Origin of the sequence: Actinomyces israelii, assembly GCF_030253495.1 — a bacterium.
GTDB lineage: Bacteria > Actinomycetota > Actinomycetes > Actinomycetales > Actinomycetaceae > Actinomyces > Actinomyces israelii.
The window spans coordinates 975,142-1,031,693 of sequence record NZ_CP124548.1; the positions used below are offsets into that span (position 1 = coordinate 975,142).

Annotated in this window: 49 protein-coding genes and 2 pseudogenes (2 of these 51 only partly in view); 26 read left to right on the plus strand and 25 right to left on the minus strand. The window is 69.6% G+C overall.

The window, feature by feature from the left end; all coding sequences use genetic code 11:
* Nucleotides 1-773: the 3' portion of a lipopolysaccharide biosynthesis protein gene (locus AIF0345_RS03985; RefSeq protein WP_268917609.1), read on the plus strand. The gene continues 472 nt to the left of window position 1, outside the view; 773 of the gene's 1,245 nt are visible here — the last part of the coding sequence; the start codon falls outside the window, past its left edge; its stop codon occupies nt 771-773.
* Nucleotides 770-2,083 (plus strand): glycosyltransferase, encoded by a 1,314-nt coding sequence (locus tag AIF0345_RS03990; RefSeq protein ID WP_052375266.1) that lies wholly within the window; start codon nt 770-772, stop codon nt 2,081-2,083. Before AIF0345_RS03985 ends, AIF0345_RS03990 begins: the two co-directional genes overlap by 4 nt.
* 2,201 nt (nt 2,084-4,284) lie before the next feature.
* Here the strand turns inward: AIF0345_RS03990 and AIF0345_RS03995 are convergent.
* Nucleotides 4,285-5,235: a glycosyltransferase family protein gene (locus AIF0345_RS03995; RefSeq protein WP_043561810.1), complete on the minus strand. Its 951-nt coding sequence runs from the start codon at nt 5,233-5,235 to the stop codon at nt 4,285-4,287.
* Nucleotides 5,236-5,346: 111 nt separating this feature from the next.
* On the opposite strand from AIF0345_RS03995, the gene AIF0345_RS04000 reads away from it, so the two are divergent.
* Entirely contained in the window at nt 5,347-6,444 is a 1,098-nt protein-coding gene (locus tag AIF0345_RS04000) for a glycosyltransferase (RefSeq protein WP_043561805.1), read from the plus strand.
* A 25-nt stretch (nt 6,445-6,469) separates the two neighbouring features.
* Here the strand turns inward: AIF0345_RS04000 and wecB are convergent, their stop codons facing one another.
* Complete coding sequence (gene wecB, locus AIF0345_RS04005) at nt 6,470-7,549, minus strand: non-hydrolyzing UDP-N-acetylglucosamine 2-epimerase (RefSeq protein WP_268917619.1); 1,080 nt, start codon at nt 7,547-7,549, stop codon at nt 6,470-6,472.
* Nucleotides 7,550-7,616: 67 nt separating this feature from the next.
* A complete protein-coding gene (locus AIF0345_RS04010) occupies nt 7,617-9,272 on the minus strand; it encodes an asparagine synthase-related protein (protein ID WP_285297279.1) in 1,656 nt (551 codons plus the stop codon).
* A 207-nt stretch (nt 9,273-9,479) separates the two neighbouring features.
* Here AIF0345_RS04010 and AIF0345_RS04015 point away from each other — a divergent pair, with 207 nt between their 5' ends.
* The 4 genes from AIF0345_RS04015 to AIF0345_RS04030 all read left to right on the plus strand — a co-directional run bounded on the left by AIF0345_RS04015 (nt 9,480) and on the right by AIF0345_RS04030 (nt 14,905).
* Complete coding sequence (locus AIF0345_RS04015; RefSeq protein ID WP_285297280.1) at nt 9,480-10,667, plus strand: glycosyltransferase family 4 protein; 1,188 nt, start codon at nt 9,480-9,482, stop codon at nt 10,665-10,667.
* Nucleotides 10,668-10,852: 185 nt separating this feature from the next.
* A complete protein-coding gene (locus AIF0345_RS04020; protein ID WP_268917622.1) occupies nt 10,853-12,157 on the plus strand; it encodes a nucleotide sugar dehydrogenase in 1,305 nt (434 codons plus the stop codon).
* Complete coding sequence (locus AIF0345_RS04025; RefSeq protein ID WP_285297281.1) at nt 12,154-14,301, plus strand: DUF6541 family protein; 2,148 nt, start codon at nt 12,154-12,156, stop codon at nt 14,299-14,301. Before AIF0345_RS04020 ends, AIF0345_RS04025 begins: the two co-directional genes overlap by 4 nt.
* Nucleotides 14,302-14,491: 190 nt before the next feature.
* Nucleotides 14,492-14,905, plus strand: coding sequence for a hypothetical protein (locus AIF0345_RS04030; protein ID WP_043561791.1), 414 nt, complete (start codon nt 14,492-14,494; stop codon nt 14,903-14,905).
* A 117-nt stretch (nt 14,906-15,022) separates the two neighbouring features.
* On the opposite strand, the gene AIF0345_RS04035 is transcribed toward AIF0345_RS04030, so the two are convergent.
* The 10 genes from AIF0345_RS04035 to AIF0345_RS04080 all read right to left on the minus strand — a co-directional run bounded on the left by AIF0345_RS04035 (nt 15,023) and on the right by AIF0345_RS04080 (nt 21,754).
* Complete coding sequence (locus AIF0345_RS04035; RefSeq protein ID WP_285297283.1) at nt 15,023-15,487, minus strand: hypothetical protein; 465 nt, start codon at nt 15,485-15,487, stop codon at nt 15,023-15,025.
* Complete coding sequence (locus AIF0345_RS04040) at nt 15,484-15,777, minus strand: hypothetical protein (protein ID WP_156966648.1); 294 nt, start codon at nt 15,775-15,777, stop codon at nt 15,484-15,486. The genes AIF0345_RS04035 and AIF0345_RS04040 overlap by 4 nt, the downstream gene beginning before the upstream one ends.
* Before the next feature lie 15 nt (nt 15,778-15,792).
* Nucleotides 15,793-17,178, minus strand: a complete 1,386-nt coding sequence (locus AIF0345_RS04045) for an endolysin-like domain-containing protein (RefSeq protein ID WP_268917625.1) — start codon at nt 17,176-17,178, stop codon at nt 15,793-15,795.
* Between the two features lie 443 nt (nt 17,179-17,621).
* Entirely contained in the window at nt 17,622-18,284 is a 663-nt protein-coding gene (locus AIF0345_RS04050) for a hypothetical protein (RefSeq protein ID WP_285297286.1), read from the minus strand.
* Between the two features lie 47 nt (nt 18,285-18,331).
* Nucleotides 18,332-19,009, minus strand: coding sequence for a hypothetical protein (locus AIF0345_RS04055; protein WP_285297288.1), 678 nt, complete (start codon nt 19,007-19,009; stop codon nt 18,332-18,334).
* Nucleotides 19,006-20,013, minus strand: coding sequence for a hypothetical protein (locus AIF0345_RS04060; protein ID WP_285297290.1), 1,008 nt, complete (start codon nt 20,011-20,013; stop codon nt 19,006-19,008). Before AIF0345_RS04060 ends, AIF0345_RS04055 begins: the two co-directional genes overlap by 4 nt.
* Nucleotides 20,014-20,110: 97 nt before the next feature.
* Entirely contained in the window at nt 20,111-20,518 is a 408-nt protein-coding gene (locus tag AIF0345_RS04065; protein ID WP_268917629.1) for a hypothetical protein, read from the minus strand.
* A complete protein-coding gene (locus AIF0345_RS04070) occupies nt 20,515-21,015 on the minus strand; it encodes a phage antirepressor KilAC domain-containing protein (protein ID WP_268917630.1) in 501 nt (166 codons plus the stop codon). The genes AIF0345_RS04065 and AIF0345_RS04070 overlap by 4 nt, the downstream gene beginning before the upstream one ends.
* Entirely contained in the window at nt 21,012-21,392 is a 381-nt protein-coding gene (locus AIF0345_RS04075) for a hypothetical protein (RefSeq protein ID WP_268917631.1), read from the minus strand. The genes AIF0345_RS04070 and AIF0345_RS04075 overlap by 4 nt, the downstream gene beginning before the upstream one ends.
* Nucleotides 21,393-21,466: 74 nt before the next feature.
* Nucleotides 21,467-21,754: a helix-turn-helix domain-containing protein gene (locus AIF0345_RS04080; RefSeq protein WP_268917632.1), complete on the minus strand. Its 288-nt coding sequence runs from the start codon at nt 21,752-21,754 to the stop codon at nt 21,467-21,469.
* Between the two features lie 122 nt (nt 21,755-21,876).
* Between AIF0345_RS04080 and AIF0345_RS04085 the strand changes: the two genes are divergently transcribed.
* On the plus strand, nt 21,877-22,302 hold the full coding sequence (locus tag AIF0345_RS04085; protein ID WP_043561773.1) for a hypothetical protein: 426 nt from the start codon (nt 21,877-21,879) through the stop codon (nt 22,300-22,302).
* Between the two features lie 163 nt (nt 22,303-22,465).
* Complete coding sequence (locus AIF0345_RS04090) at nt 22,466-24,400, plus strand: glycosyltransferase (RefSeq protein WP_285297294.1); 1,935 nt, start codon at nt 22,466-22,468, stop codon at nt 24,398-24,400.
* Here AIF0345_RS04090 and AIF0345_RS04095 read toward each other — a convergent pair.
* The 3 genes from AIF0345_RS04095 to AIF0345_RS04105 all read right to left on the minus strand — a co-directional run bounded on the left by AIF0345_RS04095 (nt 24,384) and on the right by AIF0345_RS04105 (nt 29,401).
* Nucleotides 24,384-26,513 carry a DUF6541 family protein gene (locus tag AIF0345_RS04095; protein ID WP_268917634.1) on the minus strand — a complete coding sequence of 710 codons (2,130 nt, stop codon included), beginning with the start codon at nt 26,511-26,513 and terminating at the stop codon, nt 24,384-24,386. The genes AIF0345_RS04090 and AIF0345_RS04095 overlap by 17 nt on opposite strands.
* A 249-nt stretch (nt 26,514-26,762) precedes the next feature.
* Nucleotides 26,763-28,736 (minus strand): DUF6541 family protein, encoded by a 1,974-nt coding sequence (locus AIF0345_RS04100; protein WP_268917635.1) that lies wholly within the window; start codon nt 28,734-28,736, stop codon nt 26,763-26,765.
* 419 nt (nt 28,737-29,155) lie between these two features.
* Nucleotides 29,156-29,401, minus strand: coding sequence for a hypothetical protein (locus AIF0345_RS04105; RefSeq protein ID WP_268917636.1), 246 nt, complete (start codon nt 29,399-29,401; stop codon nt 29,156-29,158).
* Between the two features lie 389 nt (nt 29,402-29,790).
* Between AIF0345_RS04105 and glf the strand changes: the two genes are divergently transcribed.
* The 5 genes from glf (at nt 29,791) to AIF0345_RS04130 (ending at nt 36,818) form a co-directional block, all read left to right on the plus strand.
* A complete protein-coding gene (gene glf, locus AIF0345_RS04110; RefSeq protein ID WP_043561762.1) occupies nt 29,791-30,978 on the plus strand; it encodes a UDP-galactopyranose mutase in 1,188 nt (395 codons plus the stop codon).
* Nucleotides 30,975-32,966, plus strand: a complete 1,992-nt coding sequence (locus AIF0345_RS04115; protein WP_285297295.1) for a glycosyltransferase — start codon at nt 30,975-30,977, stop codon at nt 32,964-32,966. Before glf ends, AIF0345_RS04115 begins: the two co-directional genes overlap by 4 nt.
* The gene (locus AIF0345_RS04120) at nt 32,963-33,832 is read left to right on the plus strand and encodes an ABC transporter permease (RefSeq protein WP_043561758.1); all 870 of its coding nucleotides are present in this window, start codon (nt 32,963-32,965) and stop codon (nt 33,830-33,832) included. Before AIF0345_RS04115 ends, AIF0345_RS04120 begins: the two co-directional genes overlap by 4 nt.
* The gene (locus tag AIF0345_RS04125) at nt 33,832-34,557 is read left to right on the plus strand and encodes an ABC transporter ATP-binding protein (RefSeq protein ID WP_043561757.1); all 726 of its coding nucleotides are present in this window, start codon (nt 33,832-33,834) and stop codon (nt 34,555-34,557) included. The genes AIF0345_RS04120 and AIF0345_RS04125 overlap by 1 nt, the downstream gene beginning before the upstream one ends.
* Nucleotides 34,558-34,637: 80 nt before the next feature.
* Nucleotides 34,638-36,818, plus strand: a complete 2,181-nt coding sequence (locus AIF0345_RS04130; protein WP_285297298.1) for an acyltransferase family protein — start codon at nt 34,638-34,640, stop codon at nt 36,816-36,818.
* A 23-nt stretch (nt 36,819-36,841) separates the two neighbouring features.
* Here AIF0345_RS04130 and rfbB read toward each other — a convergent pair whose 3' ends face one another.
* Nucleotides 36,842-37,837 (minus strand): dTDP-glucose 4,6-dehydratase, encoded by a 996-nt coding sequence (gene rfbB, locus AIF0345_RS04135; protein ID WP_268917639.1) that lies wholly within the window; start codon nt 37,835-37,837, stop codon nt 36,842-36,844.
* Nucleotides 37,838-37,990: 153 nt separating this feature from the next.
* Between rfbB and AIF0345_RS04140 the strand changes: the two genes are divergently transcribed.
* Both AIF0345_RS04140 and AIF0345_RS04145 read left to right on the plus strand, forming a co-directional pair.
* Nucleotides 37,991-38,716 carry a glycosyltransferase family 2 protein gene (locus AIF0345_RS04140; protein WP_268917640.1) on the plus strand — a complete coding sequence of 242 codons (726 nt, stop codon included), beginning with the start codon at nt 37,991-37,993 and terminating at the stop codon, nt 38,714-38,716.
* A gap of 4 nt (nt 38,717-38,720) precedes the next feature.
* Complete coding sequence (locus AIF0345_RS04145) at nt 38,721-39,125, plus strand: DUF2304 domain-containing protein (protein ID WP_043561751.1); 405 nt, start codon at nt 38,721-38,723, stop codon at nt 39,123-39,125.
* Between the two features lie 121 nt (nt 39,126-39,246).
* Here AIF0345_RS04145 and AIF0345_RS04150 read toward each other — a convergent pair whose 3' ends face one another.
* Nucleotides 39,247-40,341, minus strand: coding sequence for a glycosyltransferase family 2 protein (locus AIF0345_RS04150; protein ID WP_268917641.1), 1,095 nt, complete (start codon nt 40,339-40,341; stop codon nt 39,247-39,249).
* Nucleotides 40,342-40,413: 72 nt separating this feature from the next.
* A complete protein-coding gene (locus AIF0345_RS04155) occupies nt 40,414-41,751 on the minus strand; it encodes a hypothetical protein (RefSeq protein ID WP_268917642.1) in 1,338 nt (445 codons plus the stop codon).
* 159 nt (nt 41,752-41,910) lie between these two features.
* On the opposite strand from AIF0345_RS04155, the gene AIF0345_RS04160 reads away from it, so the two are divergent.
* The gene (locus tag AIF0345_RS04160; RefSeq protein ID WP_043561749.1) at nt 41,911-42,789 is read left to right on the plus strand and encodes a glycosyltransferase family 2 protein; all 879 of its coding nucleotides are present in this window, start codon (nt 41,911-41,913) and stop codon (nt 42,787-42,789) included.
* Between the two features lie 25 nt (nt 42,790-42,814).
* Entirely contained in the window at nt 42,815-44,239 is a 1,425-nt protein-coding gene (locus AIF0345_RS04165; RefSeq protein ID WP_268917643.1) for a bifunctional dTDP-4-dehydrorhamnose 3,5-epimerase family protein/NAD(P)-dependent oxidoreductase, read from the plus strand.
* A gap of 67 nt (nt 44,240-44,306) precedes the next feature.
* On the opposite strand, the gene AIF0345_RS04170 is transcribed toward AIF0345_RS04165, so the two are convergent.
* From AIF0345_RS04170 to AIF0345_RS04190, 5 genes and pseudogenes are all read right to left on the minus strand, one after another.
* Nucleotides 44,307-45,554, minus strand: coding sequence for a lipopolysaccharide biosynthesis protein (locus AIF0345_RS04170; RefSeq protein WP_268917644.1), 1,248 nt, complete (start codon nt 45,552-45,554; stop codon nt 44,307-44,309).
* 110 nt (nt 45,555-45,664) lie between these two features.
* Nucleotides 45,665-46,537, minus strand: coding sequence for a LicD family protein (locus AIF0345_RS04175; RefSeq protein WP_043561744.1), 873 nt, complete (start codon nt 46,535-46,537; stop codon nt 45,665-45,667).
* Between the two features lie 140 nt (nt 46,538-46,677).
* A complete protein-coding gene (locus tag AIF0345_RS04180) occupies nt 46,678-47,694 on the minus strand; it encodes a DMT family transporter (protein ID WP_268917645.1) in 1,017 nt (338 codons plus the stop codon).
* A gap of 10 nt (nt 47,695-47,704) precedes the next feature.
* Complete coding sequence (locus tag AIF0345_RS04185) at nt 47,705-49,516, minus strand: NTP transferase domain-containing protein (RefSeq protein WP_268917646.1); 1,812 nt, start codon at nt 49,514-49,516, stop codon at nt 47,705-47,707.
* Nucleotides 49,517-49,673: 157 nt separating this feature from the next.
* Nucleotides 49,674-49,793 (minus strand): annotated as a pseudogene (locus tag AIF0345_RS04190) (glucose-1-phosphate thymidylyltransferase); the annotation flags it as partial.
* A gap of 128 nt (nt 49,794-49,921) precedes the next feature.
* On the opposite strand from AIF0345_RS04190, the pseudogene AIF0345_RS16800 reads away from it, so the two are divergent.
* The 8 genes and pseudogenes from AIF0345_RS16800 to AIF0345_RS16640 form a co-directional block, all read left to right on the plus strand.
* A pseudogene (locus tag AIF0345_RS16800) lies at nt 49,922-50,711 on the plus strand (type I phosphomannose isomerase catalytic subunit); the annotation flags it as partial.
* Between the two features lie 357 nt (nt 50,712-51,068).
* The gene (locus AIF0345_RS04200) at nt 51,069-51,776 is read left to right on the plus strand and encodes an ABC transporter ATP-binding protein (protein WP_285297305.1); all 708 of its coding nucleotides are present in this window, start codon (nt 51,069-51,071) and stop codon (nt 51,774-51,776) included.
* A 2-nt stretch (nt 51,777-51,778) separates the two neighbouring features.
* Nucleotides 51,779-52,552, plus strand: coding sequence for an ABC transporter permease (locus AIF0345_RS04205; RefSeq protein ID WP_285297888.1), 774 nt, complete (start codon nt 51,779-51,781; stop codon nt 52,550-52,552).
* Entirely contained in the window at nt 52,549-53,232 is a 684-nt protein-coding gene (locus tag AIF0345_RS04210) for a hypothetical protein (protein ID WP_285297307.1), read from the plus strand. Before AIF0345_RS04205 ends, AIF0345_RS04210 begins: the two co-directional genes overlap by 4 nt.
* Nucleotides 53,233-53,327: 95 nt before the next feature.
* A complete protein-coding gene (locus tag AIF0345_RS16630) occupies nt 53,328-53,465 on the plus strand; it encodes a lasso RiPP family leader peptide-containing protein (protein ID WP_353962062.1) in 138 nt (45 codons plus the stop codon).
* A gap of 423 nt (nt 53,466-53,888) precedes the next feature.
* Nucleotides 53,889-55,340 (plus strand): asparagine synthase-related protein, encoded by a 1,452-nt coding sequence (locus tag AIF0345_RS04215; protein ID WP_285297889.1) that lies wholly within the window; start codon nt 53,889-53,891, stop codon nt 55,338-55,340.
* Nucleotides 55,270-55,599, plus strand: coding sequence for a PqqD family protein (locus tag AIF0345_RS16635; RefSeq protein ID WP_353962063.1), 330 nt, complete (start codon nt 55,270-55,272; stop codon nt 55,597-55,599). Before AIF0345_RS04215 ends, AIF0345_RS16635 begins: the two co-directional genes overlap by 71 nt.
* A gap of 31 nt (nt 55,600-55,630) precedes the next feature.
* Nucleotides 55,631-56,059: a lasso peptide biosynthesis B2 protein gene (locus AIF0345_RS16640; protein WP_353962067.1), complete on the plus strand. Its 429-nt coding sequence runs from the start codon at nt 55,631-55,633 to the stop codon at nt 56,057-56,059.
* 16 nt (nt 56,060-56,075) lie between these two features.
* Here AIF0345_RS16640 and AIF0345_RS04220 read toward each other — a convergent pair whose 3' ends face one another.
* Nucleotides 56,076-56,552 carry the 3' portion of a response regulator gene (locus AIF0345_RS04220; protein ID WP_285297309.1) on the minus strand. The gene runs 216 nt beyond the window's last position, so the window shows 477 of its 693 coding nt (coding positions 217-693); the start codon falls outside the window, past its right edge; its stop codon occupies nt 56,076-56,078.

Below are 56,552 nucleotides of genomic sequence, written 5' to 3' on the forward strand. Positions count from 1 at the left end.
TCAGTGTCGGGGGCCTCATCCTGGGGCAGACGGTGGGCCAGCTGTGGGCCTTCTTCAACCTGGGCCACAAGGCGCGTCCCCTGCGCGCCCCCCTGCCGGCGGGCTCTCCCTCCCTGTGGCACGTGGCCCGCCGCTACAAGCGCATGCCCCTGCTCAACGGGCCGAACGTGCTGGTGGACGCCCTGCGCCTCAACGGCGTCAACCTGCTCATCGGCGCCTGGTCGGTGGAGGCCCTGGGGCAGTTCAACCTGGCCTGGCGGGTCCTGGAGGTCCCCCTGGCACTGGTCAACGGGGCCGTCTCCCAGGTCTTCTTCCACAAGCTCTCCACCCTCGAGCCCGGGCAGATGCGCCCGCTGGTGCGCCTGGTCATCAAGCGGATCCTCGTGCTGGCCCTGGCGCCCTTCGCGGCGCTCTACCTGGTCTCCCCGTGGCTCTTCCCGCTGCTGTTCGGCGCGCAGTGGTCGGACTCGGGCTACTTCGCGCGGGCCCTGACTCCCTGGCTGTTCCTGACCCTGGTCACCTCGCCCCTGTCCAACCTGTTCGTCGTGGCCGAGCGGCAGGACTGGATGCTGGGCTTCGCCGTCGTCTACGCGGCCGCGCCCCTGGCCTGGCTGTACTGGTCGCCGCTGGAGCTGCTGCCGACCACCTACGTGCTCGGAGCGATACAGGCGATACTTCTGATGGGGATGATCTTCATGGCGGACCGCGCCGCGGCTCACTTCGATACGCCCACCTGCAGCGTCTCAGACGGCCATCTACAGGAGGAAGCATGACCCGTAACGACCTGCCCCACAGCGCAGTTAGGGCGCTGCTTTTGCTCACCGATGCTTTCCCTTATGAGGTGGGCGAGGAGTTTCTGGAGCAGGAGATCGAGGATTTGTGTGCGGCCTACGACCATGTTGTCGTCGTACCGCTGCGGCAGAGGCCGAATGCGCGCCGGACTCGATGTTTACCAACCAATGCTACCTGTGCATTGTTGCCGACTCCGCGGGGTCCGAAAATTATGACTTTCTGGCAAAGCCAGGCCGTCTTGCGCGCTCCCCGCATCTTGCTCAGTCGCCCGCGTATGATCCAGACTGCCCCCTGGACATCCTTCGGGCGTTTTGGTATGGACATCCGCTTCGCCGCCATCACGCTGAGCGCATATGCAAGGTTGCGCCGTCTGTGGCCATCTTTAGGGCTCGACGACGCCGATCATGTGACCGTCTACTCCTATTGGTTCTTCACGGGGGCTGTTCTGGGCGGAATGCTGCGCCGCCGCGAGTTGGCTGGCAAACCAGTTCATGTGGTAGCCCGCGCGCACGCTTACGATGTTGATGAAAAAGATGCGCCGCGCGGGTACATCCCCGGCCGAAACCTCGTTATGGCCTCGGTGGACCGGGTCTACCCGATATCCGACTATGCGGCCAATTTCCTGCTTCGCCGTTTCCCCGATCAGGCCGAGCGGATCAAGGTGCGCCGCTTAGGCGTGCCCCCGGCCCCTTTCCGTCAGCGAAGGATTACCACCCCCTTTGCGCTCGTTTCCTGTAGCCATATGGCACCCTATAAGCGGGTAGGATTGCTTGTGGAGGCCGTGGCTGAACTCGAGCGTCGAGGCCGGAAGGTCGCTTGGACGCATATTGGTGAATTCGATCATGCTCGCCTGAAGGTCATGCGCGCTCGTGCAGTGCAATTGCTGACCACTACATCTTGGACGTTCACCGGGCATTTGTCTAATGTGCAGGTACGCGAGTACTACGCTACACAGGATTATTCCTGTTTCCTCAACGTCTCCGACGGTGAGGGCGTACCTGTTTCAGTCATGGAGGCTCAGGCTGCGGGCCTCCCTGTAGTTGCCACAGCGGCTGGCGGCACGGGGGAAATCGTGCTCGACGGTGTCAATGGGCGATTAATCCCCGTGAATACCACCGCCGCCGAGATTGCCGACGCCATCGAGTCCATCATGGATACGGGTTCAAGGGACTATGCGGATATGAGCGCTCAAGCTCGGTCCACATGGGCGTCCATGAGCGACGCTACCCGCCAGTACCCCCAGTTCGTGGACGGCCTAGTGGCTTTGGAGGGCGAACCGCCGCGAGACTGATATGGGGGTGCTTGCTGTCAAGTGGGCAGGGTGGGGCGGGCCCCTGTTCCTGGTCTGGGATCGGGGGGCCCGCCTGGTCGTTCGCCGGTGTCTGCCGGGTTGCGGGGCGCGTGTGTCGTGGACGCGTGGTGGGTCTGATATGCGCGGGTCTGGTTGCCGCATGACCATTCTTCGGCGAGGGAGCTCGGCTGGTCTGGAGTGAGTGGTTTTTCTTGGACAGTGGGGGCCCGGTGTTCTGGTGGCGGGACAGGGTGGGGTTGTGTCGAGAGCGTGGTGCTCGGATGGGCTCGGGGTGCGGGTTGTGCGTGAGAGCGTGGGTGAAGGGGTCGGATGATCGTGTTGGTGTCTGCTTGTCAGTGGTCTGCCGGCGCAGAGGAGTGGTGGGCTGGGTGGGCGGGTAGTGCAGGGATCATTCCGCCGCCCGGGGGTGAGGAGGGTTTCCGCGGCGAGTCGGCTGGGACCCGGGGGGCTGCGCGCCTGGCAGTCCGCAGCGCCAGGAGTGGCGGGGCGGGCTGCCTGGAAGAAGCAGCGGCGTACTTCGCGAGGGGGGGTGCGGAAGTGGCTCCCGGGGTAGGAGGCCACTGGTCGCCAGGGGCACGGCTGCCCGGCCTGTGCTGGTGTGCCGGCGGGGCCGGGGTGCCCGGGGGTCGGGCTACCACGAGCCGGCGGGCCGGGTGTCGGCGGCTGCCACCAGACGACGCGGACTGGTCCTTTTCATCAGGACTGAGCTCGGTGCCTCGGACGGAACCCTGCGGGTACCGGCGCGTCACCGCGGCCCTGCGGCCGCGGGGGCGTGGGCGCGTGGGCCGCGGCACGGTGCGCACCCGCCCGTGCGTTCCCAGGGCCCGCCAGGCCGCGGCCCCGCCGAAAGGCCCGGCGCCACCGCTCCCGGGCCGCCGGGCCCGGGGCTCGCGTCCCGACCTGGTCCGGCGGGGCTCCCGCCGCCAGCAGGCCCGCGATGAAGTGGGTGGGCGGTATCCACCTGTATCAGAACCCGGGGAGGAGGGCTCGATCTGCCTGACGACCGTCCCCGGGCTGCTGCACCAGGAAGGTGGTCGGGTACGCCACTGGGGCGACAACGCGCGGCACCGGCCCCTGGTGTGCGAGGCGATCGATATGGCGGCCCGCAGGTGCCCGACGAGGAGGGACAAGACGATCTTCCACCCCGCCCCGGGCCGCGGCAGCCCGGCACGCCTCCGCCCAGCCCGCCAGGCACCTGAAGGGCTACGGCACTCCTCCTTCGGTGGGCAGGACCGGGGTGTGCTGGGCGGGTGCCCGGGCGGAGGTCGGCGGGTGCGACCCTGAAGGAACGACAGAGCCCACGCCAATGGTGCACCCCACCAGACGCAAGGCCATCAACGACACTGCCTCCCGGGTCGAGCCCGGTACACAAGTCAGACGCGTCTTCACTCGGCGCTCGGGTACCGGACGCAGGGCGAGGCCGAACACGATCTGGTAAGCAGTAACAAAGCCGCCCGACCAACACAATCAACCACAGTCCGAGACACACCCAGCAGCCCACACGTGGTCGCGGCGGACACGCCGCAGCCAGGGCGCCCGCGGGGTCCGGGTTCCGCGCCCCTGGCGCCGTCATAGACGATCCCGCGGCGCAGCAGCGTCCTGGGGCAGGCGGTGGCGGGCCCTCAATCAGGTCGCCGCGGGCACCCGGGGCGCGAGCGCACCAGGTCACGGGCCCCCTCCTGGCAAGCGGGTGGGGACCCGCACCACGGGCGATATCGTCGCGGTGCGCCAGGCGGGCCAGCAGGATCGCGCACCGTGCGATCGGTCCCGGGCCCGCTCACCGCTAGGGCGCAGCAGCCTGGAGGGCGCCGCCACCCGGCGGGCGACCCTGCTCCCCGGCCAGGGCCCCGGGCCCGCCCGAGACCGGTCAGACCGGCCTCACAGCGTCGCCCTGACACCCCCGCACCCCGCCCGCAGGCCAGCGACCAGCGCCATGACCTCGCCGGCACCACCGGGCACCGTCCCGTCAATCAGCCCGCACCCGTCAGCGCATCGACCGCCGCGACCCTGACAGACACGGGCACGAGCACCCAGTCCCAGACTCCTGCGCTCGGCAAGCACCGGGGCCTCCTATGCATGTCGGCACCCCGACCCCCTCACAGCCGCCAACGACCCACGAGGTCGCACACGCCAGGCCCCGGCCCGCAAGCCATCAGACCCCACCCCCATATGGTCTGAGATCAGCCCGCCAGGCGCGCGTAGAGGGCGTCGAGGCGCTCCACGACGGCGGACGGCGCGTGCGCGGCCAGGCACCAGGCCCGGGCCCGCTCCGCCGTCTGCTCCGCCTGATCGGGGTGGTTCAGCGCCCAGCGCACCCGTTCGGGCAGGGTGTCTGCGGTGGAGGCGATCACCGGCGCGCCCGGCGCCTGCATGACCACCGGCCGGCCCAGGGCCATCGCCTGCAGCTCGGTCATGCCCGGCACCCCGAAGGAGTGCTGGCCCACGACCACCTCCGCGCCGGCCATGAGGTCCAGGAACGCCGGACGTGCCATGAGCGGGTGCAGCCGCGCACCCGCCGCCTCCGCCCGGGGGGCCAGGACGCCCCAGCTCACGCCGTGGACCTCCACGCCGTCGGCCACGAGGGCCGCCACGGCGTCGACGAGCGCCTCGCCGCCCTTCGTGTCATCCCAGCGCGAGGAGAAGACCACGCGGCCGGGCACGGGCCCGGGCCGCTCGCCCTCCATCGCCTCCAGCGACAGGGGATTGGGCAGCCACTGGGCGTCCGGGCGCAGCGCGGTCACCGCCTCGGCCAGGTCCTGGGTGGAGTACAGGACCGCGGCCGCCTTCTTCAGGCCGAGCAGCGTCAGCTCCCTGGCCACCGGGCGGTGCAGGTCCATGCGCACGTCCGAGCCGTGCAGGTGCAGCACGTAGGGGGTGCGCGTCCCCCAGCCGTAGTAGCCGTTGGGGCCGTAGTGGACGTGCACGACGTCGGCCCCCGGGCGCGTGCGCAGCCAGCGCACGGCGTCCACCGCCCGCCTGGCCGCGGCCGCCACCAGCGGACCGCGTACGGCCGGCAGGGTGTAGAGCATCCAGCGGTGACCCGTGGCGCGCGCCTGGGTCACAAGGGCCGAGCCGACACCGGCGACATCGCCCACATGGGCGACCCTGAGATCCAGGGGGCTGCGCTCCATGCTCGTCTCCCGTCTGCGCGATCCGGGGCAGACGCCCCGGCGGCCTGCGGCCGCTGCTCTAGGATAGTGGCTCGACGGTGGCGCGGGCCGCCGGAGGAACTGGAGACGAGCATGCCCACAATGGTCTTCCACACGCCCTTCCCCATCGACCGCCAGGCGCGCTCGGCCTCGGGGATCCGGCCCTGGCGGATGATGGACGCCTTCGCCGCCCTGGGGTACGAGGTCCTCGACGTCACCGGCGCCCCCGCCGAGCGCCGCAGGCGCGTGCGCGCCCTGGCCGGCCGCCTGCGCGAGGGCCAGAGGATCGACCTCCTCTACTCCGAGTGCGCCACCATCCCCACCATGCTCGCCGGGGCGCGCCACCTGCCGCCCCACCCCGTCCTCGACCCCGCGCTGTTCTCCCTGGTGCGCCGCCACGGAGTCCCCACGGGCCTGTTCTACCGCGACATGTACTGGGCCTTTGCTGACTACGAGGCCTCGGTGGGCCGCCCCCTGGCCGCCCTCATGCGCGCCGTCTACCGCTACGACCTGGCCTGGTACCGGCGCCTCGTCGATGTCCTCTTCCTGCCCTCGGCGCAGATGGGCCACTACGTCCCCGCCTTCCCCCCCGACCGCATGGAGCCGCTGCCCCCCGGCGGCGTGATCGTCGACAACCATGTGCCGGGTGAGGGCCTGCGCCTGCTCTATGTGGGCGGCTTGGGCTACCACTACCGCCTCCAGGAGTGCGTGCGCGCGGTTGTCTCCGCGCCCCGGGACGTGACCCTGACGATCTGCACCCACGAGTCCCAGTGGGAGGCCGCGCGCGCCGACTACGAGCCGCTCATGAACGATCGGGTGCGGGTGGTGCACCGCTCCGGAGAGGGGCTGGAGGCCCTCTACCGGGAGGCCGACGCCGGCGTTCTGCTTGTTGATGCCGACGAGTACTGGGCGTTCGCGGCCCCCGTCAAGCTCTTCGAGTACCTCGGTCACGGGCTGCCCGTCCTGGCCACCGCCGGGACGCTCGCCGGGGACCTGGTGGCCTCTCAGGGCTGCGGATGGACCCTGCCCTACGACGCCGACGCCATCGGCTCCCGGCTCACCGCCCTGGTCGCCGACTCCGCCCGCGTCGAGCGGGCCCGGGCGCGCACCCATGAGGTCCGCGCCGACCACACCTGGGAGGCCCGCGCCCAGCGGGTCGTGGACGTCCTGGGCGCCGTGCGGCGCAGCTGAGCCCCCTCGGTGGGCTCGGGGTCCCTCAGCGGGCCTCGGCCAGGAGCACCTGGGCTACGCGCCCGGCGGCGCGCCCGTCGCCGTAGGGATGGGCCCGCTCCGGGGCCGGCTCGGCCGGGCGCGGCCGGGAGGCCGCCCGCCGCAGGGCCGGGCCGGGCTCGACGAGCGTGTTCCAGCCCAGCTCGACCGTCTCCACCCACTCCGTCTGGGGGCGCACGGTGGTGCAGGGCACTCGCAGCAGGAAGGCCTCCTTCTGCAGGCCGCCGGAGTCCGTGATCACGCCGCGCGCGTGGAGGGCCGAGGCGATGAGGTCGGGGTAGGCCAGGGGCGGCAGGACGCGCAGCGCCCCCCGGTCGGTCAGGCTCAGGCAGTGCTGCCCGCACTTGGCGACCAGGCGCGGGTGGGCCAGGAGGACGACGGGGTGGTCCACCTCGGCCAGGGAGTCGAGGATGTCGCTCAGGCGCGCGGCGTCGTCGGTGTTCTCCGCCCGGTGGATCGTCGCCAGGGAGTAGGAGCCGGTCTCCAGCCCCAGCCTGGCGGTCACGGGGCAGGGGGAGCCCGCGACCCGGTCGCGCACGCTGAGCAGGACGTCGGTCATGACGTCCCCGACGACGCGCGTGCGCCCCGCCAGGCCCTCGTGCTCGAGGTGGGCTGCGGCCACGGCCGTGGGCGCCAGGAGCAGGTCGGCGGCGTGGTCGGTCAGGACGCGGTTGATCTCCTCTGGCATGGCCCGGTTGAAGGAGCGCAGGCCGGCCTCCAGGTGCGCCACCGGCACGTGGAGCTTGACCGCGCTGAGCGCCCCGGCCAGCGTGGAGTTCGTGTCCCCGTAGACGAGGACCCAGTCGGGCGCCAGGCGCCCCAGGGCGTCATCCATGGCGCCGAGCATGGCGCCAGTCTGGTGGCCGTGGGACCCCGAGCCCACCCCCAGGTGGAGGTCCGGGGCGCTGATGCCCAGGTCCTGGAAGAAGACGTCGGAGAGCATGGGGTCGTAGTGCTGACCCGTGTGGACGATTGCGTGCTCGACTTCGGCCTCGTGCAAGGCGTGGTCGACGGGAGCGAGCTTGACGAACTGGGGCCGGGCTCCCACGACGGACATGACGCGCATGCGCACACCCTATGCCAGGCGCCGTCGTCGTTCCCTCGGTGCTGCGGGGCCGGGAACCGGGCCCGGCTCAGGCGGGCCGGCCCAGGTCGCCGAACAGGTGCGCCGGCTCGCACCAGGTGTCGCGCGTGAAGGCCCGGGCCCACGCCCCCGGCACCGTCCAGCCCCCCAGGAGCCGGGCCGTCAGGAGCGGGCGGGGCATGTCCGTCACGAGGGCGTCGAAGCCCATGGGGGAGTGCAGGGACGCCCAGGTGGAGAAACCCCGCTCGGCCGCGCCCAGCAGGTGCATGGCCTCAAGGCCGGCGCGCAGGCGCGAGCGAGTGGCGGCCGACACCCTCGTCGCCTGGAAGTAGCCGGTCGGCTCCCGTCCCGTCACCCGCGCCCACAGGTCGTCGATGACCGATCGGTAGAAGGACCGCGTCGCGGTCAGGGCCGCGCTGCCCCGCGCCCAGGCCCGCCACATCTCGACGTCGAGCATGGGCAGGGCCCACTCCAGGCCCAGCTGCTCGTAGGCCCGCATCGAGTTGTTGATGTACTTCGTCTGGCGCTCGCGGATGTTGTAGCCCTCGATGACGCTGCGCACGACCCGCCCCTGGGCCGCCGCGGTGGCCGCCGGCTGCGTCGTCGGGGCGGTCATGCCGCCGAGCGTCAGGGCGCGGCGCACAGGCGGCGCCGTCCAGGCGCTGCGCTCGGCCCGGCGGGCGCGCCCGCGCAGGGAGTGGTGGTGGCGCAGCAGCGCCCGGGCGATCGCCGCGCGGGAGACGGGCACCTCCTCGAGGAGCTTCTCGTCGTGCATATTGCCCACGATCGTGTGCCCGGGCAGGATGACGTCGCCCGGCCGCAGCACGCCGTCGTCCACGAGCCGGCACAGGGCGTACCAGTCCTGCACGTGCGGCAGGGCGGACAGGGCGCTGGCCTGGCGCAGGAAGGACGCCGTGCGCTCGGAGTTCCACACCTCCAGCAGGGCGGTGCGCTCGATCTCCACCCCGTGCCACGGGTAGCCGGCCGAGCGCGCCACCGACTGCGAGACCGCCATCTCCCGCGAGCCGGGCAGCCCGTAGGTGAAGGTCATCACGTCCTCCACCCCGTGCAGGCGCAGCCAGGCCACGAGCAGGCGCGAGTCCAGGCCCCCCGACAGGGGGATGGCAAGGCGTCGTCCGGCGGCGCGCTCCAGCAGGCGGCCCATGGCCGCGTCCAGGGCCTCCAGGAAGAGGCCGCCGAAGGCCTCGGGGTCGTCGACCTCGTCGTCGGCGTAGCGGAAGAAGGCGTAGTCGTCCTGGGCGGGGCGGCCCGTGGACCGGTCCACCGCGACCACGGCGCCCTGCTCCACCTGGTGGACGCCCTCCAGGAAGGTGCGCGGACCCGTCACGAAACCCGCGTCCTGAAGCTCCTCGAGCGCGGCGGGGCAGGCCGCCGGATCCTCCAGGGCGCCCAGAACCGCCTCCGCCGAGTCGGCCACGAGCAGGCGGCGGTCGTCGCCCCGCCCCGTCACCGTCCAGAACAGGGGCCAGGAGCGCAGGCGGTCAACGGCCAGGACGACGCGCTCCTCCTCCACGCGCACGGCCGCCAGGCGGCCCGGGTGGTCGCGCAGGACGGCGGGGGAGACGGGGTCGGCGCAGGGACGGTCCGCGCGCACCACGACGACGGCGCTATCGGCGCCGCCGGGGTCGGTGGAGCCGGAGCTCTCCGCCCAGCCGGGAGCCGTGAGCCTGAGATCGATTTGCACTACGCTCTCCTTGCTGCGCGGGCACCTCCAACGGGCATGGCTGAACACAATCCTACCCACGCGTCCGGTCCTGCACCTGGCAGTCGCTCGTCCTATTAAGATCATGGGCGCAGTCACTGGCACGAGGGAGGACGCGTGAGCCGCGTGAGCGCTGGAGCTAATCTGGACAAGTCCCGCAGGCCGCGGCGCTGCGGTGGCGGCGCCCTCTTGGTTACTCGCATCCACCTGCCCGAAGCCGCAGCCGCCTCCTTCCGCCTGGACGGCGTTGAGCGTGCACTGGCGCGTCACGGAGTGCCCGTGCGCGTCCTGACCACGACCACTCCCGGGCGCGAAGGTGCGCCCGCGCCCGTGCCCGACGACCCCGAGGGCGTGCGCGTCTCGCGCTGGCCCGCTCTACGGGATGCCTCGGGCTACTTGCGCGGTTACCTGCCCTACATGTCCTACGACCTGCCTGTGGCCCTGCGTCTGGGGACGGCCAGTCGGCCCGACATCGTTCTCGTCGAGCCTCCGCCCACCACCGGCGTCGTCGTCCGGGCCGTGTGCGCCCTGCGCCGTTTGCCCTATGTCTGGTACGCGCCCGATGTGTGGTCCGACGCCACCGCCTCTACCGGCGCCTCGGACATTGTGGTTCGCGTCGTGCGGGCCATAGAGTCCTGGGCCGTGCGCGGCGCCGTTCGCGTCATTGCCGTCAACGAGGGCGTCGCCGAGCGGGCCCGCGCCATGGGGGCCCGGGACGTCGTCATCGTGCCCAACGGCGTGGACACCTCCACCTTCACCCCCGATGGTGCGCGGCCCGGTTCTGAGGAGCGTGTTGCCATGGGGCTGACCGGTCCCTACTTCGTCTATGCGGGCACCGCCTCGGAATGGCAGGGCGCCGGTGTCTTCGTCCAGGCTCTGGAGAAGGTCCGCCGCACGCACCCCACGGCCCAGATCCTCTACCTGGGGCAGGGCTCGGACTGGGAACGAATCGGCGATCTGGCTCGCCGGCTGCCCGTCGGACCAGACGGTCTGCCCGGCGTCGTGATGCACGGTCTTCTTCCCGCCCAGGAGGCCGCCCGCTGGCAGCGCGGTGCCGTGGCCAGCCTCGTGTCCATCATCCCGGGGCAGGGCTATGACTTCGCCTACCCCACCAAGGTCCTGGCAGCCCTGGGCTGTGGCGTGCCGGTCGTCTATGCCGGGACCGGACCGGTTGTGGCCGATGTCGAGCGTGAGCACCTGGGCTGGGCCGCGAGCTATGACGTGGACGCCGTCGCCCGGGCCATGGTCGCCGCGCTCGAGGCGCCTGACGATCCCGGGCGGCCCGCTCGCCTATCGCGCTGGGTGCTGGACAACCGCTCGCTGAAGGCCACCGGTGAGGCCGTGGCCCGGACCCTGCGGGCGGTGCTGTGTCCCTGATCCCGCCGGCATCCGGGATGTGATGCCTCCCTCTCTCGGCGGCGTGTCAGCACGGCTGCGCCTCTCGTCCAGTCCCGGTACCGGCGGCAGGCGCCCTCGTAAGCCCCCATGACAGTCCTGCGACCGGGGACCGGTGAAGACGGACATAGACTGTGTCCACCCCAACTACCCCTACCGGAGGAGCCATGCGCATTTCCGTTGTCGCCCTTGGCAAGATCGGGCTGCCTCTAGCGGTCCAGTACGCCGAGAAAGGACATGAGGTCGTCGGCGTGGACGTCAACCCCGTCACGGTGGAGGCCGTCAACGCGGGTCGCGAGCCCTTCCCGGGCGAGGCGCATCTCGCAGACAAGCTCGCGGCCCTGAGCCCGGCCACGGGCAGCGGCGCCCTGCGGGCCACCACCGACTACGCCGATGCCATCCCAGGCGCGGACGCGATCATCCTGGTGGTGCCCCTGTTCGTCGACGACGCCACCTGGGAGCCGGACTTCACGCTCATGGACGCCGCCACGCGCTCCCTGGCCGAGCACCTGACGCCGGGCACGCTCATCTCCTACGAGACGACTCTGCCGGTCGGCACCACCCGCGGCCGCTGGAAGCCGCTCATCGAGGAGGTCAGCGGGCTGGTCGAGGGCGCCGACTTCCACCTCGTCTTCAGCCCCGAGCGGGTGCTGACGGGCCGCGTCTTCGCCGACCTGCGCCGCTACCCCAAGCTCGTGGGCGGTCTGGACGAGGCGGGCACGGCCGCCGGCATCGCCTTCTACGAGGACGTTCTCGACTTCGACCCCCGTCCCGACCTGCCCCGCCCCAACGGCGTGTGGGACATGGGCGCCGCCGAGGCCGCCGAGATGGCCAAGCTCGCCGAGACCACCTACCGGGACGTCAACATCGGCCTGGCGAACCAGTTCGCCGTCTACGCCGACAGGGCCGGATTCGACATCGAGCGCGTCATCGACGCCTGCAACTCCCAGCCCTACTCCCACATCCACCGCCCCGGCATCGCCGTGGGCGGCCACTGCATCCCCGTCTACCCGCGCCTGTACCTGTCCACCGACCCCGACGCCTCCGTGGTGCGCACGGCGCGCCAGTTCAACGCCACCATGCCCGCCTACGTCGTGGGCCGCGCCAAGGATGTCCTCGGGGACCTCACAGGCCTGCGGACGGTGGTGCTGGGAGCCTCCTACCGCGGGGGCGTCAAGGAGACGGCCTTCTCCGGGGTCTTCCCCACCGTGGCCGCCCTGCGCGAGGCCGGCGCCGAGGTGCTTGTCCACGACCCCATGTACACCGACGACGAGCTCGCCGCCTTCGGCTGGGCCCCCTACCACCTGGGGGAGCGGGCCGACGTCGCCATCGTCCAGGCCGACCACCCCGAGTACCGCGACCTCGCCCCCGCCGACATCCCCGGAGTCAGGCTGCTGCTCGACGGCCGCCGCGTCACCGAGGCGGGCAGGTGGGCGGGCGTGCCCCGCCTGACCATTGGCGGTGGCGAATGATCCACGTCGTCGCAGGCGTCCTGCTGGCGGCTGCGCTCCTGGTCTCCCCCGGGCTGCTTCTGGCCCGGCTGGGGGGCGTGCGCGGCTGGGCCGCTGCCAGCGCCGCGCTGCCGCTGAGCTGTGCCGTCATCGGCACGTCGGAGATCCTGGCCGCGCTCGCCGGGTGGGCCTGGGTCCCCTGGGGCTGGGGCGTGATCGCCGGAGTGACGGCGCTGGCCGCCGGCATCCTCGTCATCGCCCGCCGCGTCTGGTCCGGACGCTGGCCGCTGCCCGCCGGCCCGTCCCGGGGCGGCTCCGGTCCCCGGCGCCCCGACCTGCGGGTGCCGGCCGCAGTGGTGGCGGCGTGCCTCATCCTCGCCGTCGGGATACTGGCCGGCATGGGGTCGATGTCCACCCCGGCCCAGTCCTTCGACATCGTCTTCCACTTCAACGCCGTCCAGGCGATCCGGCAGCTGGGCAACGCCTCCAGCTTCGGCAGCATGGCGGCGCTCTACCAGGGCGCGCCCACCTACTACCCCACCGTGTGGCACGGGGTGGTCGCGCTGCTGCCCGCCGATGTGGCTGTCGCCTCGAACTCGATGGTGCTCGTCGTGGGGGCCCTGGCCTGGCCGCTCGGCATCACCGGTCTGCTCGTCGAGGCTCTCGACGACGGCGCGCAGCCCCGCAGCCGCACCGCGATCGCGCTGGGCGCCGTCCTGAGCGCCGCCACGGTCGGCGCCCCGACCATGCTGCTGGGCACCCTGGCGGTGTGGGCATACAGCCTGAGCGTGGTCTGCCTGCCCGGGGTTGTTGTCCTGGGCCTGCGCCTGCTGCGCTCCCTGCCCTGCGAGGGCGCTTTCGAGGACGCCTTCGCGCGGGACTCCCGGACGGCGCCGGCAGCGCCCGCGGAGCCCGAGACGCCGGCAGAGTTGGCGGAGTCCGCAGCACCGGCAGCACCGGCAGCGCCGTCTGTGTCGGCGGAACCTGCAGCATCAGCGGAGCCCGCAGAGCCCGCAGAGCCCACAGCACCATCAATGCCGTTCTCCGGTCTGCTCATGAGCGGCCTGCTGTTCGTGGGCGGAGGGGCCGGAGTGGTCCTGGCCCACGGCGCGGGGACCTTCAACACCATGGTGCTCCTCGGGCCGCTGGCGGCCGTCCTCGTCGTCCGCCTGGTGCGCGCCGGCGGCCGGCGCAGGACGCTGACGCTGCGCGCCCTGGCCGTGCTCGCCGTCTTCGCCCTGCTGGGGGCGTGGAAGATGCGCGAGTCCCTGGCATGGGTCTGGAAGTATCCCCGCTCCGGGGGAAACCTGCTGGGGGCCCTCGGTCAGTCTCTGCTCGACCTGCCGCAGTACGGGCCGTTCGCCTTCAAGGGGATGCCGATGAGCATCGGGGTGCCGCTGGGCATCGTGGTGTGCGGCCTGGCCGTGCTGGCTGCCGTGCGCGTGCCCCGGGCGCGCCCGTGGCTGGTGACGGCCGCGCTGGCGCTGTTGCTCCTCACGCTCGTCGGTGGACCGCAGTGGTGGGGGCGCCGGATCGGGGCCCTGTGGTACCTGCAGAAGGCGCGCATCCAGCCGCTGGTCATTATCCCCGGCCTCGTCCTCGCCGCCATGGGGCTGCGCCATCTGCTCGACAAGCGCCCCGGGCGCAAGATGGTCGCCCTTCTTCTCGCGCTCGTGTGCGTCACGGCCGTGGGGCGCCTGCCGCTGCACGCGAAGCTGGTGCGCTCGGTTCACGACGCCGACCGGATCGCCTACGGCATGATGCTCACGCCCGAGGACGTAGAGTTCATCTCGGGTCTGGGTGATCTCCTTCCCGAGGACGCCGTGGTCCTGGGGGCTCCTGCCAGAGGAGAGAGCTACCTGTGGTCGCTCGGGGGCGTCGATGTCCTCTACCCGCTGCGGTCGAGGCCGACGGTCGGATCGGCTGCGGACAGGCTCGCCGTCGTCGCCCCGGACCTGCGGCCGGGCTCGACGACCTGCCGGCTTCTGCACGAGGTCGGAGCCGAGTACTACCTGCGGACCGACCGGAGCGGGACCATGTGGGAGGATCGGCAGGCGCCTCTGCGCTGGGACAGGGCCCTGGCGGACTGGCCCACGGACGGCATGGAGCCGGTGGCGTCCACGAGCACGCTCAGCCTGTGGCGCATCACCTCCTGCGAGGGCTGATCCCCGCGCCGAGATCGGTTCGCTTCCGGCTCGGGGCCGGCTCGGTCCAGTGCGGGGCCGATGACGGCCGGCAGCCGGCGCGCGCACCAGCCGTGCCGGTCGCTGCGGTCGCCGGGCGGCAGCGCCGCGCAGTCCGGACGGTTTAAGGCGTCGCCGATCGTGTCACACCCGCAGGGTAGTGTCCCCGACCATGAGACCCTCCCTGGACATCCTCGTTGACCAGTGCCTCGCTGAAGGCATCACCGTCTCCTGGGCCACGATTCCCAACGGCTGCAGGGGCCTGTACATGCTTCCTACCCGGACGATCTACCTGCATGCGAGTCTGCCCGACTGGATGGCGGTGCCGACTCTGATGCACGAGATGGAGCATGCTCGCCGCGGGGACGAGGGGCCGCAGCCGATCGCCGTCGAGACCCGCATAGACATGAGCGTCGCCTGCCGGTTGGTGGGTGTCGCCGAGTACATGGAGGCTGAGGCCCTGGTCGGCTCCAGCATCGGGGTGCTCGCCATGGAGCTCGAGGTCCCCACCTGGGTGGTGGAGGCCTTTCAGCGGTCTCTACGGCGCATAGTGGCGCATGGCGCGAGCGTCGTGGCCGCGAGGTGAGAAAGGCACTCACGATATGAGCTCCCCGACCACCGTCCTGTAGCAGCGGACGCGAGTAGGGCCCCTCCACCGGAGTATCCGGTGGAGGGGCCTTGTCGTGCGCGCTCGTGGTGCGGATCAGTTCTCGGTGAGCCGGTCCTGCAGGGCCTGGTCCTGGCGGGTGACTCTGCCATCGAGGGCGCGGATGTCGGCGCGCAGGCCATCGGCCTGCATCTCGACGCGGGCAACCCTGGTGGAGATTGCGCTCAAGGTGGCGTCCTGCCGCTCGACGTCGGTCTGTCTGGCCGTCTCAGCGGTGTCGAGCCGGGCCAGGACCATCGAGAGCTGAGCGCGCACCTCGTCCAGGTCCTCGCGCAGGTGGGTGCCGTGCTGGTTGGTCACGCCGTCGCGGGCCGCGTCGGCAGCGGTCCGGGCGGCCTCGACGCGAGCCCAGAGCCTGGACAGGCCCTGCTCGACGCGGCGGGTCTGGGCGCGGATAAACGCGCCCAGCAGCCCCAGGATCGCGGCGACCGCGACCGTGGAGGCGGTGACCACCTCCGGGGCGGTGAGCACCTGCACCACGGGGTGCGGCGCCGGCGTCATGCGGCAGCAGGCTCCGCCGTCGCGGCAGACTGCTCGACCCCGCCGGCGACCGGGCGGCCGATAATACGGGCGGTGTCGTACAGGCCCGCTGCGCCCAGGCCCAGGACCAGGCCGGAGCTGACGGAGGCGTAGATACCGGTACCCGCCAGGGCGTAGTCGGCCACGGACAGGGCTACGCCCAGGACGACGGCGGCCAGGGACGCCAGCCTGCTGGGCAGGCCGAGGTCCCTGGCCAGGGTCACCATGGCGACGACGGCGGGCGCGGTCGCCAACGCGGTGACTGCATCCATGCGCGTCGTCCCGGATCAGGCGGTCTCGGTGCCCGCCGCCTCACTCGCAGCCGCAGGGGCGGAGGCCGCCGCCTTGGGCTTGGGAGAGGGGGCCGGAGTCGCTGCGGCGAGGCGGGAGAGGTCGGCGCGCATGGCGACGACGTCGTCACGCAGCTTCTTCTGATCGAGCCGGATGTCATCCAGCGCCCAGATGACGTCGCCGGCGGGGTGATCGTTGGCCTTGCCGTAGCGCAGAGCGTTGCGGATCTCGGTGAGCAGGTTGACGGCTTCGGAAGCCATGAGTTCATCTCCTTCTCCGCCCCCTGCGGGGCGGCCGTAGTTGTACCAGGATCGGCAGGCGTTGCTGAAGGGAACGCCGTATGATTGATATGCACTCTGGGCGTTGCCCGAGTTGTAGCGGCTGCCCACGCGGCGAAGAGCCTCGTAGGAGTCGCCTTCCGACTTGATGAGATCGCGGAGGATGGAGCAGCCGACTTCGGAGCTCTTCTCCGGGTCCCACCAGTGCCTGTCCGGGTCGTTGAGGAAGTAGCCCGGATAGGTGATCTGCAGAGGGCCGACACCATTGGAGGTGTGACCGTTGGAGATCAGGGCGTAGAACTGTCGGAAGTTCTCCTCCGTGACCTCTCCCGCTCCGCTCATGGCGCCGCCGGCGTCGTGGCCGTATATGTTGGCGCCCTTCTCGCCCGTCTCCATCTGGAGGCAGGCGAGCGCCGCCCACCAGGGGCAGCCGACGGTGTCGGCGGCCCTCAGGACGGCGGCCTGGATGCTGGAGAGCTGGTAGTCGGACGCCCCGCCCGAACCGCTGCCGCCGGTGCCGGTGTAGCGCAGGCACGTGGACCACTTGGCGCCCTGTGTCAGCGGGTGGGAGGAGTACTTCGACAGGCGGGACTCGCCTCCATTGTCGTCGGCACTGCTGCCGTCGCCGCCGGCGCTGCCGTAGATACTGCCCGCCGAGTCGATCCACAGCTCTGCAATGGTCGGATTGTACGGATCGAACGAGTCGTCGCCCGAGTCCCGGACGGCCATGGCTACGTGACCGCTGTCGCCGGCTGTGCGCAGCAGGAGGTCACCGACGCGGAAACCGCCGTCCGGTACGTTGCCGGTCCAGGTGCTGCCGATATTGGAGAAGCCGCGAGAGGCGGCCTCTGCGGCGAGGGACCCGGTCCAGGTGCTGCGGGGGAAGTACGGGTACTTGGCTCCGCACTGGTGGAAAGCGATGTTGTAGGCGCCGGCCACCGCGGCGGAGCAGTCCGCCTCGCCCGGGCCGGTCAACCACCCCTCCCAGTTGCTGTTGTCGTACGCCGACCAGCGCCTCGGCTGGGAGTAGCCGACGCCGCCGAAGTCGTTCGTCCGGCACCAGTACCGCATTTCGCTGGCCGCGTACTCATTCACGGCAGTCATACACATTCACCTCCGTAGTGGTCGAGGCCGGTCTTGGCCCTGTGCGGCATTGCGTTCTCCTTTCCGTGCGGTGATTTGAGGATGGTCATGGGCAAGCCCGCAGCGCGGGCGGAGATCTGCTGGGCGATCGGCTTCTCGCGCGGGAGAGAGATTTCTGCCTCGCTTTTCGTGCCTGCGGTGCTTCGATCGGCTTCTCGCGCGCGGGAGAGGGGCGGCTCGACGGGGACGGCCTGTCTGCGGCGTGCGGCGTCGTTCCAGGACTGCTTCTTCGCGTCGTCGCGACACACGTCCGCCCCAGGCTGCTGCAATGCTGCCTGGGGCGGTGGAGGCTAATAGTCACATGGGCACAGTGGTGCCCTCGAAGCGTGACACCCAAGTTAGCACATCGAGTGCGCACCTGCAAGATGGGTACGAGGCGGCGTGGCGATCATGCTCGGGCTTCCTCACCAGCGAGGCGCTGATTGATGTCGACGAGGTTGACGAGGCTGCCGCGCGCTGCCACGTGGCCACGGCGGACCCACTGCCTGGGTAGCGGCGGCGAGACTCGGGTGGATGGTGAGGGCGTGCTGCCTGGTGACCCAGTGGGTACCGGTCGTGGTGGTCGTGATGGTGTGGTGGCGGGCTGCGTCGATGGTGCGTCCATCGGGCCACCAGGTGTCGCAGGCGGCGCAGGTGCGCCAGTCGCTCAGGCCGCGATCGGTAGCGGCCTGGAAGAGTGCGCCGCCGCAGGCCGGGCACCGGTGGCCGGGGTCGGCCTGGTCGGTATGGCCGGTGAGACGGGCGAGCCTGTCCCAGCAGGTGGTGAGGTCGTCCAGCAGCGCGTCGGCGTCCCCGTACTCGGCGGTCCACCAGTGGACGGTGGCGGCGAGGTAGACGGCGGGCGGGAGCGTGCGAGTCTCGCCCCTGAGCGAGGCGACGGCATCAGCCCACCCGGCGAGAATGACGGTGATTCCCTGAGCGCTCCTGGCGCCGGCCATGCCCTCGTCCAGCTCATCGAGGCGTGCGGCGAGTCCGAAGGGGAGCCGCTCGGCCGGGGCGCTGGAACGCCGGACGGCGCGTGGCGGGCCTCCGGCGGTGGCGGTGGCGGCGTCGTCGAGGTGCGTCATCCACCGATGGATATCGACGCACATGGCTGCGGGTGCGGGGCGGCGGGTCACGGGCGTGTCTCCCTGGTGTGTTCGTGCGGTTGAGTCGGAGATGTTCCTGCTGGGACGCGCCGGAGGCGCTCCCCACCCGTCCGGCGGCTGCCGGCCGTCACCGGCGAGTCGCGGGACGGTTCCGGCGCCCCGGCGGTGATGAGCCTGCGAACGTCTCCGGACCGGTCGGCGCCGGGGGCGAGGGCGGCCGGGGCGCGGCCGATGGCCGCCCAGGCGTGTGCCTCGGCCCGGGAGCGGTCGGCGCCGGCGCCGATGGCGGCGGTGGCGGCCCTCCGCCAGGCGAGCTCGGCGGCGACGTCGCCTCCGAGGCCGTCGGGGATGAGCGGCCCGTGGGCGGCGGCGTCGGCGCGGATGCGGGCGACGCGGGTCTGGCGGTCGCCGTGGCGGCGGTCCTGGATGGCGGCGGCCAGGTCGGCGGCCTGCACGAACCGGCCGCCGACCGAGGCGATCCGGGTGGCGGCCGGGAGCACCTCCCGGTCCTCGGGGCCGAGCACGGCCGTGGTGCCGTCGGGGCGGGTCACCGGGGTGCGTCGCCCGCCGGCGCCGATGGTGGTGAGCGGGGCGGCGTTCAGGACGGCCGCCCACACCTCGGGGCTGGCGTCGGCCAGGCCGGCCACGCCGGCCCCGCGCAGGAGGCGGATGGCCTGCTCGCAGGCGGCTGCGGTGACGGTCACGATGCCTCCTCCTCGACGACGCGGCGGTAGTCGGCGGGTGTCCACAGGTCGTTGACCACGGCCCTCCAGTCGGCCTCGGTCAGGTTGTCGGTGTTGCCCAGCGGCGAGACGGCGCATGGTCGTCGGCGGCGCCGGGCTTGAAGGCTGAGCTGGTCGTAGTGCTTGCGGAGCTTGGGCAGGCTCAGGATGTTGGCGGACCAGAAGTCGTCACGGGCCGCCCAGTCGATGGCGGCGACGCAGTCGGCGACGGTGCGGCCGTCACGGTCGAGCATGAGCCGGGCCGCGGTTCTCCAGGCCCTGGTCACGGCGGGGCGGCGGCCGGTGCGCTCCTGGACGGAGCCGGCCATGTGCTCGCACACCTGCTCGACGTCGTCGCGTACCGGCTCGGCCGACCTGGTCGGCTCCGCCGGGCGGGACTGGTGGGCGTCGGCGGGGTCCGCGTCAATGATGTCCGCGTCGGCGTCGTCGGCACCGGGCTGGTCCGCCTCAGGGCCGGCCTCGGGCCGGGACTGGCCGTCGGGAATCCGCAGCACGTTGCTCCCGTCGGCGAGCGGCTCCTGCTTCCCTGATCCTGCTTCCCTGGTCCCTGCTCCTTGCTCCGGGGGTGAGCCCTCAGTGAGCCTGTCGTGAGGACGTGGCGAGACGTCCGTGAGGGTGCAGGTCTCGGCGTCGTAGTGCGGATATCTTGGCTTTGAGGGGCGATTGATCCGCTGGTGCCGGGCCCACGAGACGACTTGCAGGTATCGACGCCCGTCGGGGCCCTCAAAACGGATGATCAGTCCCCGTTCCGCAAGCTGCTCGAGTCCCGCTTGAACCCTCAGTGAGCCCTCGACGAGGGGGTCGAGAGGGAACAGGTCGCACTGGATCAGCTGCACGGAATCGCGGCCCACGCCGTTGTCGTCGACGTAGGACCACAGGCCGATGAAGAGGAGCCGGTTCTCGATGCTGAGGGCGGCGACGTCGTCGCTGCGCCAGAAGTCTGGCTTGATCGTCCGGATTCTCATCGTGCTGCTCCCTGCTCTACGTCCCTGCTGAGGCTGCTGTCGGGGCTCACCGAGTCCTCGGTGAGGCTCCGTGAGCCCTCAGTGAGGGCTCCGATACTCATGACGCCGCCTTTGGGCTGCCGCGGCCGGTGCGGCACGGGGCGTCGTCCTCGAGCCGTTCGACGGCCTGCTCGGCCAGGTGGCGGAGCCAGTGCCCGGCGCGCAGGTGGTCGGTGGACTCGACTGCCGGCTGGCCATCCACCAGGTGGTCCAGGACGTCGTCGGCTGCATCCTGCCGTCGGGCAGGGTCGATGTCCGGGTCTGTGCTCAGCCAGGCCGTGAGCGAGTCCAGACCCTCCTCGTCCAGGATGGTGACGGTATCGACGTCGCGCTTCCTCACGACGTCGAACGTCTTGCTCCCGTGACCGTTCACGGCCAGCATGCCTCCGTCCTGGAGGGCGATCCGTCCCACCAGGTGCCGGCGGTCCTCCACCCGGGCGGCGGTGATCAGCACGACGCCGCTCATGCTTGCGCCCCTTCCTCGTGTGCGCAGTCGTCGTTGTTGTCGAGGTTCACGCCGAAGCGGGCGGCGAGGCGGGCCAGGCCCTTCGGGGTGACGCGGACCGTGTGGGTGGCGTGGACGTCACCGGTGCCCTGGTCCTCGTACTTGCCCAGGCGCACCCGCACGAGTCCGGCCTCGACGGCCCTCTGGTAGGCGCGCCACCGGCGGTGGCCCTTGGGCTTGTAGACCCACCCCATGGATTCCATGACGGTGAAGAGGCGGTTCCGGCCGGTCCTGGCGCCGGCGCGCACCAGGGTCTGAGCGACCGTTGCCACGGAGTAGTCGTCGCCCGAGGACAGGAAGTGGTCGAAGCTGCGGGCCTTCGGGACGAGTGCCCTGTTCTCGGCCTCGACCCGCTCGCGCCGGGCGCGCTCCTCCTTCAGGACGGCGGCCAGACGGGTGGCGCACTCCGGCCCGGGCGGGGCGGTCTCGGTGGCGGCCGGGGAGACGGCGACGCTCATGCCGCGCCTCCCTCGTCGTTCCCGGCGGCGGCGATGACCTCCGCCTCCGAGGCTCGGCGCAGGGCGACGACTGCGGTCCGGCGGTCATGCCGCCTGTCCATGCTGAGGCAGACGCACAGGCGCCCGTGGCTGACATAGCGGAAGGCCTCGACATAGCCCGCCCCCAGCGCCAGGCGGAGCGCCTGGTCCTGGTCTGCGCTCCTGTCGCCGACAGACAGGTGCAGCGTCCATGCAGGCCTTCTGCCGGGCATGACAGCGGCCGTGGGGTTGCTGACCCGGAGCCCGAGCGTCTCCAGGCGCTCGACCTCCGTTCGCATCGCATCGATCGCCCCGACCAGGGGGCTCGCAGTAGTGGGGCTCGTAGTAGTACCGGCCATGGTTTGGACCTTTCTTCTGGGTCTCGCCCTCATCTGTCGCCACGGGTGAGGACGTCTCTTCTGGGGTGGGGGGATCAAGGGCGCGGCGCCTCGACGGCTCGGCTCACGGTCTGAGAGGGCGTCGGCGCTGCGCGTCCGTCAGGCCTCCTCCGTGGGGCCGCGAGCGGCTCGGCGCGCCGGAAGAACTCGGATGCGGGCACGCCGAGCACCTCGCCGATGGCCGTCACGTGGCTGGTCCTGAGGTCGCCGGCCTTGAGATGGCGGCCGAGGTAGGCGCGCTTCACGCCTATGCGCCGGGCGAGGTCGGTGATGCTGACGCCCTGGCGCGCCATCTCGGCCCGGATCTCGGCCTCGACATCCATGCGGGAGCCTCCTCTCGAACGGTCTGTTCGCTTTCACGAACACCAATGCCTCAAGATTGCTCGTATTCACGCACGTTGTCAAGTCGTTGCTCTTGGGTGCTCGCATATGAGATCATTCTGCGATGGGACAGAAGCCGCTCGACTCGCACCCGATCGACAGGGCTCTTGCGCAGATCCTCGACGAGGCGCTGAGCACCTCGGACTACAGTCTTCGGGCGCTGTCTCGCGCCTCAGGGGTGAGGCTGACCAGGCTCGGGGACGTCCTCAGACGCGGCAAGTCGATGACCACCGGCGAGGTCGAGCAGATCAGCCACGCTCTCGGTCTGGTCGCGTGGGAGGTCGTCCAGGAGGCCGAACGGCGTATCGACACGCCCACAACGGCGGGCGCCGGTCACAGCTCGGCCGCATCCGCGCCGGGCGCCGTGGTCCCGATCGGGACGGGGCGGGCGGTGGTGGACCTGCCCGCGGACGCGCTGGAGCGGGCCGCGGCGCAGCACGTCAGAGGCGACGTCGAGGCCGAGGCCGACGCGTTCAGCGACCTGCCGTAGACGAGCGCTCCCCGGATTGCTGCGGCTCCGGCCGGGCCCCGTCGCTCCTGCGCGCGGCGGCGGGCCGGCTCGTTCGAGCGCGGCGAGCGCCCCGAGCGCGCCCGGCGGGCCCCGGATGGGGCACACTTGGCCCAGTCCGCGGAAGGATACGGAAGGATCCCCAGTGAGCCGCACGAACGTCGTCGCCGTCGTCGTCGCCTACAACCGTCAGGAGCTGCTGCGCCGGTGCCTCGACGGCCTGTCGGAGCAGACCGTGGCGCCGACGGGCACGGTCGTGGTGGACAACGCCTCCACCGATGACTCCCGCGAGGTCGCCTCGACCCACCCGCTGGGCGCACACGTCGTCGAGCTCCCCACCAACACCGGGGGCGCGGGCGGATTCGCCGCCGGCATCGCGCGCGCCCTCACGCGCTTCCCGCGGGCCGACTGGATCTGGATCATGGACGACGACACCGTCCCCACCGCGACCGCCCTGGAGGCCCTCGTCCGGGCCGCCGAGGCCTACCCGGGGGCCCCGGCGCTGCTGGCCTCCAGGGCCGTGTGGACCGACGGCACCGAGCACCCCATGAACCGCCCGCGCACCCGTCCCGCGCTTCCGCCTGCGCTCCACCGCCACGCCGCGCTGGTCGGCGCCCGGCAGATCCGCACCGCCTCCTTCGTGTCGATCCTGCTCGACGCGCGCGCCGTGCGCGAGGTCGGCCTGCCGCGCGCCTCCTACTTCCTGTGGAACGACGACTTCGAGTACACCTCCCGGATCCTGCGGGGGCGGATCGGCCTGTACGTGCCGGCATCGGTCGTGCACCACCTCACCAGGGCGCTGGGCTCCTCGGACGCCGACCCGGGGGAGCGGTTCCGCTTCGAGGTCCGCAACAAGATCTGGACCTTCCGCGACTCCGAGGGGCTCGGGGCCCTGGAGCGGGCGGCCTATGAGGCGGCCACGGCCCGCCGCTGGCTGCGCGCGACGGTGAGCTCGGCCGACCGCGGCGCGCTGTGGCGGGCGGGCCGCCAGGGCCTGCTCGAGGGGCTGGCGCGGCCCGCGGGCAACGCGGAGGTCTTCCTGGGCACGCCCGTCCAGGCCGACGTCGCCGCCGTCGAGGCCGCGGCCCGGGCCGCCGGAGAGGCCGGCGGCGCCGGTCGGCGCCGGAGCGCCGCCGAGGCGGACGACGGGGCGCAGGCCGCATCGAGCCCGCCGGAACACGCGGGCGCTGCGGACACCGATGCAGGTCCCGGTGCCGACTCCGACCCCGATGCGCCCGCCCCGCCGTTCAGCGTGCTGCTGCCGGTCTACCGGGGAGACCGCGCAGACTTCCTGCGCCGCAGCCTGGCCTCGGTCACCGTCGAGCAGACCCTGCGCCCCGACGAGGTCCTCATCGTGCGCGACGGGCCCGTGCCCGATGAGCTGGAGGACGTGCTCGCCCGCGCGCGCCGGGGCGAGCTGAGCGGCGCCGTGCCGGTGCGGGTGCTCGAGCTGGCCGACAACGCGGGCCTGGCGCTCGCCCTGGAGGCCGGACTGGCCGAGGCGACCCATGATGTGGTCGCCCGCCAGGACGCCGACGACATCTCCGTCCCCGAGCGCTTCGCCACCCAGCTGCCGCTCATCGCGGCCGGATACGACCTGGTGGGCTCGGCCATCCAGGAGTTCGACGACGAGGCCGACGCCGGCGGCGTCATCCGCCGCCAGCCCTCGGATCCTGCGGAGATCCGCCGCGTCCTGGCCCTGCGCGACCCCTTCAACCACCCCTCGGTCGTCTACCGGGCGGCCGCGGTGCGCGCCGCCGGCGGCTACCAGCCCCTCGACCTCATGGAGGACTACTGGCTGTTCGCCCGCATGATTCACGACGGCGTGCGCGCTACCAACGTGCCGCAGGTCCTGGTGCGCTACCGGGTGGGGGCGGGCGCCTACGCGCGGCGCGGGGGCCTGCGCCTGCTGCGCAGCGAGCTGGAGATCCAGTCGAGGATGCGCCGCACCGGCATCACCACGGCGCCCCAGTACGCGCGCAACCTCGCGGTGCGCGCGGGCTACCGCCTGGTGCCGACCGCGGCGCGCCAGGCGGCCTACCGCGCCGCCCAGAGGGTGCTGCTCAGGCGCACGCGGTAATGCGGTACAAGGTCGCGTTCCCGATCTTCAGGACCGGCTCGAAGCCGTTGCCGGGCCGGATGCCGGACAGGCCCGGCTCCATCGGGTGGTTCAGGATGGCGCGGCCCTTGAAGTCCAGGACGTAGTCCACGCCGAGCTCCTTGATCGCGGGGCAGATCTCGGGGTTGAGACGCACCTCGTCGAGGCTGTCCTCCAGGACTTGCAGGGCCGGGCTCGTGGCGCTGTAGGAGGTCATGTGCCTGGGCAGCGTGTTGACGCCGGTGAGCGCGTAGGCAAGTGAGCCGCCTCTCCACGGGTCGGCCAGGACGACGTCGTCCGGGCCGAGCAGGTCAGGCAGCTGGTTTACGACGGCGAGCTCGTCGGTTGTCAGCAGGAGCGACTTGTCAGTCAGACGGAACGTTTGCCCCAGACTCTTGATGTTGTGGGACATCGCGGCGCTGCAGGGCCCCTGCCAGGCGAGCACGACGATGGCGACGACGGTCAGCGTTGCCCGGATGCCGGTCACCGTTCTGACGGCGTGCGTCGCGCGGGGCAGCGCAGGGATGATGGCGTCGGCGAGGGCGCACGTGCCGACGCCCGCCAGCGGCAGCGCCGTGACCATCATGAGCGAGATCAGGCGATTAGGGTCGGAGTACCAGAATCCTGTCAGGTTGTACCGCAGCTCACTGAACGGCTGGGAGACGTTCATGACATACAGCCCGCAGAGCACGGCGTGCAGCGCCGCCACCCACCACAGGCTCGGGCGGCGCCAGGCCGCGAAGAAGCCGACGGCGACCAGGAACGCCAGCAGCCAGACGATAGCGGTGGTGTCCGGCGCGCTCGTCACCGCCTCGCCGATACCCCCGGACACGGAGGTGTGCGGTGCCCAGTACGAGACGCCTCTGGAGGCGCGCAGCGAAGGAGCGGCGAGGAACCACGATCCCGCGGCCAAGACCACCGTCAGGACGCACGTCCGGACAGCTCGGAGCGCGTCATGGCGCGTCCTGGCGGAGACGGTCATGGACACGGTGCGGGCCGCAGCCGCAATCACCGCGGCCAGGATCGCGACGACGAGGAGCGAGGGATGCGCCAGCACCATCCCCGCGCATCCGCCTGCCGCCATGAGCCACAGGACCGCCCGGCGTGACAGCGGCATCCGTGGGTCGACGGCGGCCACCGCGGTCAGGAGGATGCCCGGAAGCACTGCGGTCGCCAGGAACACCGGGTACAGGATGCCCCAGGACAGGACGAGCAGCGGGAACGCCGGCGCCGCGGAGGCGAGGACGGCGGATGCGATCCGCCCGGCTCGGCGACCTGCCGTGAGGGCGCTCGTCAGCGCGATGATCCCGGAGGTCCACACGAGGCCGGCGACCGCGAACATGACGGCGTTGGTGGCCAGGGGGATACTCGTGGTACCCGATATGCGCATGGTGAGCGCCACAAGAGTATGCCAGGCCAGGGGGTAGATCGCCCCGTTGGAGACGACCATGTCGAAGCTCAGGGTCGAGGCGTTGCCGGTGTCGAGGATCCAGCGCACGGCGTTGAGGTGGAAGACCGCGTCATAGGTCTGGGAGAAGGCGTCCGGCGCCTTGATGAGCCGAACGCAGACCATCGTCATGAGGGCGGCCGAGAGCACCCACAGGCCGAGGTCGCCGAGCAGGTCGGAGGCGGCGCTCCGGCATCGCGCAGTCCACGCGCCCATGCGCCCAGGAGAGGGGGCGGGCGCCGCGGACTCCTTGGCGGCGGCCTTTGTTCTCGCGGAGGGCCCGTCGGCCGGGGCGGCGGGCTCATCCGAGGCGGCCTTGCCGGGCTCGGACGAGGCCCTCGCTCCGGGCCCGGCAGCGGGGATGCCCCCACCCCGGCGGGAGGCCAGGAGCGTGCTCGCGTGGTGCACGGCCAGAGCCGCCAGAACTGCGATGACGCTCACGCCCGCCACCGGGCCAGGGCCCCAGGCCAGCCCCACCATGGGGGCGATGATCCCGGTTCCGGCAATGATCGCCACAGACAGGGGCGGCGCCACTGCCACCGCTACTCGGACGGGGAGGCGGGCCGCGGCAGTGATGAGGCCGCCGGGTAGGTACAGCAGAACCGCTGCGACGAACAGGGGAAGCAGAAGATCGCTCCAGCTGGCCATGAGGATCCTTTCGGGCTGGCGGGTGTAGCCGCTCACTGAAGGCGCGGAAGCGCCTCAGACCCCGCCAAGGCGGGTGGGGATGGGACAGGTGGGGTAGACGTGAAACTGTTCGTGATTCTTGCTCATTGCCGCGGTGAGCATCACTGCTGTCTCACCGTGCAGATGTGATTGTAGTGCCGCGGGGCTGTGCCGTCTGAGTCTCTCCTCCTGCTGTCCCTGAACCTGCTCGGGCGCCCTGCACGTCGTGGGCTACTCGCAGGCGGTGATGCGGTAGAGGGCCGCGTCGCCCTGTTTGGCGACGAGCTCGAAGCCCGGGGCGGTGTCGAGGCGGGCGAATCCGGGGAAGGGCTTCTGGTTCGAGATCGTCTTGCCGGGGAAGTAGAGCGCGTAGGTGGCGCCGATCTTGTTGACCGCCGGGCAGACGGTGGGGTCCGTGGCGGCCTTGTTGAGCTTGTCCTGGACGATGTAGAGCTCGGGGTCGTGCCGGTGGAGCAGGTGCTTCACGCTGGTGTCGACGCCGGCGAGGGCGTAGGCGAGGGCGGCGCCCGACCTGGGGTCGACGGCGACCACGGCGTTCTTGTCGACCAGGCCCGGGAGCTCGTCGATCAGGGCGCGCTCGTCGGGGGTGAGCGAGGAGGAGCCCGGTGAGAACGTGTAGGTCTGCTCGAACAGCCACACCGTATTCGACATTGCGCTCGACAGCGGCCCGGTCAGCGCCAGGGCGATGACCACTGCGGGGTAGGCGGCCCATCGCCACCACGACAGGACGCGGACACGCCTGGCAACACGCTTCGCAGGGATGAGACGCCGGCCCATCCCGAGCGCCCAGCGCGCGGCGATGAGCATGCCCAGTGCCGCCAGGGGCACGGCGGTGACCGGGATCAGAGCCGCCAGGCGATTGGAGTCGTTGTACCAGATGCCCACCAGGAAGAAGCGCTGGTTCGCTTCCGGAGTGGATCGAGCGATGACGTACAGGACGCTCGTGGTGGCGTGGAGGGCGGCCAGCCACCTGTACCCATCGGTTCGCAGCGCCGCGACGAAGCCGACGAGGGTCAGTACGGCGGGCACCCAGATCACCCATAGCTGTGCGGGTGTGGCGGTCACGGCCTCGCCGATGGAGCCGCTCGCCGCATAGCTCGGGCCCCAGATCGCCGCCCCCTGGGGCGGCCGCATGACGATCCAGGTGAGGACCAGGGCGGTCGCCAGGCCGCCGGCGGCGAGCCCCTGGCGGCGGAGCGCGCCCGCGGGGCGCTCGCCGGGTGGGGTGCGCAGGGTGGCGGCCAGCCTTGCCATGGTCAGGATGACGAGGGCGATCAGGAGCGTGGCGACGGTGTTGGGCTGGGTCAGTCCGAGACCCCCCACGCCGAGAACACCCACCGGCAGGAGAAGGCCGTTCGATCGGCTACCGGGCTGAACGCCGATGGGCACCAGGTCGCGGGCGGCGGCCAGCAGCGCGGGGAGCAGGGCGACGGACAGGAAGTTCGGGTAGAGCACGCCCCAGTTCAGCAGGAGGAAGGGGAAGGCGGCGAAGCTGCCGATCATGACCGCGGCGGTGAGCAGGGCCAGGGGGCGCCCGCGGAAGAGGATGTGCGTCAGCGTCAGGCAGCCGGAGGTCCACACCAGGCCCGCCACGGCCAGCACCATCGCATTGGTCGCCAGGGGGATGTCCGTCGCACCGCACAGCTTCATGGCTGCGGCGATGAGCGTGTGCCAGCCGAGTGGGTAGACGCTCCCCTCGGGGGCCTCCATGAGAAAGCGGAGCGACGAGGCGTTGTCCGTCTTGAGGATCCACTCCACGGCATTGAGGTGGAACACCGCGTCATAGGTCTGGGAGATGGCGTCGGGGGTGTTCAGGACGCGGCCCACGGTGTATCCGGTGAGGGCGGCCGACAGCGGCCACGCCACACACCAGGTGGCGACGGGGGCGGACTGCTGGTGGGGGCCCGCCGTTGGGCGCTCGGGGCGCCGCCTGGAGATCCAGAGCCTGGCCGCCAGGAGGGCGAGGCTCGTCAGCGCAGTGACCGCCGCGATCGGCCCCGGGCCCCAGGCCAGTCCCACCACGGGCGCCACCACGCCGGTCCCGGCGATGATGGCGATGGAGATCGCCGGCGCCATGGCGACGACGAGGGATGCTCGCAGCCTCGCGGCTGCGCCGACGAGAACGCCGGGAATGAACAGCAGCGCAGCGGCTGCGGAGAAAACAGGAATGAGTGAGGGCCACACGGAAGCAGAGTTTACGCTCACATCAGGGACATGCTTGCAAGGCCGGCCGGGTCGCCCTTATTCGCGGGTTGTGATGCGGTAGAGGGCCGCCCTTCCCCGCCCGGAGACGGGTGCGAAGCCGTCGACGGCTGGCGGGCTCGTAAATCCTTCGAAACCGTCCCGGGGCCGATCGCCTTTCCCGGGAAGTGGAGGACGTAGTGGGCGCCGGGGCTGCTCAGGGCGTCGCCCGCTCGCGGATCGATCGCAGCGAGGCGGAGCCTTGCGCCGACTATGCTGTGCGGGTCCACCGCGACGGCCTCGCCCTCGCCCACGAGATCAGGAAGTCTCTTGATGAGCGCCATCTCGTCAGATGCTGGGAGCGGGGAGTCCGCATTCATAATGTGTGCGGACTCGAGCCTGCGCAGGGCCTGGGAAGGCGACTAGTTGGCGGGACCGAAAAGGACCAGGACAGCCACGAGAGCGCCGTGGGTCACTCGCCGCCGACTGCTCGCCTCCCGGAGTCGAAGGGCGGGGTGCTGCCGCGCCGCCCAGTCGGCGACGGCGCCGACGACCGCGGGGACCGCCATGATCCGGACAATGGGCTGCCACTGTGGCGTTGAGGCGACGACCTTCCCAATAACGGAACTTTCCCCGATGACGGCGCTCATGGCACTGTCGGGCTCCATGAGGCGGCCCTCCGTGGAGGCCGCAGCGCGACCCAGAGCCCGATGACGACGGGGACCAGGGCGGCGCGGTCATGCGGGCGCGAGCCCGGCCGGCGGGCCCGCCGGCCGGGCGACGCTGGGCCGGCATGACCCACTCCACGGCATTGGGGCGGAGCACGACGTCGAAGGTCTGCGAGATGGCGTCGGGCGTGTTGGGCTCGCGCGCCACGAGCCAGGTCGTGATCAGGGCCGCGGCCCCCGGGGAAGGATACCGGGACGTCGGCCGGCGCCCGGCGCCGCGCCCGCGGCGCCGGGCGGGCGGTCGGGGTGAGATTGGACCGATCGTGCGGGGGCCGGTGCCCGATCGGCTACGATCGGGCTACTGCCTACGCTACGGAGGGACAATCACGGTGAACCACGACATCGTCATCGTCGGCTCGGGCCTGTTCGGCCTGACGGTCGCGGAGCGATGCGCCAACGAGCTGGGCCTCAAGGTGCTCGTCATCGACAAGCGTGACCACATCGGCGGCAACGCCTACTCCGAGCCGGATCCGAGAACCGGCATCGAGGTCCACAGGTACGGCGCTCACCTGTTCCACACGTCCAATGAGCGCGTGTGGGAGTACGTGAACCGCTTCACGTCCTTCACCCCCTACGTGCACCACGTCTACACCACCCACGACGGCGTGGTGTACCCCATGCCGATCAACCTCGGCACGATCAACCAGTTCTTCTCCGCCGCCTACTCCCCGGACGAGGCCCGCGCCCTGATCGCCGAGCAGGCCGGCGAGCTGGCGGGCAAGGACCCGGAGAACCTCAATGACAAGGGCATCAGCCTCATCGGGCGCCCGCTGTACGAGGCCTTCATCAAGGACTACACCGGCAAGCAGTGGCAGACGGACCCCAAGGACCTGCCCGCCTCCATCATCTCGCGCCTGCCCGTGCGCTACACCTACGACAACCGCTACTTCAACGACACCCATGAGGGCCTGCCGACCGACGGCTACACCGCCTGGCTGGAGAAGATGGTCGACCACCCCGATATCGAGGTCGCCCTCGGAGCGGACTTCTTCGACGAGTCCCAGCCCTACAACAGGGCGGCGCTCAGGGGGAGGGTCCCGATCGTCTACACCGGGCCCCTGGACCGGTACTTCGACTACTCGGCGGGCGCGCTGAGCTGGCGCACCATCGACCTGGCCACCGAGTACCCCGACACCGGGGACTTCCAGGGCACCAGCGTCATGAACTATCCGGACGCCGACCGCGAGTACACCCGCATTATCGAGCCGCGCCACTTCCACCCCGAGCGCGACTACCCCGCGGACAAGACCGTCATTATGAAGGAGTACTCGCGCTTCGCCGAGGAGGGCGACGAGCCCTACTACCCGGTCAACACCCCGGAGGACCGCGAGAAGCTGCTCGCCTACCGCGAGCTCGCCGCGGGGGAGCAGGGCGTCGTCTTCGGCGGACGCCTGGGCACCTACAAGTACCTGGACATGCACATGGCCATCGGCTCGGCCCTGTCGGTGTTCGACAACAGGATCGCCCCGCACTTCCGGGACGGCGCCGCTCTGAACGGAGAGGGGATCGAGGCATGAGCACCACCACACGCGTTCTGCAGAGGTTCGTCCTGCCCGCCGACGGCGACTCCGACATCCTGCCGCTGTACGCCGAGGGCGAGGTCATCTCCGTGGCTCCCGTCACCAAGGAGGACCGCGATGACGAGACCGCCCAGATCGGCATTGCGGAGACCACGCACCAGAGCCCCGGCCAGATCGTCTCGCGCTACAGCTACCGGATCCCGGCCCAGAGCCGCTCCTCCTTCGGCACCTACTTCAACGCCTTCCCCGCGGCCTACTGGCGGCGCTGGACGATCGTGGAGCGGGTGATTCTGCGGGTGACCGTCTCCGGCTCAGGCTCCGTGATCGTCTACAAGTCCAATGCCCGCGGCGCCTCGCACCGCGTCGACTCCGCCCGCATCGCCCCCGAGCCCTCCGAGCTGGTCTTCGAGCTCTCGCTCAACACCTTCGGCGACGGCGGCTGGTACTGGTTCGACGTCGCGGCCGACTCCGAGGACGCCGTCGTCGAGGCCGCCCGGTGGGAGGCGCAGGTGCCCGCCGAGACCCCCCGGGGCAGGGCGACGATCGGTATCACCACCTACAACCGCCCCACCGACTGCGCCACTGTGCTCGGCCAGCTGGGCGCCTCCGACACCCTCCCGGAGGTGCTCAAGGAGGTCGTCGTCGTCGACCAGGGCAGTAAGAAGGTCGTCGACGACGACCGCTTCCCGGCCGCCCGCGAGTCCCTAGGGGCGGGCCTGCGCGTGATCAACCAGCCCAACCTCGGCGGCTCCGGCGGCTTCTCGCGCGGCATGTACGAGGCCATGGAGGGCGGCACCGACTACGTCCTCCTGCTCGACGACGACGTGCGCGTCGATCCCGAGGGCATTGTGCGGGCCGTGGCCTTCGCGGACCTGGCCCGCGTGCCCACGATCGTGGGCGGGCACATGTTCTCCATGTATGAGCGCACCATGCTGCACGCCTACGCCGAGCACGTCCAGCCGTGGCGCTTCTGGTGGGGGGCGGTCAAGGGCACGCGGCCGGACCACGACCTGGCCACCGCGCCGCTGCGCACCACGGCCTGGCTGCACCAGCGCGCCGACGCCGACTACAACGGCTGGTGGATGTGCCTGATCCCGACATCCGTGGTCCGGAGGATCGGCCTGAGCCTGCCCTTCTTCATCAAGTGGGACGACTCGGAGTACGGCCTGCGCGCCCGGGGCGCCGGAGTGCCCACAGTCTCCTTCCCCGGTGCCGCCGTGTGGCATGTGCCGTGGACGGACAAGGACGACTCGCTGGACTGGCAGGCCTACTTCCACGAGCGCAACCGCCTGGTGGCGGCCCTCATCCACTCCCAGTACAAGCACGGCGGGCACGTCGTCACCGAGTCCATGCAGGGCCAGATCAAGCACCTGCTGTCCTCCCAGTACTCGGTGGTCGAGCTGCGCCTGAGGGCCATTGAGGACATCCTCACCGGCCCCGGGCACCTCCAGGCGGGGATCTCCACGATCGTGCCCAGGGTGCGCGCCCTGCGCTCGGACTTCGACGACGCCCTTGTCGAGAAGGATCCCGACGCCTTCCCCGAGGTGCGCCGCGAGAAGCTGCCCCGCAGGGGCGAGGACCTCGGCTACCCCAAGACCGTTGTGGGCCGCATCGCCATGGCCGCCAAGGGCTCCGTCAAGCAGATCCTGCCGGTCAAGACGATGTCCCTGGACCATCCCGAGGCGCGCGTGCCGTGGTCCCAGGCCCGCTGGTGGATGCTCTCCCAGTTCGACTCCGCGATCGTGTCCAACTCCGACGGCTCGGGCGCCTCCTGGTACCACCGTGATCCCGCTCGTTTCCGCGAGCTGCTGGTGCGCTCGATCGTCCTGCACCGGCGCCTGCGCCGGGAGTGGGAGGAGCTTCACGCCGAGTACCAGGCGAGCGTCGGCGAGGTCGTCAGCCCCGAGGCATGGGCCCGGACCTTCGGTATCGCCGGGAACGAGGCGCGCCCCGACGTGGTCGCGGCCACGGAGGAGTCCCGGTGACTCAGGCTGTTGCGGTCGGGGACGATGAGCTCATCGTCCCCGGCCACTCCAAGGGTCTGCTCGACGTCTTCCGCCAGCGCTACCTGCTGTCACTGATCGTCAAGAAGGAGCTGCGGATCCGCTACCACGGGTCCGTGCTGGGCATGGCCTGGTCCTATATCAAGCCGGCCGTCCAGTTCGTCGTCTACTTCCTGGCGATGGGGGTCTTCCTGGCTCTCAACAAGTCGCTGTACGCATACCCGATCTACCTGTTCTCCGGGATGGTCGTCATCACCTACTTCTCGGAGGTGATGGGCAATGCGACGCGCACGCTCATCTGGAACGCGGCCCTGATCAAGAAGATCTTCCTGCCGCGCGAGATGTTCCCGGTGGCGAGCGCCTACGTGGCCGTCGTGCACTTCGTCCCCCAGCTGGTCGTGCTGCTGGCGGGATCCCTCTACTACGGCTGGAGGCCCACGCTCCTGGGGCTGGCGGCCATTGCCGTCGGGTTCTTCATCGTCACCTTCGCGGCCCTGGGCCTGGGGCTCATCTTCGGCTGCCTCAACGTCTTCTTCCGGGACTCCGAGAACCTGGTCGACCTCATCCTCATGATCGCCACCTGGGTCTCGCCGGTCCTCTACCCGGCGGACAAGGTCAAGGACGCCGTCCCGGAATGGATATGGCACGTCTACCAGGCGAACCCGGTGACCGTGGCCGTCGAGCTGTTCCACTACGGGTTCTGGTCCACCGCCACTGGCCAGTCCGTCCCCGGGATTGGCTCCTTCCTCGTGCTCACCCTCATCGGCCTGGTCGGCTCGCTCATCGTCCTGGGCCTGGGGCAGCTCGCCTTCAAGCGCACCGAGGGCAAGTTCGCGCAGGAGCTGTGATGGACACACGCATTGAGATCGCCGGGGTGACCAAGGAGTTCACCCTGCGGCACCGCCGCTCGCTCAAGGAGCTCGTCGTCGCCGCCGTGCGCAGGCAGGACCTGGGCATCAACACCTTCAAGGCCCTCGACGGCGTCACCTTCGACGTCCACCAGGGCGAGACCGTGGCCCTGCTGGGCTTCAACGGCTCGGGCAAGTCCACCCTGCTCAAGCTCATCTCCGGGGTGCTGCGCCCCGACGGCGGCCGGGTCCGCACCCGCGGGCGGGTCGCGGGCCTCATCGAGGTCGGGGCCGGGTTCCACCCCGACCTGACCGGCCGCGAGAACGTCTTCCTCAACGGCGCGATCCTGGGCATGACCAAGAAGCAGATCGAGGACGCCTACGACTCGATCGTGGACTTCTCGGAGATCCCCGACTTCATGGACACCGAGGTCAAGTTCTACTCCTCGGGCATGTTCCTGCGTCTCGCCTTCGCCGTCGCCGTGCACTCCGACCCGGAGGTCTTCCTCATCGACGAGATCCTCGCGGTGGGGGACGAGCCCTTCCAGCGCAAGTGCCTGGACGAGATCCGCGGGCTGTCCGACCAGGGCAAGACGCTGGTCATCGTCAGCCACGACCTCAATATGGTCTCCGACCTGTGCGAGCGCGGGGTCCTGCTGGAGAAGGGCGTCAAGGTCGCTGACGGGCCCTCCAAGGACGTCGTGCGCCGCATGCGCGGGGAGTGAGAGCCAGTGAGAGCCAACCCGGCCGCCGTCGATGACGACCTGCCGCAGAGCGGCCCTGTCGCAAGCGGGGCCCTGGGATCATGAGCTCCGTCGTGGCGCAGCGTCCCAAGTCGCAGGACATTGAGACGAGCAAGGCGAACGAGGCGAACGAGGCGAACGAGGCGAACGAGTCCCCGCGGCCCACCGCGGCCCGCGGGCGCGCCCCGGTCAGGATCTGCAGGAGGGTCTTCCGGCGGCGGCCCGCGAAGCCCGGTCGGCGCCTCGACATCCAGGGGCTGCGGGCCGTGTGCATGATCCAGGTGCTCGGCTTCCACGCCTGGCGGATCGGCTCGCCGATCGGCGTGGACGCCTTCATCATGATCTCGGCCTACCTCATGACCGGGGCATTCGTCCGCCGCGCCGAGGCCGGTCGCACGCCCTGGGTCGTCGAGCGCTGGCTGCACACGTTCAAGCGGCTCATGCCCCCGCTGGTCGTCACCGTCCTGATCACCGTTGCGGCCTCGCTGCTCGTCCTGCCCCGCAACCGGTGGATCGAGGTGCTCGTGCAGGGCGCCGCCTCGGTGACCTACTGGCAGAACTGGCGGCTGGCCGCCGTCAGCGCCGACTACTTCGCCGACAACCACGCCGTCTCCTCGCCATTGCAGCACCTGTGGTCCATGTCCATGCAGGGGCAGGTCTTCCTGCTGTGGCCGGTCCTCATGGCCGTGTGCGCCGGATTCGCCTCGCTCATGCGCCTGTCGGTGCGTCGCGTCGTGGCGGTGGCCTTCGCCGCGCTGGCGGCGGTCTCCCTGACGTGGCTGATCACGGCGGCGCCCGCCGACGGCTCGGTCTACTTCGACACCCGGGCCCGCATCTGGGAGTTCGCCCTGGGCTCCGCGATCGCCGCGGCGGCGCCGCGGCTGCGACCCCGCCGCGCCTGGGCGCGGCGGCTGGCGTCGTGGCTCGGTCTGGGCGCCCTCGTGCTCTTCTGCCTGGTGAGCATCGGGACCTACCCCGGTCCCATGGCGGCGGTGCCCATGACGGCGGTCGCGGCCATCCTCCTGTGCGACACCGGGCCCAGGGGCGGCACGGTGTCCCACCTCCTGTCGTGGCGTCCGCTGGTCGCCCTCGGCGACTGCTCCTACGCCGTCTACCTGGTGCACTGGCCGCTGTTCGTCCTGTACCTGACGGCGACGGATCAGGAGACCTTCGACCTGCGCACCGGCGCCACCCTCATCGCCATCGTGCTGGTGGCGGCCACGATCATGACGTGGGGCGTGGACCGTCCCGCCCAGACCTTCCCCCGCTCGGGCCGCAGGCTGGGCATTCAGGCCGCCATGGTGGTCACCAGCCTGGTGGTGGGAGGGATCCCGCTCGGCGTGGCCGGGGGCGCCATCGCCTACCAGCGCGAGCAGGAGATCGCCCAGCAGATTGAGGTGGGCGTGGACCCGGACCACCCGGGCGCCCTCGCGCTCGGCAAGGGCCAGGCGAGCGAGTGGACGAAGCCTCCGGTTCCCGGCCCCCTGGCCGTGACCGCCGAGTGGGTGTCCCTGTCGGGCACCGAGTGCGACGAGGACGTGACCGAGCGCGTCGACAGCGAGAACTCCTCGTGCCGGCGCCTGCCGTCGTCCTCCGACGAGGCGGTCAGGGCCGTCGTCGTCGGGGACTCGCACGCGGCCCAGAACATCGTTCCCACCCTGCGCCTGCTGCACGACACCGAGGACTGGGACATCACGGCCTACCTCAAGGGCGCCTGCTCCTTCGGCCTGCCCGAGTACTACAAGGGCAGCTGCCGGGACCGCAACAGCGTCGCCCTGGAGCAGATCGAGGCCGATCCCCCCGACGTCGTCGTGCTCCAGACCACGGAGACCGCCAAGGACTCGTCCTCGGAGGTGCTGCGGCCCGGGATCAAGAGGCTCGTGGAGCAGCTCACCGGTGAGGGCATCGCCGTCATCGGCTTCCGCGACAACCCGCGCTCGGACAAGAGCCTGTACGAGTGCGCCAGCACGGTCGGCCCCGAGACGATGGTCGGCGGCTGCGTCTTCCCGAAGGAGGACGTCATGGCCGCCGAGGACCCGGCGAAGCTCTTGGAGGAGATGCCGCTCTTCCACCAGATCGACGCCGGCGACATGCTGTGCCCCGGCGACGTGTGCGGCACGATCATCGGCGACGTGTTCGTCTACATGGACGACAACCACGTCTCGGCCACCTACTCGCGCACCATGGCTCCCGAGCTCGCCTCGCGCATCAAGCAGGTCATGGGCATCGAGCAACCGGGGTGACAGCGGGCCCCCAGCAGATCCGTCTACTGCCCCCGGGCGGCGTACGCGGCCTCGACCCCGGCCTTGAGGGGGCGCCACCAGGCCTCGTTGTCCCGGTACCAGTCGATGGTGGCCCGCAGGCCCGAGCGGAAGTCGGTGTACCGGGGGGACCAGCCGAGCTCCTCGACGAGCTTGGAGCTGTCGATGGCGTAGCGCATGTCGTGGCCGGGGCGGTCGGCCACGTGGTCGTAGTCGTCCGGGTCGCGGCCCATGAGCTCGCAGATGAGCTCGACGACCTCTTTGTTGCTCTTCTCCCCGTCGGCGCCGATGAGATAGGTCTCGCCGATGCGGCCCCGCTCGATAATGTCCCACACGGCGTCATTGTGGTCGCGCACGTGAATCCAGTCACGCACATTGGCCCCGGCGCCGTAGAGCCTGGGCCGCACCCCGTCGATGAGGTTGGTGACCTGACGGGGGATGAACTTCTCGACGTGCTGGTAGGGCCCGTAGTTGTTCGAGCAGTTGGAGATCGTGGCCTCCACCCCGAAGGACCGCACCCAGGCCCGCACCAGCAGGTCCGAGCCGGCCTTGGAGGAGGAGTAGGGCGACGACGGGTTGTACGGGGTGGTCGGGGTGAACCTGGCCGGGTCGTCGAGCTCGAGATCCCCGTAGACCTCGTCGGTGGAGACGTGGTGGAAGCGCACCTTGTGGCGGCGCACCGACTCCAGGAGGGTGAAGGTCCCCACCAGGTTGGTGCGGATGAAGGGGGAGGGGTCCCGCAGGGAGTTGTCGTTGTGGGACTCGGCGGCGAAGTGGACGACGACGTCGGCGGCCGCCACCAGCGGGTCCACCGCGCTGGCGTCGGCGACGTCCCCGACGATGAGGCTCACCCGGTCGCCCAGGCCGGCCAGGGAGCCCCTGTTGCCGGCGTAGGTGAGCTTGTCGAGCACCGTCACCCTCGCGTCGGGGTGGCGTACGAGGGTCTGGTGGACGAAGTTGGCGCCGATGAAACCGGCGCCGCCGGTGACGAGAATGCTCATGGACATAACGGCTCCGAGACTCGGGGGAACGGGGGACGCCGGCTCGCGTCGCTCTGCGCGCATCATGCCATGTCCGGCTCCACGCCCGGGGCTGCGCCACCCGGTAGACTCCTGCCGGTCCATCGCCGTCGTGAAGGAGAGTCAAGGAGAGTCATGGCGCCACCAACGCATGACACGCTGGTCATCATCCCCGCCTGGAATGAGGCGGACGTGCTGGGCGGCGTTCTTCAGGAGGTGCTGGACACGGTCGGCTCCCTCGCCGACCTGGTGGTCGTCTCGGACGGATCGACGGACGCCACCGCCGACATCGCCCGGGCCGCCGGGGTGCCGGTGCTGGACCTGTCGATCAACCTGGGTGTCGGCGGCGCCATGCGGGCGGGCTACCTGTACGCCCAGCGCCACGGATACAGGTACACCGTCCAGCTCGACGCCGACGGCCAGCACGCGCCCGGGGAGATCACGAGCCTTCTTCGCTGCGCCGAGGAGGACCGGGCGGACCTCGTCATCGGGGCGCGCTTCGCCGGCAAGGGGGAGTACTCGGTGCGCGGCCCGCGCTGGTGGGCCATGAAGGTCCTGTCCTTCATCCTGTCCAGGGTGTGCGGGACGCGCCTGACGGACACGACCTCCGGCTTCAAGCTCGCCGGCCGCAGGGCCATCGCCCTGTTCGCCAGGGAGTACCCGGCGGAGTACCTCGGCGACACCATCGAGGCCCTCGTCATCGCGGCGAGGGCGAATCTGGTGGTGCGGCAGGTCCCCGTGGCCATGAGGCCCCGGGCCGGCGGCAAGCCGTCGCAGAATCCGATCAAGGCCGCGCGGTTCCTCGGGAGGGCCTTCGTGGCGCTCGGCATCTCCCTGACCCGTCCCACGCAGAAGAAGTGACCTCATGGAACGCACGTACTGGATCGGCCTCGTCTTCGCCCTGATCGTCCTGCTCGCGGTGTTCTTCCGGATGCGCAACGCGGGGATGAAGGAGCGCTACGCGACCTGGTGGGTCGTCATCGTGGTGGGCACGACCATTGTGTCGCTGTTCCCCGCGCTGCTCAGCCTCCTGGCGGGCGTGCTGGGCGTCAGAGTCCCGCTGAACCTGGCGTTCTTCGTCGCGGGCATCGTCATGATGCTCGTCTCGCTGCAGCTCAGCGTCGACGCCTCGCGGGCGGACGAGGAGCGGCGCCGGCTCGTCGAGGAGATCGCCATCCTGAATCTGCGCCTCGAGGAGCTCGAGGCGGACGTGCGGGCCGACCCTCAGACGGGCCGCACGGATCGTGAGGCCGGCCCGGACGGGTCGTGAGGCCCGCCCGGGCCGGCGGGCTTCGGGAGCCGCGTCGCTTGCGCCGCCCGCCCCTTCGCCGAGATCGCTCCGGTTCCGCACCGATCTCGGCGCGGAACCGGACCGATCTCGAGCCGGAGATCTACCGATCTCGGCGAAGTGGGGGCGCGGGCTGCGGGGAGGCTGCGGGCTGCGGGGAGGCTGCGGGCTGCGAGGGCCCGGCGATCCCGTACACCCGCCTGACGTATCTGCGGTACACGCCCCGGTAGGCTCCGGGACTCGCCTTGAACGCGAGCGCCGCGGCGCCGAGAGCCGGTCTGATCCGCAGGGTGCGCACGATGTCCCCCCACCCGATCCGGCTCCTGTACTCCTCGAGGTCGCGGGGCGCCCGCGCTCCGTCGATCATCATGGCCTGCTGCGCATTGTTGAGGTAGGTCAGGGTCGTCGAGCTGGCCAGAGCGCGGCGCGCCCGGGCATCCCCCGGCATCTTCCGCGAGGCCCGCGTCATCGCCGAGACCAGCCGGTCGCTCTCCTCGATGGGCGTGAGGTGCCCCCAGGTCAGGCCGCCGCTGTCCACCGTGTAGTCGTACAGCGGGTCCTTGATGACGACGACGGACCGTGCGCGGGTCAGCGCCTCCAGGACGACCAGGGCATCCTCCGCCCGCCTGATGTCCGTGGCGAAGCGGACGTCGTCGAACAGCGTGGCCCTGAACAGCTTGTCCCACACGTAGGGGGTCAGGGTGTCGGCGAGCAGCCGTAGCGCCGCCTCGCGACCCGTCATGCGCCCTGGGGCGACGCGGGCTCGTGTGCGGTGCGTCTCCTCGCCGACGGCCCTGATCCGGTGGGCGCACAGCGCCACGTCCGCCTCCGGGGCGTCTGAGCCGGTGCCCGCCGCGGCCCGGTGCATGGAGGCGAGGAACTCCGGCCGGTAGGCGTCGTCGGAGTCGATGAAGGCGATCCACCTGCCGCGGGCGGCCTCGAGCCCCTGGTTGCGCACCGCCGAGACCCCGCGGTTGACGGCGTTGTCGAAGACCCGCACGCGGGCGTCCGGGCTGCGCGCCAGGAACCGGGCGACGCGGTCGGAGGCGTCATCGGGGGAGCCGTCGATCATGACGAGGAGCTCGAAGTCCCCGTCGGTCTGGGCCAGGACGGAGCGGATCGAGTCGACGACCCGTTCGCCGGTGTTGTAGACGGGCATAATGACCGAGGTTCTAGGTGTTCGAGGCGTGTGCGCCATGAGCCCTCCCAGGAGCGATGTCGAACATGAGGCTGTCTGTTGCTGGTCGAGGTCCGCCGGGGGCGCCGGATGTCACCGCCTGCCGCTGGAGCCCGCGATCGCGCGCAGGTGGACGCAGACCCCGCTCAGGGGCGCCAGCCCCAGGGCGAGCACCGCGCGGGGGCTCACGCTCAGCGGCAGGAGCCGCAGGAGGAGGACGGCCGTGAGCGCCGCCAGGACCCACCCGAGCGTGTAGGCGCGGTGGTTGTTGAGCGCGATGGTCGAGGCGCCCGTGAGCACGAGGGAGGCCATGCTCACGGCGGCCAGCGTGAGGAGCCCGAGCAGCCAGGGCGAGGGGTCGTAGTGGGGCCCGTAGACGGACCGGACGAGCCATGGGCCGGCCAGAGCCGCGGCCGCGGCCAGCGCGGTGCCGCCGGCCAGGAGGATGCCGAGGATCCTGGTCACGCCGGCCAGGCGCCGGGACGGATCGGCGTCGGCGATGGTGGTGATGAGCACGCCCTGGAAGGCCTGCAGGGGGATCATGATCGGCGAGCGCGTCAGGCTGACGGCCAGGATGACGATCGCCACCTCGGCGGCGTCCGCCCCGGGGGAGGTGATCTCCAGCAGCGTGGGGAACCCGGTGACCAGCACCGCCCAGGAGGCCGAGCTGAGCATGGCCTGGAGGCTGAAGGACGTCAGGCGGGCTGCCCCGACGTCGGCGCGCGAGCCCGCCGTCGCCCGGGCGGCCGGGATGAGGAGGAAGAGGAGCCACACCAGGGCGGGCGCGGCGGCGGCGGCCTCCAGGCCGATGAGGCTCGAGACGACGACGGCGACAAGCAGCACGAGCAGCAGACGCAGCAGCGCCTCGGCCGCCATGAGGGCCGAGTAGAGGTTCCAGCGCCGGGTCCCGGCCAGCACCCCGGACAGCGAGGCCTGACCGGCGTACCCCCACACGCCCGCGGCAATGAGCGCCGCCGTCAGCGGGCCGGTCGACGGGGTCAGCCTCGGCACCCACGCCGGGGCCGCCAGCAGCGTGAGGGCGGCGATGACCAGGCCGAGCAGCAGGGCGGTCACCAGGATGCGGGCACGACGGCGAGCCGGCTCTGCGGGCCCGGGAGCCGCGGCGGGCCCCGGGCGGCCGGCGGGCCCGGGGGAGCCGACCGCCGCCTTCGAGCCGGCCAGGGCGGCCCGGGTGGACTCGGTCTGGATGCCCGAGATCACCCCGAAGATGCCGAACATGAACCCCCAGAAGACCAGGAACTCCTTGTTCTGCGCGACCGTGAGCGTCCGGGCGGAGACCACCGTGATGAGCAGGCTCGACGCTGCGGCGGTGATCGATGCCGCCATGATTCCCGTGGCGCGCCCCGCGGTGACCCTGGTCCGGGACTCCGTGTCCTCGGCCGTGCCCGAGGAGCCGTGGTGAACCGTCACGACCTCAGAGTAGGTGCCGGTGGGGCGGGACGGGTGAACGCGTGCTGTGATGCTCTATGAAAGTACTGTGCGAACGGCGCCTGCCGGCGGGCCGTGAGGCGCGGCGGCACGCGATGCTAACCTTGCCGCAGCACCGTTTGCTTCGTGGAAGGCCCCTACATGACTGTTGACATCCTCTTCCCCTTCTACGGCGATGTGGCCATGATGAAGGAGGCTGTCAGGTCGGTCCTGCGCCAGACGGATCCCGACTGGCGGCTGATCGTCGTCGACGACGGCTACCCGGACGACTCGATCCCCGGCTGGTTCGGCTCCCTGGGGGACTCCAGGGTCACCTATATGCGCAATGAGACCAACCTCGGGGCCAACGGCAACTACCGCAAGTGCCTGACCTTCGTCGAGAACCCGCTCGTGCAGGTCATGGGGGCCGACGACGTCATGCTCCCCAACTACGTCCAGTGGCTCGTGCGGGCGGCCCGGCGCTGCCCGGAGGCGAGCATCTTCCAGCCGGGCGTCTTCGTGATCGACGAGCACGGCGCGCCCTCCCGCACCATGGTCGAGAGGGTCAAGGGCTTCTACATGCCCCCGAGGATCCCCCAGGTCCTGCGCGGCGAGGCCCTGGCGGTCTCGATCCTGCGCGGCGACTGGCTCTACTTCCCGTCGCTGGCCTGGCGGGCGGAGACGATCCTCGGCATCGGCTTCCGCGAGGGCTACGACGTCGTCCAGGACGTGGCCCTGGTGTGCGACGTCGCCATGCAGGGCGGCGGCCTGCTCTACGACCCGACCGCGGCCTTCCTCTACCGCCGCCACTCGGGATCCGACTCCTCCTGGCGCGCCCTGGAGGGCACCAGGTTCGGCGAGGAGCGCCGCTTCTTCCTCCAGATGGCCGACGAGATGGGGCGGCTCGGCTGGAACCGCGCCGCGCGCGTGGCCCGGCTCCACATCTCCTCGCGCCTGCACGCCGGCTCCCTCCTCCCCAGGGCCGCGCTCGCCAGGAACTGGGCCGGGGTGAGGAACCTGGGCCGCCACGTCGTGGCATGAGCCGCACGAGTCGGGAAGAGCTGACATGACGGAAACGGGCAAGCCCCTGGCCATCGACCGCACGCCGATCCCCGGCCTTCTGCGCCTCGACCTGACCGTCCACGGGGACAACCGCGGATGGTTCAAGGAGAACTGGCAGCGCGAGAAGATGCTCGGCCTCGGGATGCCGGACCTCTCCCCGGTGCAGAACAACATCTCCTACAACCAGGAGGCCGGCGTCACCCGCGGCATCCACGCCGAGCCGTGGGACAAGTTCGTCTCGGTGGCCACCGGGCGCGTCTTCGGGGCCTGGGTGGACCTGCGCGAGGGGCCGAGCTTCGGGGCGGTCTACACCTGCGAGATCGACCCGTCGGTGGCTGTGCTCGTGCCGCGGGGCGTCGGCAACGCCTACCAGACCCTGGAGCCGGGCACCGCCTACACCTACCTGGTCAACGACCACTGGTCGCCCGAGGCGGCCTACACCTTTCTCAACCTCGCCGACGAGACCGCCGCGGTGCCCTGGCCCATCCCCCTGGAGCGGGCGATCCTGTCTGACAAGGACCGGGCCCACCCGCGCCTGGCGGACGTCGTCCCCTTCGCGGCGGAGGCCGGGCGCGGCCGGCGCGTGCTGGTCACCGGCGCCCGCGGCCAGCTGGGCCGCGAGCTCATGGCCCGGCTCCCCGCGGCCGGCTACGCCGCCACCGGTGTCGACCTGCCCGAGGCGGACATCTCCGACGCCGCCCAGGTGGCCGCGTGGGACTGGGCCGCCTACGACGTCGTCGTCAATGCCGCCGCCTGGACCGACGTCGACGGCGCCGAGACCCCCGACGGGCGCCGCCTGTCATGGAGGGCCAACGCCACCGGCCCGGCCAACCTCGCCCGCGAGTGCGCCGCGCGCGGCCTGACCCTCGTGCACATCTCGAGCGAGTACACCTTCGACGGCACCGCCAAGATCCACACCGAGGACGAGCCGCCCAGCCCGCTCGGCGTCTACGGCCAGTCCAAGGCCGGGGGCGACGCCGCCGTCCAGACCGTCCCCCGCCACTACCTCGTGCGCACCTCCTGGGTGGTCGGTGACGGCAGGAACTTCGCGCGCACCATGGCCGCCCTGGCCGGGCGCGGCATCGCCCCGAGGGTCGTGGCGGACCAGACCGGCCGCCTGACCTTCACCGCCGACCTCGCCGCGGGCATCATCCACCTGCTGTCCACCGGCGCCGATCCCGGCACCTACAACCTGTCGGGGGAGGGCCCGGTCGTCTCCTGGTGCGACGTCGCCAGGCGCGTCTACGAGCTCGTCGGCCACGATCCCGCCGAGGTCACGCCGGTGACGACGGCCGAGTACTACGCCGGCCGGGAGGGCATCGCCCCGCGCCCCCTCAGCTCCGTCCTGGACCTGTCCAAGATCGAGGCCGCCGGCTTCACCCCGGGCGACTCCATGGAGCGCCTGGCGGCCTACGTGCCGACCCTGTGAGCGGGCCCGGGCCGAGGCCGCCGGGCCGGGCCCGCCGGGGCCCCGGCAGTCCGACGACGCCGGCCGCTCAGGCCGCGGGGGCCCTGGAGGCGGTCCTGCGCAGCGCCAGGAGCAGGCTCGCCAGGAAGAAGGCCACGAGGACCGCCATCGCCCCGGCGTAGGCCGCGGAGGCGCCCAGGAGGGCGTGGGCGGGGACGAGCGCGGCGCACAGGAGGGTGATCGCCACCGCCGCGGCGGCGTACCCCGCGAAGACGAGCCGCTGCAGCCGCATGGTCGTCAGCGCGTAGTAGAGGACCACCCCCGCCGCGTTCAGCGCGCCTCCGGTCACCAGCACCATGAGCTCGAGCATGGAGCCGGAGACGTCCGTGCCGTAGACGAGGCGGAGGGCGGGGGCGCCGATCGTGTAGGTGGCCAGGGCGACTGCCGCGAAGGCGGCCAGGGTCCCCAGCAGGCCCTTCCTGACGATCGCCGCGAACCCGGCCCGGTCCGCGCCCACCCAGCGGTTGGCCATCTGGGTGAGCAGGGGGCGGAAGATGACGAAGGAGAGCAGGTTGATGGTGAAGGCCGGCATGAAGATGATCGCGAAGTAGCCCTGCCGCTCGGGATCGAGGTAGCGGTCGATGGCGAACCTGGGCGCGTTGGCGAGGTACAGGGCGATGAACGAGGCGAGGAACAGCGGCAGGCACTCGACCAGGACCTGCCCGATGGGCCGCAGCTCCCAGCGCGGCCGCAGGTCGAACATGCCCCTGGCGGGCGGCAGGTAGGCGCCCAGCAGCACGACCGTTGAGACGACCAGGGTGGCGGCGGCGGCCACGAGCATGCTCCCGCTGACCACGAGCACCCCGGAGAAGACCACGATGGTGGCCAGGGTGCGGAAGAAGCAGGCCCGCCCCGCGACATCCAGCCGCCCCTCGCGCTGGAACTCGCAGTAGAAGACGTCCTCGAAGGCGTCGAAGACCCTTAGGCAGGCGATCATGGCGATCAGGAGCGCGCCGGCCAGGTCGGCTCCGGAGACCACCGCGTACCCGATGATGCCGGCGATCATGGCCCCCACGGTCACCAGGCGGGTGGCCAGGTAGGTGCCGAAGGAGAAGCGGTGGCGCGCGTCGGTGACGTGGTAGGTGCGCACCTCGTACATGCCCAGGGACTGGAACTGCTGCCCGACGGAGTTGGCCAGCGAGAACACGCCCGCCGCCCACAGGCCGGCGCTGCGCTGGACGACGAGGAGCAGGACTGCCGTCGTCAGGGACAGCATGAGGGACGCGGCGGTGTTCCAGAAGTAGTCGCGGGTCTGCGACGTCTCCGGTGCGGACATGCTCGTGCCTCCTGAGGCGGATGGGCCGTGGGAACCTGTGCGCGCGGCCCCGGGCATCTGCAGCCCGGGGCCGCCACGGGACCCCGTCGCGGCGGGTGCTCCCAGGACCCTCAGGGGAGGGTACTCTCATAAGGGCCGAAGTCGACAACGTGCGGCTTGTGGTTGCGCCGCTGGTCCTGCGGCGGCAGCTCCATGTAGTCGCCGTAGCCGCGCCGCAGCAGCGTGTCGTACTCGTGGGGCAGCATGACCGTGATGTCCTCGAAGGGCACCTCGCGGAGGGGGAAGAGCTCCTCGCGCGTCAGCGCCCAGTTCTCCGGGTCGCGCATGGAGAAGTCCGCCATGCGTCTGGTGCGGGCGTGCTCGTAGCGCCGGGCCGCCTTCTCCCAGCGGGACTGGAGGAGGCGCGGGGTCAGGCCCAGGCAGCGCATGGCCCAGTGGACGGCCGTGGTCACCGAGTAGATCGCGGCCCGCCGCGCCCCGGTGATCCCGATGAGGTAGGGCCGGGGCGTCCCCCGCAGGAACAGCAGGCGCCCCCACAGCCAGGTGCGCCGGCTCATGGCGCGGAAGGCGCGCGGGGAGTCGGGCACATTGTCCACCGGGAGGATGTCCAGGGAGATCGGCATGCGGTAGGCCGAGTCCTTGGCGAACTCGGGGATGAGCAGGGTGCCCTTGAGGACCAGCTTGGAGAACATGAACGGGTAGTCGCGCACGGTGCGGGTGTTGTCCACCCGGAACTCCTCGCCGAGCAGGTCCGGCGCCTCGGCGAGGAAGCGCTCGTAGTCGCTGCGCGTCATCATGACGTCGACGTCGTCGTCCCAGGGGATGAAGCCCTTGTGGCGCACGGCGCCGATGGCCGTCCCGCCGTAGACGGCGTAGGAGACGTCCAGCTGTCTGCACACGCGGTCGAGCTCCGCGAGCATCCTGGTCAGCAGCAGGTGGACCCTGTGCAGCATCTGCGGGTCGGCCCACTCATCCGTCGTCATCCACGGCTCCCATCACGATCGACCGGCCCCGGCTCCGGGGCGCCGGCCCGAATCCTCTCACAGGGCCCTCACAGAGTCCTAGGGAGGATGCGGGTGGCCGGTGTCACGGGCGCGGGGCCGGCGCGGCGGGCGCCGCCGCGTCACGGGCGCGGGGCCTCCAGCACGGCGTCCTGCCGCCGACCGGGCTCGGGGTCCTCCCGGCCCGCGTCGGGCTCTTCCGCGGGCGCGCGCACCGAGCGCCGGGTGAGTCGCAGCTCGCGCCAGTCGGGGGTCGCCGCGAGCACGGTGCCCACGAGGGTGACGGCGCAGCAGACGATCTGCAGGGCGGACGGCATGGTTCTCTGCAGGACCAGCGCGAAGACGACGGCCCACGCGGAGTAGGAGATGTTCAGCGCCATGCCGCGCGAGGCGCCGATGGTGTCGATGGCCTTGTAGTAGAAGAGGTAGGAGGCCGCCCCCGTCAGGGCCGCCAGGGCGACGACTCCGGTCGCCGTCGAGACGGCGGCCTGGCGGACGGCGAAGTGGAACGAGCCCGAGACGGGGATGACGACGAGCAGGTAGGTCAGGCCCGAGGTGGTCTGGCGGATGTGGAGCGCCGTCTCGTTGTCGACGGCGTCGTCCCGCATGCCCCAGGCCAGCAGGACGGCCTCGGAGCCCCAGCCGATCACGCACCCGAGCGCCCCGAGCACCCCGAGCAGGGCCGAGCCGGTGGGCGCGTCGCTGGACCAGCCGCTGACCGCCACGGCCGCCAGGGCGACCAGGAGGGCGATGATCTGGCCGGGCCGCATGCGCTCCTTGAGCAGGAGGAAGGCGAGCAGCGTGCCGAAGGCGGGGTAGAAGGTGGAGATGATCGCCGTGTAGCCCGGCCCGATGTTGTTGATGGCGATGAGGTAGCCGCTCATGCCGACCGGCCCGCCCAGCAGGGCCGCCAGCATGACGGCCTTGCCGCTGCGCGTGCGGACGGCCGCCAGCGTGTCCCGCAGGCGCCCGCGCACCGCCATGTAGACCAGCAGGATGATGGCGCTGGCCGCGTCGTGGAGGAACGCGCCGGTCAGGGGGGCGTCGGGCGAGCCGGCGAACGGGATGAGCGCGAGGGCCATGGCCAGGACCACGGTGTCCAGGCCCCAGAGCATGCCACTGAGAACTCCGTACTTCATAACGGGAACCTCACTTCGAGGGGGAGTGCGACGGGGTGATGGGACAGGCCGTCTCGTAGTCGGCCAGGAGCCGGTCGACGTGGTCGACGGCGTGACGGTAGTAGATGAGGAGCCACTCGCCGACGTCGTCGCCCTCAGCCTCCTTGGCGAGCGCCCACACGTACCAGCACCAGCCGGCGAAGACCACGTAGGACCAGAAGTGGCGCCGCTCGCGCTGGGTGGGCGTGCGGCCGAAGTAGAACTCCAGCGCCCGGTCGCCCTGGTCGATCGACAGCTGGGCGCACACCACCATGGTGCCGAAGTCGCTGGCGACGTCGGACATGCCGGCGTACTCCCAGTCGATGAGGTCGAGGCGGCCGGTGGGGTCGACCAGGAAGTTCAGGGGGAAGAAGTCGTTGTGGCTGGGGGCCTGGGGGAAGGCGTCGGCGTCGGCGAGCTCCTTGAGCCGCATGACCTTGCCGCGCAGCTCGAAGTACCTGGGGACGTCGATGGGGCCGTAGCCCTTGAGGATCTGCTCGTACCTCACGCCCTCGCTGACGAAGTCGAAGCTCCGGGCCAGGGTCCTGCCGGAGTCGTGCAGGTCCCGGTCCATGCGCATGGCCTGCTCCAGCTCGGCGGGGCGGGAGGCGTCCAGGTTGCGCGAGTCGGGGATGAACCGGGAGATCTTCCAGCCCTTGTCGGGGTCCCCGGTGATGAAGGTGCGGTCGATGCCCAGGTCCCGGGCCAGGTTCAGCGCCTCGAACTCGGCGCTGCGGTCGACGATCTTGTCCGTGCCGATGCCCGGGTGCCGGTAGACGTACTGCTCCTCGCCCACGGCGAAGTGGCACGACAGGTTCGTGATGCCCTGCTTGAGCGGGTAGAAGTCGTGCACGTCGTTCTTGCCGCATCCCAGGGTCTGGGCGATGTTCTCGAAGATCTCGGAGTCGAGGTTGTTCATGAACATGGGGTCGAAGCCGCGGACCTCGTCGAGCGAGTCGAACTCGTTGACCACCCCGGCCGGGTAGCGCCGGAGGACCATGTCGAGGTCCTTGATGTGCTCGATGTAGATCTGCTCCCACAGCTTGGGCGCCGTCTCCGGCAGCTCGTAGACCTCCTCCAGGATGCGTCGGAAGCCGGTTGAGAAGGCGCGGTCGAAGTAGACGTGGCCCATCATCGTCCAGGCGTCACGGCCGCCGACCGTCACCGCGGTGATCCGCCCGCCGGGGCCGGTGGAGATGCACCACTCCCGGGTGGGGCCCTCGACGTACTGGGCCGCGTAGTACGCCTGGTAGACGTGGGACTCGAAGGGGTTGGAGGTGAAGTAGTCGTCCGAGGAGCACACGTAGGTGTTGCCCAGGCGCTCGCGCACCACCCACAGCGAGCCGTTGTTGTTGCGGTTCACGTAGTCGTCGTTGACGACGATCGTGACCCCGAACCGGTCCGCCAGGTGGAAGAAGTACTCCTTCTTGTAGCCCACCACCACGGTGATGTCGGTGATGCCGGCGGCGTGCAGCTGCTCGATCTGCCGCTCGATGAGGACCTCGCCGCGCACGCGCAGCATGCCCTTGGGGCGCTCGTAGGAGATCGGGGCGAAGCGCTGAGCCAGGCCCGCGGCCATAATGACCGCGTTGTCGACCCGGTAGGGCTCCAGCGCCTGCCTGCCGGCCGGCGTGATCCGCCGCTCGGCGATGTACCCGGCGGCCTCGCACGCGCGCACGGCGCTGTTGACCGTGCCCAGCGACGTCCGGGTCGACTCGTGGATCTGCCGCTGCGTCAGCGGGGCGTCCGCGCGCAGGAGTGCGTTGAGGACGTCGAACTGGGGCTGCGAGAGCGTGCCTGTCATGGGCGTCACCGTGTCCGTTCATCTTTCGTTCCGATTCGGGTGCGTTCAAATGTAGATAATGAATCGAGGAAAATGAACAGAAAGTGGGGGGTGTCACCCTGCGGCCGTACACGGCCCGTCGGCGCCCCGGCCGGGACGGCCTGCTCGGGCGGCCCGGTCACCCCCGCCCGCGGTCCAGCAGCCCCAGCAGGTAGGTCCCGTAGCCGGACTCGGCCGGCGACTCGGCCCGGGCGCGCAGGCCGTCGTCGGCGGTGAAGCCCATGCGCCAGGCGGCCTCTGCGTCCTATGAAGACCCGTGCGGGCGCCTCCTCGCCGCCTCGGCCGTGCCCACCTGCACCCAGCCGTGACCCCTTCCTGCGCTCCTGGAGGGGCTGCGGGCTGTGCGGTGTGCGCCTATGGAATCCCTTGGAATCCCTCGGGCCCGCCCGCCGGCGCTATGACCGGGGGTCGAGCACGGTGGTCCCCGAGCCGCTGGGGAGCCGGCCCGACGACGATCCCTGGGCCGAGGCCTGGTGAGGCTTGGTACGGCACCCACCCGGCGGGGCGCACCCCGGTCAGCGACTGCGGCGCGATCCACTCCTCCAACGGCACCCACCCGGCGGGGCACACCCGCCTGGCCGACGGCGTAAGCCCGGCCGCACTCATCGACTCCGGCCCCCAGCACCTTCTGGGCGAGGACGTCGTGCGGCGCTTCGGCGCCCGGCTGCCCTGCCTGCTCACGATCATCGCCCCCCAGCGGGCGCTGTCCCCCCAGGTACGCCCGGCCTGGGTCAGGCCGCCGACGGATACGCCCGCGAGAACGAGGCCGGCCCGGCCCTGGAGGACCCCGAGCGCAGATACAGGGACGCCGGCCACAAGCCCGAGACGGTCCTGGCTCTCACCCGCTTCGAGGCGGTAGCCGGACTCCGGGCTCCGCGCCGCGCCGTGGAGGTCCTGTCGGGCCTCGACTCGGCGCCGGCCCACCGCATGCGCCGCACCCTGCGGCTGAACCCCACCCGATTCGGCATCCGACAGGTCCTCACCGATCCTCACCGACCTGGTCGGCGCCCAGACCCGCCCCAGCGGCCAGGAGACCGGGGAGCTGGTGGCGCAGATCGCCGCCCGCTATGAGGACGGGGCCTCGCCCTCACGGCGGGTGGACGCCAACGCCGTGGCCGGCGCACGCACCCTTCCCACCGACCCGGGCATCGCCGCCTTGAGCTCGCAGTAGTCTGCCCAGTGGCGGCCCCCTCGTTCCAGGCAGGCATGATGACCAGTGTTCGTGGCGCTGCGCTCGAGGTAGTGCGGGGCATGGGGCTCCTCAGAGCGGGGGCGCTGGCCACTCCAACGCTCTCACCGGGGCCTCATGGACGCGGTGCTTCCGCGATGTCGAGAACCGATGGCTGACAGATCCTGTTGTTAACGTCTCAACCGAATCATGGGTCGGGAGTCCAATGGTCTGCTGACAAGGCACATTGACGGGCTCCACCCGTGGGCCCGTGGGCCCATGCGTCGAAGTGAGTCACCCTGACGTCCGATGTACACCTTCCATGTTGTTTGCGAGACTGTGATCATGGTTGTGATCAATGACGTCGTGAAAAGACATGGGAGGCGGACCGTCCTTCATCACGTGTCCTTCACGGCGGCGTCGGGCAGGGTGACGGGCTTCGTGGGCCCCAACGGCTCGGGGAAGTCCTCGACGCTGCGTATCCTGCTGGGGCTGGATAGGCCTAGTTCCGGGACAACGAGCATCGGTGGGATGAATTATCGGGCGTATCGGTACCCGTTGCGCATCGTGGGTTCAATGCTGGACGGTCCTGGTGCCCACCCGATGCGCTCGGCTCGAGCTCATCTTAGTTGGGTCGCGACCAGCAATAAGATACCCGTTAGGCGAGTACCTGAGGTTCTTGAGCAGGTGGGGCTGAGCGGCGCGGAGAATCAGCGCATCGGAACATACCCGTTGGGAATGGGGCAGCGCCTAGGACTTGCCACTGCCCTGTTGGGCAGTCCCGAGTACCTCGTCCTGGATGAGCCCGTGAATGGGCTGGATCCCGAAGGGGTGCGTTGGATGAGGAGCCTGCTGAGAGAGCATGTCGATATGGGTGGAACAGTTTTGCTCTCGAGCCACCTGATGTCTGAGCTGGCTGAGATTGCAGATGATATCGTGGTCATATCGCAGGGCCGCATCACCGCGGCTGGAGCACTTGCAGATATCACCAGGGGGTACTCCGACCTGGAGTCCGCCTTCTTCGCCCACACGAAGAGCGGTGCCTTGGTATGATGATGGTAAGGGCTGAGCTAAAGAAGTTGTGCACCCTGACGTCGATCTGGGCGGCAACCGTGAGCTGCATTCTGGTTCCTGTTGGCCTGGCCGCGCTCAGTGCGCGCGCGGCGCATCGTGCCCTCAGCGCCGGGGGGCAAAGAGGGCTGCTGAGCACATCTACCGTCGATGCAGGATTCGGGCATCTGATTTTTGGCACTATCGGTGTGGTGGTGATCGGCGTGATTATCATGTCGAGCGAGTACGCAAGAAATGCTCAGAAAGTCGGGCGATCGAGGCAGCTGACGACTACCATGGTCGCAGCGCCTCGGCGATTTCGGGCAGTGACTTCGAAAATCGTCGTGCTGTGCATGTGGGTGATCGTGACTTCCGTTGTGGCGACGGCAGTGACGATTATTACGTCACGGCGCATACTCGGAGAGTACGCTAGCCCACTGGATGGGACATGCTGGCGGCGCGTCGCTGGAGTGTCAGTGTTCTGGGTGATGATGGCATTGATTTCCTGCGCCTTCACGGCGGTGACCCGGAGTGGTGTGCTGCCGTTAGCTGTTCTTCTCGCGAACAGCACGGTCCTCTCATTCAGTCGTCTTCTCTCGCTGGTTACCGATTCGGCTAGGTATCTACCGGACACGGCGGCGCTCAGTACGTTCTTGGTGGAGTCTCCTGTAACGAACGCCGTGGACGCGGCAACCGGTTTCTATTTATGTGCGGCATGGGCTCTACTGGCGGTAGTGATTATTGTCGTGAGTTGGGTGACGAGGGATGTGCAGTCATGAGCACTGTAGCTTCCGAGTTCAAGAAGATCGTCTCCGTGCCGGTGACATGGGCGGTCTTCGTGTGTACTATCGTATTTTCTGTAACAGTCTCGCTGGTGTTCGAGTCTCGGTTTGGAGATCAGGGGCGGATGGTAGACCTGGATATTCTGAAAACGATTCCTGACTATATCGCGATCGGCTTTGTTGCGCTCGGGACTGTTCTCAGTGGTCAGGAGTACCAAGGGGGGCAGATATATACCACTATTTCTGCGGTACCGCAACGATCGATCCTGGTGACGGCCAAAATTGCGCTATTCTCGGTGGTGCTTTTTCTGCTGGGGCTGGCCTCGATGTCGGCTGCCTCTGCCGTAATCCTGGAAAAGGTCAGCGGGGAGGCTGTACGTATTGTGTGCTATAGCAGCATCCATCTTGCAGTTATGGGCATGCTTCCGGCGCTGCTGGCGTTCCTGGTAAGAGCCGTTGTGCCGACACTCAGTGTAAGTTTGGTGTTGCTGGTGGTGGCTCCCCCGGTGTTAATGCCGTTGACGGACTGGGTCGAGTGGCTGCCGTCGCAGGTTAGTGCGGATCTGTTCCTGAAGAGTGATCTCTCCTATGAGGCTTCTTCTGTCGCTGTGCTTACATCCTGGATCATGGGTATCGGGTGTGCTGGCGTCGGGCGTTTCGTCTATGGTGATTCATGAGCGGGCGGGGTTCAAGAAAGGGGGAGAGGACCTCGTCGGTCATTCTTCTGCTGATCTGAGCAGATGATCAGCGGTGTTCCTGTCCTGGGAAGGAGGTGAGAACGTTGTCACACATTTCATACACGGCGCCTAGGATGGTGGTGCTCGGAGACTTCTCCGACGTCACTCGGTGCCTGTGGTGGGGGGATTGTCGGGATTTTCTCGGCTGCGGACTTGCTCCCATCTGCATCTGACATGAGGAGAACCTGATAGTGTTCGGTGGGGGTGCGTATGATGTAGTCATATGCGCACCCCCACCGAGCGGAGGCTAGGAGAGATTGGTGGCACGGTACGGTATCCTGATCCTGGAGGATGGCGATAGCAGTGACCCATGTATTCCTGATGGATTCATCGCGTTGTCTCGTTACAGCTCGGGACGCCCGTGCGTGACTGCTTTTAGTCGAACGAGCGACTACTCAGTTGCAGATGAGCGGATTGGGAAGCTAGTCGTTTTCGGTGATCATGGTGTGCGGGAGCGCATCAAGACGTTGTTCCGCTCTGCGGCCGATATCGAGGTCTTCAGTCGAGAGGTCTGTGAGATCGGTGGTCGTTGGGTCGCTGTTACACATCATGAAAAAGTGATCTACTGCCATCAGCCTTTCTTGACCAGGGATCCCATGTTCTGGAGTGTGCGTGGGCGGGGGAGGATCGCGTCAACTGATCTTGGTCGTCTCGTTCAGGGGTGTGGCACCTCGGATCTGAATACTGTTTCACTGGCACTTAGTGTGACGCCTCTGGGCGCTCCCTGGCCATTCAATAGAACCACCATCTGGAACGGAGTGAATAGAGTATCGGTCGGAGAGAGGCTGGAAATTCGGGGTAGCGGTGTTAAAGTAACGCGGGTTTGGCACCTCCCTGAGACATGCGCCGATCGCGATCAGGTGGTGCACGACTTGTCGAGCCTGCTTCCGGCCGTCGTTTCCACCTTGGTAGGGAGCGATGATCGCGTGGGAGTCGATTGTTCCGGGGGTCTCGATTCAACAGCGGTTGTATATATGCTGCATCACTGCGCGTGTAATATCGATGCCTATCATTATGTTGCATCTGATCCGAGCAACGAGGACCATGTGTGGGCCTCCCGGGTTCTAAGCGACATCGCCATTAAGCCTCGTCTCATCGGCAATGAGATCGCGAATATTTTCTTTCGCTCAGATGTAGAGGTTGAGGAGCCGGAGACTGGGGGCCCCTTCCTCTGGGGTGCGGGACGCATGTATCTGCGGGCCGTTGCGAAATCCAGTACAGATAACGGTGTGACGAGTCACTTCACCGGTTTTGGTGGAGATGAGCTGTTCACCTCTATGCCGGCCCAGCTGTGGTCGCACTATCAGAGATATGGTTTCAGTTCCCTGTTGACTTTAAGGCGTGCTGCTAAGAGAAATAGGGTAAAGCTTGTCGACCTGTATTCTGAGGCCCGGAGCGCCACGCCATTTCATTCAGACCTTCTTGAGTCCTGGACGTTTAGCGGAGGGAGATCTGCCGTTGATCTTTCCTGGGGGAACGCGATGGAAATTCCTGACTGGGTTCACCATGATGCTCTCCAGGCCGTTGGGGAGGCAGTCCGTCTTCTTTACGATCAGGAGATACAGCCGCTTTCGCCTGATCGGGCTCGGCATCAGGCTCTCGCTTCACTCTCATACGAGGCTGAGTTGTTAGATCAAATATCAAGCAGATTTGGACGCGATGTGGTCGAATGGCAGTCGCCATTTCTGGACTGTGAAGTGGTGCTGGCGTCCCTGATGCTCGATGTGGGCGACCGGACCGAGGCCGGCAGAGGTAAGTCTTTGCTCAAGGACTCCATGAGGGGGATGGTACCTTCATCCGCATTGGAGCGAAGAAACAAAGGAGACTACAGCATGGAGCTGTATAGGGCGATGGAGGCGAACCGAGAGAGTTTGCGCAGTTATTTTGACGAGTGTTACCTGATGGACCTCGGTATTGTTGATGCGGATAGGCTGAGGCGGGCGGTGCTGTCGGGCGTCAATGATACTGCTGAGCTCCATGCTATTCAGTCCACGCTTGAGGTGGAAAGATGGTTACGTAACATGGGTTCTCGGCATCCGGGGGTGTGAGGTGCGGCTTGCTGAAGGCATTATTCTCAGTCACGTAGACGACGGGGCAATCGTTTTGGACTCGAATAGGGGGGTTTATTTCCGCTTGAACCGCACTGCGTCCTCTGTCCTGGAGATGTTGTTGTCTGGACTGTCGAAGGAGGAGACGGCTAAGAGAATATCTGTCAGCATGGAGGCTGACGAGGGGGAGGTTCTTAATGATGTCGACTCTATAGTCGCACAGATGTCAGAGGCGAGTTTTTTTGTCGGGGGTGACTGATGTGGCCATTCCGGTCGGGCCTGAGGCGTCGGTGAGGATTACTCTTTCGGAGAGAGCGAGGGCGCTATTCGCTGTAGGCGCGGGGTCGTTGGTTGCTCGTATGAGCCCGCGAAGGATCTGTAACTTTCTTGAATGGGTCGGGAGAAAGAGTGATCCAGCGGACGCGGTGCAGGCTGGAAGGGCCAGGTATGCGGTTTGTGCTGTCAGTGCGAGATGTTCGGGGATGGGGTGTCTGCTCCGCTCCGTGTCGGCCTTCATCTATTGTCGGTGTCAGGGAACGTCCCCTGATTGGTGCAGCGGGTTCCGCACCGCGCCATTCGCCGCTCATGCATGGATTGAGGTCGATGGCTGTCCGGTTGGGGAGCCTGGATCATTGTCCTCGTTTGTCACTGTACTCTCCGTGAGGCCACATCGCCATGATGCGGAGAGATACGGGATGGGTGAGGGGACGGGAGCCTAGGTCTTCTGCCATGGGGTTATGTCTGGTTCTTCCTGATGTTCGTCTGAGAGCGTCGTGGTTGGACCAGGCCGCCTTCGTAGGCGGCCACTACCAGTTGCGCCCTGTCGCGGGCTTCAAGGTTCTTCAGTAGTGCTGCGACATGAGATTTCAGTGTGGAGTGCGTGATATGCAGGGTGGCTTCGATCTCCGCGTTGGACATTCCGGTGGCGATGAGCGCCAGGACCTCGGCCTGGCGAGGGGTCAGTTCTTCTTCGATGCTTGTCGGGGCATGGGTGGAGGGAGGCTGCGCTAACGCCAGGGATAGTGCCTCTGAAGGGAGGACCGAGTGTCCCAGGTGTAAGGAGCGCACTGCATTGATGACCTCTTCCGGTGGTGCATCTTTAGTTATGTACCCCACCGCACCATTGCGTAGAGCCTGGACAACCTTTTGGTCTTCGCTGAAGACCGTGAGCATGCACACCTTCGTCCCTGTGACAGAGGGGTGCAGGTGGAT

What these genes read in the sequence shown, in the direction of transcription:
- AIF0345_RS04075 (WP_268917631.1), bottom strand. Translation starts at nt 21,392, where the DNA reads ATGGCCGGTACTACTACGAGCCCCACTACTGCGAGCCCCCTGGTCGGG.
- AIF0345_RS04035 (WP_285297283.1), bottom strand. Translation starts at nt 15,487, where the DNA reads ATGACGCCGGCGCCGCACCCCGTGGTGCAGGTGCTCACCGCCCCGGAG.
- AIF0345_RS04025 (WP_285297281.1), top strand. Translation starts at nt 12,154, where the DNA reads ATGATCCACGTCGTCGCAGGCGTCCTGCTGGCGGCTGCGCTCCTGGTC.
- wecB (WP_268917619.1), bottom strand. Translation starts at nt 7,549, where the DNA reads ATGCGCGTCATGTCCGTCGTGGGAGCCCGGCCCCAGTTCGTCAAGCTC.
- AIF0345_RS04145 (WP_043561751.1), top strand. Translation starts at nt 38,721, where the DNA reads ATGGAACGCACGTACTGGATCGGCCTCGTCTTCGCCCTGATCGTCCTG.
- AIF0345_RS04150 (WP_268917641.1), bottom strand. Translation starts at nt 40,341, where the DNA reads ATGGCGCACACGCCTCGAACACCTAGAACCTCGGTCATTATGCCCGTC.
- AIF0345_RS03990 (WP_052375266.1), top strand. Translation starts at nt 770, where the DNA reads ATGACCCGTAACGACCTGCCCCACAGCGCAGTTAGGGCGCTGCTTTTG.
- AIF0345_RS04095 (WP_268917634.1), bottom strand. Translation starts at nt 26,513, where the DNA reads ATGGCCAGCTGGAGCGATCTTCTGCTTCCCCTGTTCGTCGCAGCGGTT.
- AIF0345_RS04020 (WP_268917622.1), top strand. Translation starts at nt 10,853, where the DNA reads ATGCGCATTTCCGTTGTCGCCCTTGGCAAGATCGGGCTGCCTCTAGCG.
- AIF0345_RS16635 (WP_353962063.1), top strand. Translation starts at nt 55,270, where the DNA reads ATGCTATTCAGTCCACGCTTGAGGTGGAAAGATGGTTACGTAACATGG.
- AIF0345_RS04080 (WP_268917632.1), bottom strand. Translation starts at nt 21,754, where the DNA reads ATGGATGTCGAGGCCGAGATCCGGGCCGAGATGGCGCGCCAGGGCGTC.
- AIF0345_RS04175 (WP_043561744.1), bottom strand. Translation starts at nt 46,537, where the DNA reads ATGACGACGGATGAGTGGGCCGACCCGCAGATGCTGCACAGGGTCCAC.
- AIF0345_RS04105 (WP_268917636.1), bottom strand. Translation starts at nt 29,401, where the DNA reads ATGGAGCCCGACAGTGCCATGAGCGCCGTCATCGGGGAAAGTTCCGTT.
- AIF0345_RS04000 (WP_043561805.1), top strand. Translation starts at nt 5,347, where the DNA reads ATGCCCACAATGGTCTTCCACACGCCCTTCCCCATCGACCGCCAGGCG.
- AIF0345_RS04050 (WP_285297286.1), bottom strand. Translation starts at nt 18,284, where the DNA reads ATGACGCACCTCGACGACGCCGCCACCGCCACCGCCGGAGGCCCGCCA.
- AIF0345_RS04185 (WP_268917646.1), bottom strand. Translation starts at nt 49,516, where the DNA reads ATGACAGGCACGCTCTCGCAGCCCCAGTTCGACGTCCTCAACGCACTC.
- AIF0345_RS04070 (WP_268917630.1), bottom strand. Translation starts at nt 21,015, where the DNA reads ATGAGCGTCGCCGTCTCCCCGGCCGCCACCGAGACCGCCCCGCCCGGG.
- AIF0345_RS03995 (WP_043561810.1), bottom strand. Translation starts at nt 5,235, where the DNA reads ATGGAGCGCAGCCCCCTGGATCTCAGGGTCGCCCATGTGGGCGATGTC.
- AIF0345_RS04200 (WP_285297305.1), top strand. Translation starts at nt 51,069, where the DNA reads ATGGTTGTGATCAATGACGTCGTGAAAAGACATGGGAGGCGGACCGTC.
- AIF0345_RS04125 (WP_043561757.1), top strand. Translation starts at nt 33,832, where the DNA reads ATGGACACACGCATTGAGATCGCCGGGGTGACCAAGGAGTTCACCCTG.
- rfbB (WP_268917639.1), bottom strand. Translation starts at nt 37,837, where the DNA reads ATGAGCATTCTCGTCACCGGCGGCGCCGGTTTCATCGGCGCCAACTTC.
- AIF0345_RS04130 (WP_285297298.1), top strand. Translation starts at nt 34,638, where the DNA reads ATGAGCTCCGTCGTGGCGCAGCGTCCCAAGTCGCAGGACATTGAGACG.
- AIF0345_RS04165 (WP_268917643.1), top strand. Translation starts at nt 42,815, where the DNA reads ATGACGGAAACGGGCAAGCCCCTGGCCATCGACCGCACGCCGATCCCC.
- AIF0345_RS04205 (WP_285297888.1), top strand. Translation starts at nt 51,779, where the DNA reads ATGGTAAGGGCTGAGCTAAAGAAGTTGTGCACCCTGACGTCGATCTGG.
- AIF0345_RS04215 (WP_285297889.1), top strand. Translation starts at nt 53,889, where the DNA reads ATGTTCTGGAGTGTGCGTGGGCGGGGGAGGATCGCGTCAACTGATCTT.
- AIF0345_RS04140 (WP_268917640.1), top strand. Translation starts at nt 37,991, where the DNA reads ATGGCGCCACCAACGCATGACACGCTGGTCATCATCCCCGCCTGGAAT.
- AIF0345_RS04180 (WP_268917645.1), bottom strand. Translation starts at nt 47,694, where the DNA reads ATGAAGTACGGAGTTCTCAGTGGCATGCTCTGGGGCCTGGACACCGTG.
- AIF0345_RS04065 (WP_268917629.1), bottom strand. Translation starts at nt 20,518, where the DNA reads ATGAGCGGCGTCGTGCTGATCACCGCCGCCCGGGTGGAGGACCGCCGG.
- AIF0345_RS04210 (WP_285297307.1), top strand. Translation starts at nt 52,549, where the DNA reads ATGAGCACTGTAGCTTCCGAGTTCAAGAAGATCGTCTCCGTGCCGGTG.
- AIF0345_RS04045 (WP_268917625.1), bottom strand. Translation starts at nt 17,178, where the DNA reads ATGACTGCCGTGAATGAGTACGCGGCCAGCGAAATGCGGTACTGGTGC.
- AIF0345_RS04040 (WP_156966648.1), bottom strand. Translation starts at nt 15,777, where the DNA reads ATGGATGCAGTCACCGCGTTGGCGACCGCGCCCGCCGTCGTCGCCATG.
- AIF0345_RS04030 (WP_043561791.1), top strand. Translation starts at nt 14,492, where the DNA reads ATGAGACCCTCCCTGGACATCCTCGTTGACCAGTGCCTCGCTGAAGGC.
- AIF0345_RS04060 (WP_285297290.1), bottom strand. Translation starts at nt 20,013, where the DNA reads ATGAGAATCCGGACGATCAAGCCAGACTTCTGGCGCAGCGACGACGTC.
- AIF0345_RS04085 (WP_043561773.1), top strand. Translation starts at nt 21,877, where the DNA reads ATGGGACAGAAGCCGCTCGACTCGCACCCGATCGACAGGGCTCTTGCG.
- AIF0345_RS04115 (WP_285297295.1), top strand. Translation starts at nt 30,975, where the DNA reads ATGAGCACCACCACACGCGTTCTGCAGAGGTTCGTCCTGCCCGCCGAC.
- AIF0345_RS04160 (WP_043561749.1), top strand. Translation starts at nt 41,911, where the DNA reads ATGACTGTTGACATCCTCTTCCCCTTCTACGGCGATGTGGCCATGATG.
- AIF0345_RS04170 (WP_268917644.1), bottom strand. Translation starts at nt 45,554, where the DNA reads ATGTCCGCACCGGAGACGTCGCAGACCCGCGACTACTTCTGGAACACC.